At 66.0% G+C, this 52,489-nt stretch carries 57 protein-coding genes and 1 pseudogene (1 of these 58 cut by a window edge); 36 read left to right on the top strand and 22 right to left on the bottom strand.

Features of this window, described 5'->3' with window-relative positions:
• Positions 1-931 precede the first annotated feature (931 nt).
• The gene (locus SLQ30_RS28555; protein ID WP_319450009.1) at positions 932-1,333 is read left to right on the top strand and encodes a type II toxin-antitoxin system VapC family toxin; all 402 of its coding nucleotides are present in this window, start codon (positions 932-934) and stop codon (positions 1,331-1,333) included.
• Positions 1,334-1,431: 98 nt separating this feature from the next.
• Here SLQ30_RS28555 and SLQ30_RS28550 read toward each other — a convergent pair whose 3' ends face one another.
• From SLQ30_RS28550 to SLQ30_RS28535, 4 genes are all read right to left on the bottom strand, one after another.
• Positions 1,432-1,869: an alpha/beta hydrolase gene (locus SLQ30_RS28550; protein ID WP_319450010.1), complete on the bottom strand. Its 438-nt coding sequence runs from the start codon at positions 1,867-1,869 to the stop codon at positions 1,432-1,434.
• Positions 1,857-2,030, bottom strand: coding sequence for an alpha/beta hydrolase (locus SLQ30_RS28545; protein WP_319450011.1), 174 nt, complete (start codon positions 2,028-2,030; stop codon positions 1,857-1,859). The genes SLQ30_RS28550 and SLQ30_RS28545 overlap by 13 nt, the downstream gene beginning before the upstream one ends.
• Positions 2,031-2,096: 66 nt before the next feature.
• The gene (locus SLQ30_RS28540) at positions 2,097-2,858 is read right to left on the bottom strand and encodes an alpha/beta hydrolase (protein WP_319450012.1); all 762 of its coding nucleotides are present in this window, start codon (positions 2,856-2,858) and stop codon (positions 2,097-2,099) included.
• Between the two features lie 198 nt (positions 2,859-3,056).
• A complete protein-coding gene (locus tag SLQ30_RS28535) occupies positions 3,057-3,560 on the bottom strand; it encodes a DinB family protein (RefSeq protein WP_319450013.1) in 504 nt (167 codons plus the stop codon).
• 315 nt (positions 3,561-3,875) lie between these two features.
• Here SLQ30_RS28535 and SLQ30_RS28530 point away from each other — a divergent pair, with 315 nt between their 5' ends.
• From SLQ30_RS28530 to SLQ30_RS28520, 3 genes are read left to right on the top strand one after another with little or no spacing between them, the layout of a single operon-like run.
• A complete protein-coding gene (locus tag SLQ30_RS28530; RefSeq protein ID WP_319450014.1) occupies positions 3,876-4,427 on the top strand; it encodes a CGNR zinc finger domain-containing protein in 552 nt (183 codons plus the stop codon).
• On the top strand, positions 4,367-5,764 hold the full coding sequence (locus SLQ30_RS28525) for an MATE family efflux transporter (protein WP_319450015.1): 1,398 nt from the start codon (positions 4,367-4,369) through the stop codon (positions 5,762-5,764). Before SLQ30_RS28530 ends, SLQ30_RS28525 begins: the two co-directional genes overlap by 61 nt.
• A 55-nt stretch (positions 5,765-5,819) precedes the next feature.
• Positions 5,820-6,713, top strand: a complete 894-nt coding sequence (locus SLQ30_RS28520; RefSeq protein WP_319450016.1) for an alpha/beta hydrolase — start codon at positions 5,820-5,822, stop codon at positions 6,711-6,713.
• Between the two features lie 25 nt (positions 6,714-6,738).
• Here the strand turns inward: SLQ30_RS28520 and SLQ30_RS28515 are convergent, their stop codons facing one another.
• Positions 6,739-7,995 carry a glycosyltransferase 87 family protein gene (locus SLQ30_RS28515; RefSeq protein WP_319450017.1) on the bottom strand — a complete coding sequence of 419 codons (1,257 nt, stop codon included), beginning with the start codon at positions 7,993-7,995 and terminating at the stop codon, positions 6,739-6,741.
• A gap of 130 nt (positions 7,996-8,125) precedes the next feature.
• On the opposite strand from SLQ30_RS28515, the gene SLQ30_RS28510 reads away from it, so the two are divergent.
• Both SLQ30_RS28510 and SLQ30_RS28505 read left to right on the top strand, forming a co-directional pair.
• The gene (locus tag SLQ30_RS28510) at positions 8,126-8,707 is read left to right on the top strand and encodes a TetR/AcrR family transcriptional regulator (protein WP_319450018.1); all 582 of its coding nucleotides are present in this window, start codon (positions 8,126-8,128) and stop codon (positions 8,705-8,707) included.
• Between the two features lie 18 nt (positions 8,708-8,725).
• Positions 8,726-9,400 carry a trimeric intracellular cation channel family protein gene (locus tag SLQ30_RS28505; RefSeq protein ID WP_319450019.1) on the top strand — a complete coding sequence of 225 codons (675 nt, stop codon included), beginning with the start codon at positions 8,726-8,728 and terminating at the stop codon, positions 9,398-9,400.
• A 101-nt stretch (positions 9,401-9,501) separates the two neighbouring features.
• Here SLQ30_RS28505 and SLQ30_RS28500 read toward each other — a convergent pair whose 3' ends face one another.
• Entirely contained in the window at positions 9,502-10,023 is a 522-nt protein-coding gene (locus tag SLQ30_RS28500) for an isoprenylcysteine carboxylmethyltransferase family protein (protein ID WP_319450020.1), read from the bottom strand.
• A 118-nt stretch (positions 10,024-10,141) separates the two neighbouring features.
• Positions 10,142-10,633, bottom strand: coding sequence for a MarR family transcriptional regulator (locus SLQ30_RS28495; protein ID WP_319450021.1), 492 nt, complete (start codon positions 10,631-10,633; stop codon positions 10,142-10,144).
• A gap of 83 nt (positions 10,634-10,716) precedes the next feature.
• Here SLQ30_RS28495 and SLQ30_RS28490 point away from each other — a divergent pair, with 83 nt between their 5' ends.
• The 9 genes from SLQ30_RS28490 (at position 10,717) to SLQ30_RS28450 (ending at position 17,081) form a co-directional block, all read left to right on the top strand.
• A complete protein-coding gene (locus tag SLQ30_RS28490; protein WP_319450022.1) occupies positions 10,717-11,439 on the top strand; it encodes an NAD(P)-dependent oxidoreductase in 723 nt (240 codons plus the stop codon).
• A gap of 4 nt (positions 11,440-11,443) precedes the next feature.
• Positions 11,444-11,938, top strand: a complete 495-nt coding sequence (locus SLQ30_RS28485; protein ID WP_319450023.1) for a DUF1772 domain-containing protein — start codon at positions 11,444-11,446, stop codon at positions 11,936-11,938.
• Between the two features lie 99 nt (positions 11,939-12,037).
• Positions 12,038-12,952, top strand: coding sequence for an MBL fold metallo-hydrolase (locus SLQ30_RS28480; protein WP_319450024.1), 915 nt, complete (start codon positions 12,038-12,040; stop codon positions 12,950-12,952).
• A 145-nt stretch (positions 12,953-13,097) separates the two neighbouring features.
• The gene (locus SLQ30_RS28475) at positions 13,098-13,472 is read left to right on the top strand and encodes a ribonuclease domain-containing protein (RefSeq protein ID WP_413468209.1); all 375 of its coding nucleotides are present in this window, start codon (positions 13,098-13,100) and stop codon (positions 13,470-13,472) included.
• Entirely contained in the window at positions 13,469-13,789 is a 321-nt protein-coding gene (locus SLQ30_RS28470; protein ID WP_319450025.1) for a barstar family protein, read from the top strand. The genes SLQ30_RS28475 and SLQ30_RS28470 overlap by 4 nt, the downstream gene beginning before the upstream one ends.
• A 58-nt stretch (positions 13,790-13,847) precedes the next feature.
• The gene (locus SLQ30_RS28465; protein ID WP_413468206.1) at positions 13,848-14,459 is read left to right on the top strand and encodes an FKBP-type peptidyl-prolyl cis-trans isomerase; all 612 of its coding nucleotides are present in this window, start codon (positions 13,848-13,850) and stop codon (positions 14,457-14,459) included.
• 145 nt (positions 14,460-14,604) lie between these two features.
• The gene (locus SLQ30_RS28460) at positions 14,605-15,369 is read left to right on the top strand and encodes a hypothetical protein (RefSeq protein WP_319450027.1); all 765 of its coding nucleotides are present in this window, start codon (positions 14,605-14,607) and stop codon (positions 15,367-15,369) included.
• A 6-nt stretch (positions 15,370-15,375) separates the two neighbouring features.
• A complete protein-coding gene (locus tag SLQ30_RS28455; protein ID WP_319450028.1) occupies positions 15,376-16,635 on the top strand; it encodes a DUF58 domain-containing protein in 1,260 nt (419 codons plus the stop codon).
• The gene (locus SLQ30_RS28450) at positions 16,632-17,081 is read left to right on the top strand and encodes a hypothetical protein (protein ID WP_319450029.1); all 450 of its coding nucleotides are present in this window, start codon (positions 16,632-16,634) and stop codon (positions 17,079-17,081) included. Before SLQ30_RS28455 ends, SLQ30_RS28450 begins: the two co-directional genes overlap by 4 nt.
• Here SLQ30_RS28450 and SLQ30_RS28445 read toward each other — a convergent pair.
• The gene (locus SLQ30_RS28445) at positions 17,078-17,353 is read right to left on the bottom strand and encodes a hypothetical protein (protein ID WP_319450030.1); all 276 of its coding nucleotides are present in this window, start codon (positions 17,351-17,353) and stop codon (positions 17,078-17,080) included. The two genes, SLQ30_RS28450 and SLQ30_RS28445, sit on opposite strands and share 4 nt — an antisense overlap.
• 117 nt (positions 17,354-17,470) lie before the next feature.
• On the opposite strand from SLQ30_RS28445, the gene SLQ30_RS28440 reads away from it, so the two are divergent.
• The 4 genes from SLQ30_RS28440 (at position 17,471) to SLQ30_RS28425 (ending at position 21,097) form a co-directional block, all read left to right on the top strand.
• The gene (locus SLQ30_RS28440) at positions 17,471-18,061 is read left to right on the top strand and encodes a cysteine hydrolase (RefSeq protein ID WP_319450031.1); all 591 of its coding nucleotides are present in this window, start codon (positions 17,471-17,473) and stop codon (positions 18,059-18,061) included.
• Between the two features lie 30 nt (positions 18,062-18,091).
• Positions 18,092-18,457, top strand: coding sequence for an RNA-binding S4 domain-containing protein (locus tag SLQ30_RS28435; protein WP_319450032.1), 366 nt, complete (start codon positions 18,092-18,094; stop codon positions 18,455-18,457).
• 205 nt (positions 18,458-18,662) lie between these two features.
• Positions 18,663-19,859, top strand: coding sequence for a serine hydrolase domain-containing protein (locus SLQ30_RS28430; RefSeq protein ID WP_319450161.1), 1,197 nt, complete (start codon positions 18,663-18,665; stop codon positions 19,857-19,859).
• On the top strand, positions 19,856-21,097 hold the full coding sequence (locus SLQ30_RS28425) for an MFS transporter (protein ID WP_319450033.1): 1,242 nt from the start codon (positions 19,856-19,858) through the stop codon (positions 21,095-21,097). Before SLQ30_RS28430 ends, SLQ30_RS28425 begins: the two co-directional genes overlap by 4 nt.
• On the opposite strand, the gene SLQ30_RS28420 is transcribed toward SLQ30_RS28425, so the two are convergent.
• A complete protein-coding gene (locus SLQ30_RS28420; RefSeq protein WP_319450034.1) occupies positions 21,064-21,636 on the bottom strand; it encodes a helix-turn-helix domain-containing protein in 573 nt (190 codons plus the stop codon). The genes SLQ30_RS28425 and SLQ30_RS28420 overlap by 34 nt on opposite strands.
• 92 nt (positions 21,637-21,728) lie before the next feature.
• On the opposite strand from SLQ30_RS28420, the gene SLQ30_RS28415 reads away from it, so the two are divergent.
• Entirely contained in the window at positions 21,729-22,610 is an 882-nt protein-coding gene (locus SLQ30_RS28415; protein WP_319450035.1) for an SDR family oxidoreductase, read from the top strand.
• On the opposite strand, the gene helR is transcribed toward SLQ30_RS28415, so the two are convergent.
• A complete protein-coding gene (gene helR, locus SLQ30_RS28410; protein WP_319450036.1) occupies positions 22,598-24,775 on the bottom strand; it encodes an RNA polymerase recycling motor ATPase HelR in 2,178 nt (725 codons plus the stop codon). The two genes, SLQ30_RS28415 and helR, sit on opposite strands and share 13 nt — an antisense overlap.
• 334 nt (positions 24,776-25,109) lie before the next feature.
• Here helR and SLQ30_RS28405 point away from each other — a divergent pair, with 334 nt between their 5' ends.
• Complete coding sequence (locus SLQ30_RS28405) at positions 25,110-25,796, top strand: cutinase family protein (protein WP_319450162.1); 687 nt, start codon at positions 25,110-25,112, stop codon at positions 25,794-25,796.
• Between the two features lie 29 nt (positions 25,797-25,825).
• Here SLQ30_RS28405 and SLQ30_RS28400 read toward each other — a convergent pair whose 3' ends face one another.
• Positions 25,826-26,140, bottom strand: coding sequence for a hypothetical protein (locus SLQ30_RS28400; RefSeq protein ID WP_319450037.1), 315 nt, complete (start codon positions 26,138-26,140; stop codon positions 25,826-25,828).
• 151 nt (positions 26,141-26,291) lie between these two features.
• Here SLQ30_RS28400 and SLQ30_RS28395 point away from each other — a divergent pair, with 151 nt between their 5' ends.
• From SLQ30_RS28395 to ectB, 4 genes are read left to right on the top strand one after another with little or no spacing between them, the layout of a single operon-like run.
• A complete protein-coding gene (locus SLQ30_RS28395; RefSeq protein ID WP_319450038.1) occupies positions 26,292-26,981 on the top strand; it encodes a M24 family metallopeptidase in 690 nt (229 codons plus the stop codon).
• Positions 26,982-27,023: 42 nt separating this feature from the next.
• Positions 27,024-28,592, top strand: coding sequence for a class I adenylate-forming enzyme family protein (locus tag SLQ30_RS28390; RefSeq protein WP_319450039.1), 1,569 nt, complete (start codon positions 27,024-27,026; stop codon positions 28,590-28,592).
• The gene (locus SLQ30_RS28385; protein WP_319450040.1) at positions 28,589-30,040 is read left to right on the top strand and encodes an aminotransferase class I/II-fold pyridoxal phosphate-dependent enzyme; all 1,452 of its coding nucleotides are present in this window, start codon (positions 28,589-28,591) and stop codon (positions 30,038-30,040) included. The genes SLQ30_RS28390 and SLQ30_RS28385 overlap by 4 nt, the downstream gene beginning before the upstream one ends.
• Positions 30,037-31,293: a diaminobutyrate--2-oxoglutarate transaminase gene (ectB, locus tag SLQ30_RS28380; RefSeq protein ID WP_319450041.1), complete on the top strand. Its 1,257-nt coding sequence runs from the start codon at positions 30,037-30,039 to the stop codon at positions 31,291-31,293. The genes SLQ30_RS28385 and ectB overlap by 4 nt, the downstream gene beginning before the upstream one ends.
• A 10-nt stretch (positions 31,294-31,303) precedes the next feature.
• On the opposite strand, the gene SLQ30_RS28375 is transcribed toward ectB, so the two are convergent.
• The 3 genes from SLQ30_RS28375 to SLQ30_RS28365 form a co-directional block, all read right to left on the bottom strand.
• Entirely contained in the window at positions 31,304-32,284 is a 981-nt protein-coding gene (locus SLQ30_RS28375) for a DUF2993 domain-containing protein (protein ID WP_319450042.1), read from the bottom strand.
• Between the two features lie 65 nt (positions 32,285-32,349).
• Positions 32,350-33,372: an NADP-dependent oxidoreductase gene (locus SLQ30_RS28370; RefSeq protein ID WP_319450043.1), complete on the bottom strand. Its 1,023-nt coding sequence runs from the start codon at positions 33,370-33,372 to the stop codon at positions 32,350-32,352.
• 86 nt (positions 33,373-33,458) lie between these two features.
• Entirely contained in the window at positions 33,459-35,219 is a 1,761-nt protein-coding gene (locus SLQ30_RS28365; protein ID WP_319450044.1) for an N-acyl-D-amino-acid deacylase family protein, read from the bottom strand.
• An 88-nt stretch (positions 35,220-35,307) separates the two neighbouring features.
• Here SLQ30_RS28365 and SLQ30_RS28360 point away from each other — a divergent pair, with 88 nt between their 5' ends.
• From SLQ30_RS28360 to SLQ30_RS28335, 6 genes are all read left to right on the top strand, one after another.
• Positions 35,308-36,666 (top strand): aromatic ring-hydroxylating oxygenase subunit alpha, encoded by a 1,359-nt coding sequence (locus tag SLQ30_RS28360; protein WP_413468205.1) that lies wholly within the window; start codon positions 35,308-35,310, stop codon positions 36,664-36,666.
• Entirely contained in the window at positions 36,663-37,289 is a 627-nt protein-coding gene (locus SLQ30_RS28355) for a TetR/AcrR family transcriptional regulator (protein ID WP_319450045.1), read from the top strand. The genes SLQ30_RS28360 and SLQ30_RS28355 overlap by 4 nt, the downstream gene beginning before the upstream one ends.
• 67 nt (positions 37,290-37,356) lie before the next feature.
• Positions 37,357-40,137 carry a helix-turn-helix transcriptional regulator gene (locus SLQ30_RS28350; protein ID WP_319450046.1) on the top strand — a complete coding sequence of 927 codons (2,781 nt, stop codon included), beginning with the start codon at positions 37,357-37,359 and terminating at the stop codon, positions 40,135-40,137.
• Between the two features lie 111 nt (positions 40,138-40,248).
• On the top strand, positions 40,249-40,527 hold the full coding sequence (locus SLQ30_RS28345; RefSeq protein WP_319450047.1) for a hypothetical protein: 279 nt from the start codon (positions 40,249-40,251) through the stop codon (positions 40,525-40,527).
• 115 nt (positions 40,528-40,642) lie between these two features.
• The gene (locus SLQ30_RS28340) at positions 40,643-42,271 is read left to right on the top strand and encodes a methyltransferase regulatory domain-containing protein (protein ID WP_319450048.1); all 1,629 of its coding nucleotides are present in this window, start codon (positions 40,643-40,645) and stop codon (positions 42,269-42,271) included.
• Between the two features lie 165 nt (positions 42,272-42,436).
• On the top strand, positions 42,437-42,682 hold the full coding sequence (locus SLQ30_RS28335) for a hypothetical protein (protein ID WP_319450049.1): 246 nt from the start codon (positions 42,437-42,439) through the stop codon (positions 42,680-42,682).
• A gap of 63 nt (positions 42,683-42,745) precedes the next feature.
• Here the strand turns inward: SLQ30_RS28335 and SLQ30_RS28330 are convergent, their stop codons facing one another.
• Positions 42,746-43,144 carry a VOC family protein gene (locus tag SLQ30_RS28330; RefSeq protein WP_319450050.1) on the bottom strand — a complete coding sequence of 133 codons (399 nt, stop codon included), beginning with the start codon at positions 43,142-43,144 and terminating at the stop codon, positions 42,746-42,748.
• An 82-nt stretch (positions 43,145-43,226) separates the two neighbouring features.
• On the opposite strand from SLQ30_RS28330, the gene SLQ30_RS28325 reads away from it, so the two are divergent.
• A complete protein-coding gene (locus SLQ30_RS28325) occupies positions 43,227-43,802 on the top strand; it encodes a TetR/AcrR family transcriptional regulator (RefSeq protein WP_319450051.1) in 576 nt (191 codons plus the stop codon).
• 31 nt (positions 43,803-43,833) lie between these two features.
• Here the strand turns inward: SLQ30_RS28325 and SLQ30_RS28320 are convergent, their stop codons facing one another.
• The 5 genes and pseudogenes from SLQ30_RS28320 to SLQ30_RS28300 form a co-directional block, all read right to left on the bottom strand.
• Positions 43,834-44,802: an o-succinylbenzoate synthase gene (locus tag SLQ30_RS28320; RefSeq protein WP_319450052.1), complete on the bottom strand. Its 969-nt coding sequence runs from the start codon at positions 44,800-44,802 to the stop codon at positions 43,834-43,836.
• A gap of 74 nt (positions 44,803-44,876) precedes the next feature.
• Positions 44,877-45,515, bottom strand: a pseudogene (gene ripD / locus SLQ30_RS28315) (NlpC/P60 family peptidoglycan-binding protein RipD); the annotation flags it as partial.
• Between the two features lie 212 nt (positions 45,516-45,727).
• Positions 45,728-46,225: a thiol peroxidase gene (tpx, locus tag SLQ30_RS28310; protein WP_319450053.1), complete on the bottom strand. Its 498-nt coding sequence runs from the start codon at positions 46,223-46,225 to the stop codon at positions 45,728-45,730.
• Between the two features lie 65 nt (positions 46,226-46,290).
• Positions 46,291-46,977: an Rv0518 family GDSL lipase gene (locus SLQ30_RS28305; RefSeq protein WP_319450054.1), complete on the bottom strand. Its 687-nt coding sequence runs from the start codon at positions 46,975-46,977 to the stop codon at positions 46,291-46,293.
• A gap of 79 nt (positions 46,978-47,056) precedes the next feature.
• Complete coding sequence (locus tag SLQ30_RS28300) at positions 47,057-48,307, bottom strand: acyltransferase (RefSeq protein ID WP_319450055.1); 1,251 nt, start codon at positions 48,305-48,307, stop codon at positions 47,057-47,059.
• 323 nt (positions 48,308-48,630) lie between these two features.
• On the opposite strand from SLQ30_RS28300, the gene SLQ30_RS28295 reads away from it, so the two are divergent.
• Positions 48,631-49,083 carry an STAS domain-containing protein gene (locus SLQ30_RS28295; protein WP_319450056.1) on the top strand — a complete coding sequence of 151 codons (453 nt, stop codon included), beginning with the start codon at positions 48,631-48,633 and terminating at the stop codon, positions 49,081-49,083.
• Positions 49,084-49,085: 2 nt separating this feature from the next.
• On the opposite strand, the gene SLQ30_RS28290 is transcribed toward SLQ30_RS28295, so the two are convergent.
• Positions 49,086-50,009: an AraC family transcriptional regulator gene (locus SLQ30_RS28290; RefSeq protein WP_319450057.1), complete on the bottom strand. Its 924-nt coding sequence runs from the start codon at positions 50,007-50,009 to the stop codon at positions 49,086-49,088.
• A 152-nt stretch (positions 50,010-50,161) separates the two neighbouring features.
• On the opposite strand from SLQ30_RS28290, the gene SLQ30_RS28285 reads away from it, so the two are divergent.
• From SLQ30_RS28285 to SLQ30_RS28275, 3 genes are all read left to right on the top strand, one after another.
• Positions 50,162-51,244, top strand: a complete 1,083-nt coding sequence (locus SLQ30_RS28285; protein WP_319450058.1) for an aldo/keto reductase — start codon at positions 50,162-50,164, stop codon at positions 51,242-51,244.
• Positions 51,245-51,391: 147 nt separating this feature from the next.
• Positions 51,392-51,832, top strand: coding sequence for a Rieske (2Fe-2S) protein (locus SLQ30_RS28280; RefSeq protein ID WP_319450059.1), 441 nt, complete (start codon positions 51,392-51,394; stop codon positions 51,830-51,832).
• A gap of 2 nt (positions 51,833-51,834) precedes the next feature.
• Entirely contained in the window at positions 51,835-52,434 is a 600-nt protein-coding gene (locus SLQ30_RS28275) for a class I SAM-dependent methyltransferase (protein WP_319450060.1), read from the top strand.
• On the opposite strand, the gene SLQ30_RS28270 is transcribed toward SLQ30_RS28275, so the two are convergent.
• On the bottom strand, positions 52,425-52,489 hold the final stretch of the coding sequence (locus tag SLQ30_RS28270) for an SRPBCC family protein (RefSeq protein WP_319450061.1). The gene runs 367 nt beyond the window's last position; only the last 65 of its 432 coding nucleotides appear in the window; its start codon lies off the right edge, out of view; its stop codon occupies positions 52,425-52,427. The two genes, SLQ30_RS28275 and SLQ30_RS28270, sit on opposite strands and share 10 nt — an antisense overlap.

Raw genomic sequence — 52,489 nt, 5'->3', positions numbered from 1 at the left:
CTAGCGCGCCAGTAGACAACACCAAACCCACCCGGTAGACCTACACCGAGGCCCACCGGGTGGCGGAATTACGTGACGGACACCCCGGGGGAATTACGCGACGGTCGACAGCCAGTGGCAACGAGAAGGCCGGCGATGACCTTCTTTACTTGTTTCTGTTTTCCGAACGTCTCCATTGATCGGTGAACTCCCGGCATGGTTTTGCTCTCCTCTGTGGGGCTTTGAACTTGTGAATCCGTGTGTCGGACACAAACACCCCCCTCCAACTGCGCCTGTCGGCGCTGAACGGGATTGGACTGCGTCCTGGTCGCCGTCCGGCGACGTCGCACCGATCGACCAGATGCATGCCAGACTGAAGTTTGCTGCGCGTGTTACCGCTGCAGCGGTGCAAGAGTTGGCCCGCTGTCGACACATCACATTTGTGGCAACCGCCACGCCAGGTGGCATTATGTGATTTGTGCCACTTTACCTGGTACTAGGGCTCTGTAGTGATTAGCCGTTAACTGTATTGGAACATCTGAAATCTACCAAAACGCCGGTTCAGGGTCGGCGGCAGACGCCTGTGCACGGCGAATTGCTGATTGGCCATCTGTTTGCCGACTGGCCTGCCGTGCTGCGGAAGTGCGCCGTAAACGAGGTGATGAGATCGATGAAATCCGCCACGGGCACGAGGGCGAGATCCATTCGGTCTAGCGCGCGGGTTACGTCGAGTTGGTTTGGCGGCCTCAAGGTTCGCCAGCTCTGCGGGCGTCGGGTCGCCGAACCCCAATCACCGCCCTGCGCGCCGTACCGCTCGTATCCCACCGAAACCATCAACGTGTCCCAGTTTCAATTGAACGGATTCGGCGTCACCCGAGAGTGGCTGTGCTGTAACGCGAGTCGAGAATTCGTCGCGTAGCCGAAGACCAGCGTTCCATGCGAAGGTACTGCTATGACAACGTTCGTCATCGATGCACAGGTGGCCGTCGACCTCGCCGCTGGCGGAGCGACCATTCCACCGGACCATAGCCTGGCGGCTCCTACTCTGTTGCGCTCGCAGGCACTCGCCCTGGTGTACGAATCGGTGTACCGCGGCGAGATCGATGAACGGACCGGCCGGAAGGTTCTCGACGATATCCGCGGGCTGCGCATCCGGCTCCTGGGCGACCGATCACTGCAGGACCACGCATGGCGAATAGCCGCAAAGCTGAACTGGCCAAACACCTACCAGGCCGAGTACATCGCGCTGACGCAGCTGCAGGCCGACGCGCTGGCCACTGCGGACAGGAAGCTCGCCGCCGCAGCGCGGGCGTTCGTCGAAACCGTGTCCCCGGCCGACATTCTGCGGGCTTGATCGACCGGCGAGTGCTGCGCCGCGCCGTGGTGCTCACCCTATGTCGTGCGTGCTACCACACCCGCGCACACCGCGAACTGCTTGTCAGACCACACCGACTAATGCATGTGTTCGAGCAAGAGCTCAGCTAGACGCTGGGGCTGGTCGAATTGAACGTACGTGCGCGCATTTTCGAGAATTTCCAGGCGAGAGCAAGGAAGCGTCACTGCGAGCCGTTCGGCGTCGCTTAACGGAAACCCCCAGTCCCGGGCGCCCCAGACAATGAGCGCTGGGCGATCAAAGGTTCTCAACCGCTCGGCGGCGGCCAGTGTGTGCTTCGACGAGATCCCTTGCAGCACTGCGCGTAGGTCAGCACGGACACGGCGGTCGTGAAGCGACGAGAACCACGCTGAAAGCAACTCATCGGGCAGTGGGCGCATCGTCAAGGGCGCGGCCATCAGGGCGGCCTTTCTCAGCAGCCGTGTTCGCAAGATCGCGTCGAGGCCTGCGATCGATCCGGGGACGTGCGCACCGATTGCTTCGATCAGTCTGGCCACCCTTGCGGGAAGTTATCGAAAGCATCGCAGTTGGTGAGCACTAGCCGGTCAACGAGTTCGGGATAGTTCGCGCACAGAATCTGACACAGGGCACCGCCGGTGTCGTTCCCGACCACCGTGACGCCATCCAACTGCATTCGTTGGATGAACTCGGCGATCATGGCGGCAAGCCCCGGCGGTGAGAGGTCCGCGCCCTTGCGCGGGCCGGACGCAGATACCCGTGCGCGTCAGTCCGAAGCCGTGTCGCCGGCCCGGCGGAGATGGCGGGCGAAGAACCGAGCCGAGCTGTCGCGCTCGTATTCGGGCACCGGGTAGTGCCTGCCCGAATGGGCGTGCAACGTCTTCTCCTTCGAGGCGAAGGCGTCGAACAACGCGACCTCGGATGGGCGATCGAATTCCTCGTCGTCCCAAGGAATTCGGTACTCGACTGGGACGGTGATCTTGCCTGCCGCCTCGATCAGAGCACCGTCCACGAAAACCCCACCGAAGCTCACGGCACCGATCCGGGATTCGACCGGCGCCAACAGCAGCCCGGTCACCACACCCAACGACACGCCGCCATAGCCGATCGGCGCTTCGACGCCAATTTCGGGCAACGCCTGCAGGGCATCCAGGGTCGCCTGCCATTCCGGCATCGCACGCGCCGCCAGCGACATGCTGTAGTCGATGACGATCGGGGCGATCCACTCCCCCGCCGCCCGGGCCTGATGGATCGACTCGGCCCACCGTTGATCCTGACGGTCTCGCGGCCGGTCACCGTGTCCGGGCGCGTCGATGGCGGCGACGGTGAATCCATGGGTGGTCACGCTGTGGAGCGCGCTGGCTACCAGTCCCGGCGCCTTCTTGTGCATGCCGCCGGAGTGCCCCAACAGCAGCAGTGGTGAGCCGACGGTGCCGAATGTGGGCGACCAGAGCACGCCGGTGATCTCATCCAGAGTGAAACTGCGTTCGATGACACCGTTCGACGATGTCTCAGAGGTGAAGTGCATGGTGTGGCCTTTCGGGATTGCCTTGTTCGGGCGCTCCCGGCGACACCTACGTCAATCGCCCGACTGTGAACACGAGTGGGAGCACCCACTTGGTTACTGCGTTCATGGGTCTCACCTCCTGGTGTGATGTCACGGTCTCGCGCACGCTATCAATGTGAACCGACCGCCGTCCAACGATTTTCCATCCGCGCCGCGGTCTCACGAGTTTGGCTCTCGCACTGGGGGTTTGTCGATCTGTTCGCGGAGGATGTCGCCGTGGCCGGCGTGCCTTGCGAATTCTTGGATCATCAGGAGCAGTGTCCATCGCATGCTGACATTTCCCTCGCGGGGATTGTCCTTGGTGTCATCGAGGTCGAAGCGGGACGCGATCTCACGTGATCGTTGGCTTGCGCGCTCGAATTCGGCGATGACGTCAGCCAGCGACTCGTCGTCGGCGACGGCGAAGGTGCCCTCGTCGCGGCGCGCGTATCCGTCGCATTCCGATTCGCCGAGTCCCGCCCAGAACCGTTGGAACCAGATCCGTTCCGCCGCGGCAGCATGCTTGATCAATGAGATCGGCGTCGTCAGCGACGTGACGAGTCGTCGGCGGGCGTCGGCATCTGACAGGCCGCGGGCGGTCTCGATGAGTGCCTCGCGGTTGCGGTCGAGCATGTTCTCGATGATCGATCGCTCGGTGCCGCTAGCAATTGGGTTGGTGCTCATGTGTTTTCACTCCATTCCGTTGTGGGGTTGAGGCCCGCGCGGTACTCATCGGACGGCCGAATGACACGGGTGGCGGTGCGGTGGTCGATCTCGGAAGAGGGACGATACGTCCGCCGCGAGGGAACGACCGGGAAGAAGGGGGCATTCGAACCGCTCGCGCACTGCGCGTGGCACGACGGCCAGCGTCGACACCGCAGCCCAGGACTGTCAGGAGGCACGTCCTCGGCTCGAGGATATCGCGGAGTTTCGAGCAGGTTGCAATGCGCGCCAATGTAAGCGTTGAACTGTATTCAACCCTTACTGCAGGATTGCAACGTGCCGATTCACCGGAGTGCCGCAAACCTGACCGTCATGATCGTGAACGCCTGGCGGGACGGGCTTCTCGACGCGGACTGGGCGGCCGCGTTGTTGGATTCCGACGCGCTGCCGCTGCAGCACGAACGTCGCGGTGACGAGTCCGACCTCGATGAGATGCTCTGCACGATGCGGCGACTGGCCGGCGAGCTTGAGCCAGTCTTCTCGGCCGCGGACGCCGCCACCGCGGCGAGTCGGCTCAACGATCTCCTGTCGACCGTCGACGTCCAGGTCAGCGTCTCGATCGGCGACGTCTGGGCTCCCCATCTGCACTTCGACGCCCACCACGATGGGCTGGCAGAGCGGCTGCGCGTCAACTGTCTTGTCTCGATCGCGACGGTGCTCGCCGACGCCGAGGGAGCAATGCGCATCGGCGAGTGCGCATCGCCAAGCTGCGGTCACGTGTTCGTCGACTTCTCGCGTTCCGGCCGCCAGCTCTACTGCTCGCGACGATGCGCAACGCGCAGCCACGTGGCAGCGCACCGCGTCCGCTTGCAAAGGAACTCGCGCTGAACACCATTCGCGCGGCGCTGCGACTGTCCGGACTCGCTGCCATCGCGCTGCTCGCCGAACCGCTCACCGGGGTGGCCGACACCGTGTTGGCGGGGAGCCTCGGTGTTGACGAGCAGTCCTCCCTTGCCTTGGGCACGGGTATCGCGACGACCGCGACCTGGCTCGTCACTCCGATCTTGTTCGCACAGACCACCGAGGTGGCCCGACTGCGTGCAGCGGGCAGGAGGAACGATGCCGCCCGGACCACGCGTCACGGACTCGTGTCCGCAGTTGTATTCGGCCTCGCGCTGTCCATTGCGCTGGGGGCTGTTGCCGTGCTGGCCGATTTCGGGACGGGCGCGCGCGGTTATCTGCTGGCCCGTGCCGTCGGGCTGCCGGTAATGGCTCTCGTCATGGCGGGTTATGGGGCGCTGCGTGGCAGCAACGCCGTCCCGGCGGTGTCCGTGCTGGCGCTCTCTGGCGCCGGGGTCCATGTGCTGCTCGACATCGTATCGGTGGCGTGGACGACGCTCGGCGTCACTGCCTTTGGTGTGGCGTCGACGCTGTCGCAGCTCGTCGTGGCGTGCCTGCTACTCCTGGTGATGCGGGCGCGTGGACTGTTGACGAGGGGGTCCACCGACGCGATGACCGAGCCCCCGGCGTGGAGAAAGTCGGTCGGCGCGGTGTTGGTGCTCGCGGTCCGATCCGCCGCACTGGGTGCGGCGACGATTGCGATGACTGGCGCGGCTGTCGGGATCGGCCCCGTCGCCGGCGCCGCACACCAGGTTACCTACCAATTCTGGCTACTGGTGGTGCTCGCTGTGGAGGGCTGGAAGTCGGCCGCACAGATCCTGGTCTCCTCGACAACGTCGATGGCGGAGCGCCACCGTGTCGAGTCCTCGTTACTGCGCTCCTCGGTAGTGCTGGGGTGTGTCGCCGGCCTCGCGACGCTCGCGTTGATGCCGGTCGTGGTGGACGCGATGTCCGCTGACGGCGCGGTTGCCCATGTCGCGCGGTCGATCTGGGCGCTATCGGCAGTCTCGCTCGTATTCGGCACCGTGGCCTACACCCGGGACGGCATCGAGTTCGGTCGTGGTGCATACGTGGCCAACCTGGTGCGGACACTAGCCGGCACTCTCGCTTGGTTCGTTGGCGCCTGGGTGAGCCATGCGACCGGAGACCTGCGTTGGATTTGGTGCGCCGTGCCGGCTGGTTTGGTGATCCGCATGGTGCTGCCATTTCGGACACCTGTGCCCTGCATCGGTGGGGCTACGGCCCACGCCTCGGCGCACCAGCCACTCCCCTACAAGCCGGACGTGGCGAATAAGGCGGAGTCGAATATGGCGGGTTATCGGTAAACCTGCTTACCGTGACTCGGTGGCGCATTGTCGCCTTGACCGAAGGGGTTCCTTGGTGGGCTTGGCTGACGGCGGGTTCAAGAGCGCGGACGCACGACGGCGCTATCTGGCAACGTATGACGAGTTACGCGCAGTGAGTCCGCGGCCGGACGTCGTGCACGATGTTCCGACGAAGTTCGGCACCGTTCGGGTGTATCAGCACGGGCCAGACGGCGGTGTGCCCGTCGTACTGATACACGGCTTCTTCCTGACCTCGGCCATGTGGTGGAACCAGGTCGCCGGTTTGACAAGCGATTTCACCGTTTATGCGATCGACATGTTGGGTCAGCCCGGAGCGGGCAATCAGTCGAAGACGATGTTCACCCCCGCAGATTGCGCGCGCAGCATTGACGCGGTTCTGGAGGGGCTAGGGCTGCGCGACGTCCATCTGGTTGGGCATTCCTATGGGGGTTGGCTTGCCATCCATACCGCGGCGCGGGCGCCCCGTCGGTTGGCGACGGTGACGTTGGTTGATCCGGCCAACACCGTGGCTCGACTCTCTTCAAGGTTCTGGCGAAGTCTTGCGCTGCTGTTGTCGCGCCCGCATTCCGTGCGAGCTCGACGCGCCGCGGCGTGGGTGACGGGTCACCCCGCACCGGGCAGTTCCATCGACATGCTGGCCGGGCTGTTCGTGGCCGGGTTCGCTACCTTCGCGCCACCCATACGCACGCCGCCGTCGCGTTTCGCTAGCGTTCGTCTGCTGCGTTCAGTGCGTGTCCCGGTTCAAGTTCTGCTGGCGGGCAATACTGTTCACGATTCAGAGAAGGGGCTTCAGCGGATGCAGTCGGTGGTGCCCCACTGGCGATATCACCTGTGGCCCAACACCTCACACGCCTTGCCGGCCGAGGTCCCCGACGAGGTGAATGATTGTATCCGTCAGTTCGCCATCGAACACAGCAACGGCGCTTAGCGCAATCGGCGCGGCCAGGCCGCGCTCAATGGCCGAAATGCTTTCTGCTGCCGTGGACTCGGGAGGTCAGACCGATGGTGGCCACCGCGACTACGACGAACAGCAGCGGATGGGTGCCAACAGCGAACAGCTTGTCGGCCCGGGTCATTCGCTCGATCGCGGCGTCGAGCGCGGCCACGTAGGAGGGGTAGTTTCCACTGAGTTGCTGTGCGGTGCGGTACAGCCACGCGTTGAACCACATGAAGACCGCCAGATAGATCGCGATGGTGCCGGTGATCGATGCCCAGCGTTTGGGGCCGGTGCTGCGGGCGATGCAGTCGATGGTGATGGCCAGCAGCGGTACCGTCCACACCCAGTGGTGACCCCATGCCAACGGCGGCACAGTGCACGACAGCAGCCCGGTGATCGTGACTGCCAGCAACTGGTGACCGGTGAGTTCTGCGCGGTAGGCGGCGTAGTAGCCGACCAGGCCGGCGACGCCGACACCGAGGAGCCACCACAGCGCAGGCATCGGCGCTGGCGACCACAGGTTGGCCAGGATGCCGCCGATCGAGAAATTGCCCGGATGAGTCAGCGGCCCAATTCTGTCGGTCTGGAAAACGGCGTGAGTCCAGTACTGCGCAGAGTCGGCGGGCAGCAGGCACCACGTGAGCAGCACGGTTGCCGCGCCTGACCCCGCCGCAACGATGGCGGCGCGCCACTGCCGGGTGATGAGCAGGTAGGGCACGAATACGACGGCCGTCAACTTGATGCCCGCGGCGATGCCTACTGCCCAACCCCGATAGCGCGCCTCGCCGGGGCGCGTGAGATCCCAGACGACGATCGCCATCAAGACGAGGTTTACTTGGCCCTGCCACAGGGTGCCGCGGACGGCTTCGATGTCCAGTGCCGCCACAGCCATTGCCGCACTGAGCAGGCCGAGATGTCGATCGGCTCGGTAGCCCAACACGGTGGCGCAACGCCAACAAGTGGCAACCAGCGCGGCGAAGGACACCAGCATCCACACGGCCTTCGCTATCGGAAAAGCCAACAGCGACAACGGAATGAACGCGAGCGCCGCGAACGGCGGGTAGGTAAACCAGCCTCCCGGCGGGATCGGCGCACCATACAGCGGATCCCCATGGAGCACCTGCAGGCCGCCGTGACGATATATGTCAAGGTCTCCGCCATTGGTGAGCATTCCCATCTGCGAGCCTGCGGTGAAGGGTTCGAGCGACTGCTGAATCAGCAGTGCGGCAACCGCGACAACCCAGGCCACGATGACCACACGTGGCGAGACCATCCGTAATCGTCTGTGCGCGAGAGTATTTCGATCGTCTGTCGTTTCGACCGACCAGCGGTGCGACGGATGAGGCGTTTCAGGCCGAGTCACCTCTCAACCTGTATATGAAACAACTGCTACAGTCAAGGGCGTGCCGCGCCCGATCGACCGCGCAAAGCGGGAAGAGTTGCTCGCCGCGGCCGGTGCGATCTTGGCGCGCACCGGTGTGGTGGACACCTCGCTGCGCGAACTTGCGTCCCAGCTTGGGACCAGTGCTCGAATGTTGGTGTACTACTTCGGGAGCAAAGAGCAGCTCATTCTTGAGGTGCTCACGCGTCAACAGCGCGCGGCCATTCCGGAGACCAACGAGCTGGACCTGCCAGCGTCGATCGCCGCGCACCGGCAGTGGTGCTTTGACGACTGGTACGAGTGCACGCGCGGCGAACGCCACGACAACTTGCGTGTGGTCTTGCAAGTCTTCGGCGCGGCCTGTGGCGTCGACAGTCCCTATCGCGACTACACCTGGGAGACCTTGTCCTTGCTGACCCGCAATTCCCGGGCCCGCCTCGAAGCCGTGGGAATGCCTGCGGATGTCGCCGAGACCCGGTCACGTATCGCACTGGCGGCCTTTCAAGGGCTCATCATCGAGTTCTTCACCGCCGAGGACCAGACGTTCGTCGATGACACCTTTAGGCGATTCATCGACGAATTCCTGCTCGCGCCCTGGGGCTAGCGCGAGAGGATGGGTGCCATGGCGACCGCTTTGGTCTCAGTGCCGGACCTGGTGCGGGTGCTCGATCTGACGGGAGTGTTCGCCAACGCCCTGCTCGGCGGCGCGGTCGCGCGCCGGCACGGATTCGACCCGGTCGGCTTTGCGGCGCTGGCGATCGTGTCGGGCCTGGGCGGCGGCCTCATCCGCGACACCCTTCTGCAGCACGGCACGCCGGTGGCATTGACGAATTACGCGTACTTGACGACGGCGTTGATCGGCGCGGGAGTCGCGTTCGCGGTCCGGTTCGAGGGGCGTGTTTGGGAGCGGCTGTTTCCCTTCGTGGATGCACTGGCGCTGGGCTGCTGGGCGGCGGCCGGCGCACAGAAGACACTCACCCTCGGGTTGGGTTGGCTCCCTGCGGTGCTGTTGGGAACGGTGACCGCTGTCGGCGGTGGCGCGGTGCGCGACATCGCGGTTGGTCGGATTCCGACGATCTTCGGTGGGAACACGCTGTATGCAACATGCGCCGTGATCGCCAGCGGGACAATGGTTTTCATCCAGTTCCTGGGGTATCCGCAGGCAGGCCTGCTGGTCGCGACGGTGGTGGGCGCGGTGCTGTGCCTGCTGGCGCGATGGCGGGGCTGGATCCTGCCGGAACGTGTCGAATGGCGTCGGCCCGATCGCTTCCTGACCCGTCGGCGAAAGGAGAAGTGATGTACGAGAACTTGCGTGGCACGTCGGATCTCGACGCAGCACTCAGACTCCATCTGGCGCTATAGCGCCGTGGAAGTATGCAGCGATGAAATGCGCTGGGGTCAACCCGGAGTACTCGTGGTTTCTGGTGTCCACGGGCGTAGCCGGGGCCACCAGGCGCGCACCCCGCGTCGGTATTCCTGGTAGTCGGTGCCGAACTGGCGGGTGAGCGTGGGTTCCTCGTACCAGCGCACGAATGTCGCCACGAGCAACCATGTCGGCGCGGCGTAAATCAGCAGGCCGAGGCTACCGAATAGCAGCGCCTGACCGATGATGATCAGCAGGACCCCGACGTACATGGGATTACGGACGTAGCGGTTGAAGCCGCTGACGACCAGTTGCGGGGGCGCCGCGATTGGCATCGGTGTGCCGCCGGCCTTGACGAATTCCGCGAACGCCGACACCAGGGGTAGCATTCCCACGCAAATCAGCAGCACGCCAACGGCTTTCGCGATCGCCCAGTGTGTCAGAGGTTGGTGGAAGTCCCAGTGGGTGATCAGCCACGGGATGAGCCCGGCGACGGTGCCGGGGGCGGCGACGAAGAACACCGCGCTACCCGCTGCGGCAGTCGGTGTGCGCATCATGACCTCCTGCGATTCGGCCCGTGAGTCGGATTGTAATCCTCACGGCCAGGCCACGTCTCGAACGCAATCGGTCATTTTCAGCAGGTGGACCAGGCGACTCCTCGCACCAGAGTCATCGTCAAACTCGCGGTGGTACCTCCGCGAGGTCCGGGTGTACGCCGGGGATGAGGTTGGCGCCGGCGGCGATGCGCTGCAGCAATTCGCGCAGCGTGCTCTGCTCGACGTCTGACAACGGCTTTGCGATCGACTCCTCGAGTGCGCGCCCGGCTTGATCCAGTTCGGGGAGTACCTTGCGAGCCCGATCAGTGAGTGTGATCGCGAACGCGCGACGGTCCCCTGGATTGGCCTTGCGTTCAACCAGGCCGTCGGCTTCCAGCGAGTCGATGACCGCCACCATCGCGTTGCGATGAATGCCGAGTCGCGCGGAGAGCTGGCGTTGCGACTGGCCGTCCCCGGTCGCCAAGACCATGAGCACCGCGTAGGCCCGCGGTTGCACGCCGATGACGCTCATCCGGTGCTGAAACTCGACCGCGATGTGTGCGCCGAGCTGCGACAGCAGAAACGGGATGCGTTCGTCGAGCGCGGTGATGCCCGTCGGCCGTTCGTCCATGTCACGGACAATAGCATTGCCGATGATTGTCATATATGGTGATGATCACTAGTAGTGATTAAATAAATCCGAGGAGGAATCCCATGGAGTTGGCATTGTTCGGAGCGAACGGGCAGACAGGCCGCCTGGTCACCGCATTGGCTCTTCAGGCAGGCCACCGGGTGCGGGCCGTCACCCGCCGGCCCAATGAATTCCCGCTGGCCGGACCCGGCTTGACGGTGGTGGCCGCCGACGCGCGCGACGCATCTTCGATTCAATCGGCGGTGGCCGGAGCCGACGCCGTCGTCTCAACACTCGGCGTCACGTTCACCCGCGAACCTGTAGACACCTATTCGGTGGGCACCGCCAACATCGTGGCCGCCATGCGCGCAGCCTCGACGCGCCGCCTGATCGTGGTGAGCTCGACGGCGGCCCACCCCATGCGCCGCAGCCGCATCCCGTTCAGCCTGCGCCTCATCGAGCCCATCTTGACCAGGACGATCGGCAAGACCGTCTACGACGACATCCGGCGCATGGAGAGCGTCACCCGTGACAGTGGCCTCGACTGGACCATCGTTCGCCCGTCGGGCCTCTTCGATCTGCCCGCACCCACCGACTACGTGCGGGGCGATGTCGATCCCGTCGGCGCGTTCACCGCACGCATCGATCTGGCCGACTATCTTGTGTCGTTGGCCACCGACCCGACGACCGTCGGTCGCACCGTCATCGTCTCCACTACCGAGCACACCCCGAGCCTGTGGCAGATGATCCGGCGAGAAGCGGGATCCAGCGAAACCGCCGGCCCGGCTTCCACGGCAGCCCGGTGACTCCGTGACGACCTCACCCGCGCACACCGCATGGTCGATGGGATCCGCATACGTAGCAGTGCTTTTCAGCGGCATGTTCGCCGGATTTCTCGTCACCGTCATGGTCGTGGAAGCCACCCTGCGTAGTTACAGTGCCGGCGTCTACACCCAGGTCCGGTTGATCGAACTCGCGCACCTCGACGAATTGGCCACCGCGCTGTTGTTGCCGTCCATCCTCGCTGCGGTGGTGTTCACCGTGACGGTGATCCGCAGGCCCGGCAGCGGCCGCTGGGTCGCAATGACCGCCGTGGCGTTACTCGTGGTGACCCTGCTCATCAGCGTGCTGATCAGTGTGCCGATCAACACCGACCAACTGAGCTGGACGGTGTCGTCCCCACCCGGTGACTGGTCGAGCGTCCGCGACCGCTGGCAACTCGCGCACGCCGCACGAACGACCACCGCTGTGCTTGCCTTCGTACTCCTGACCTCAACGGTGGCGCTGCGGCCGCGCCGCACGTGACTCCGACCGCTGGATAAATCCAGATGTGGGCAGGCGTTCCACGGGAAGGACAGGTCATTTCAACCATGTCTCCCGTAAGCCCCTCAGGAGGAGAAGAACATGAGCTTGGTCGACATCTCACGCCCGGATGGGCCCACACACGACGAGTTGGTTCCGTCGCGCTACGCGGTGCAGGTCGGTGACATCGAGGTGCTGGTGATCAGCGATGGAGTGTTGCCAATAACAGCCAAGACGATGGCCACCAACGCCGACCCAACCGAGTACGGGGACTGGCTGGATTACAGGTTCCTGCCGCGCGACGTGCTCGACTGGCCGTTGAATGTCGTCGTCGTACGCACCGGCGGCCGCACCATCCTCGTCGATGCCGGACTGGGCGTTGAATTCCCGGACTTCCCACGCGCCGGGCAGACGGTCCACCGGCTGGAGGCTGCCGGTATCGATCCAGCAGCCGTGACCGACGTGGTGCTCACCCACTTGCACATGGACCACGTCGGTGGACTGCTCACCGCGGGGCTGAAGGAACGGCTGCGTCCCGACCTGAAGATCCACGTGGCGACCGCCGAAGCCGAGTTCTGGGAGTCCCCCGATTTCTCCCACACCGACATGCCTGCTCCGGTGCCAGCTGCGCTTACGTCCATCGCGTCGCGGTTCCTGAATGAATATCGCGGCCAACTGCAGACATTCGAAACTGAGTACGAGCTGGCACCTGGCGTGCTCGTCTCCCGCACCGGCGGTCACACCCCCGGGCACAGCATCGTCCGCGTGGAATCTGGAGGCGACCGGCTGACGTTCGCCGGTGACGCCGTGTTCGCACCCGGGTTCGACAACCCCGAGTGGCAGAACGGCTTCGAACACGACCCGGAGGAGGCTGCCCGCGTCCGGGTCCGGCTCTTGAGGGAACTGGCGGCGACCGGCGAGTCCCTGGTGGCCACTCATCTTCCGTTCCCGTCCGTCTGCCGGGTGGCGGTTGCCGGCGCCGCCTTCCGGTGCGTACCTGCCAACTGGGACTACTGACCGCTTGCCCGCTGCCGCATCCCGGGATGCGGCAGCGGGCGCGACGGATAATGTCGTAGCCGACAAAGGAGCAGCACGGGTGAGTCGACGCAGGTTCGCGCTTGTCGCATTCTGCGTGGCAATCGTTGTCATCGGCGGATGGGCGCTGCTGAGCACGCAGTCATCGAATCCCGCGACGACCACGCCCGGCGCATCAACGGCGATAGACGGCGTGCGGACGTGCCCGCTGGCGACCTTGCCGCCCGAGGCGGCCGACACCGTACGGGTCATTCATTCGCATGGCCCGTTCCCCTTTCCCCGCAACGACGGGGTGGTCTTCGGCAACCGCGAGGGTCACCTACCCGATCAGACCAAGGGGTACTACCGCGAGTACACCGTGATCACCCCTGGTGCCCGAAACCGGTCGACGAGGCGCATCATCACCGGCGGAGCACCGGTGACCAACCCGCGCCAGTACTTCTACACCGGCGACCACTACGACTCCTTCTGTCTGGTCAATGACGCGGGAAGGCAGCCATGACGCGCAAACCGGCCTCAGATGTGCCGCGTGTCTTTCGAATCGACGGCCGAAGGGTCAAGTCGGTCACCGACTTCTACCGAGAGATAGGCCGCGCAGTCAACGGCCCCGGCGGGTACTTCGGATCGAATCTCGATGCGCTGGCCGATTGCCTGCGCGGCGGATTCGGTACCCCAGAACATCAAGCCTATGAGTTCGAGTGGCAACACAGTGAGGTGTCGCGGCGCGATCTGGAGGACGTGCAGCGAGGGCAACACACGTTCTTCGACGCGGTACGGGGGGTCTTCGACGATGCTGGCGTCACGTTGAAGCTGACATGAGTGCCGCTCCGGCGGCCTTGTTCGACGCTGTAGCGTGGCGGCGGTGAAAACATCTCGGGTGTCTGCTTCCCTCGCGTTCGCGGCGTCTGCTGCCACGCTCGTCGTCACGCTCGCCGCATGCGGCTCTGAGGCCGACACGGCAAAGGCAAGTTCGTCGTCCCCCGTTCCCGAATTGGCGTCGACCTCGATCGCCGAGTCGCCAGCCTCGCTGAGCCAGTGCCCAACGGCCCCTCCAGCCAATGGTGGCGCACCCGAGTGGACGCTGAGTGGGGCCACCGGCAGCATCGCGGTCACCGGTTCGACGGACACCGCGGCGCCCGTGGTCAAGGTAACCGCACCGTTCAGCGTCGCCGAGACGCAGGTTCACACGCTGACTGCCGGTGACGGGCCGGTCGTGGCGAACACCGCGACCGTGTCCGTCTGCTACATGGGCGTCAACGGACGTGACGGGACCGTGTTCGACAGCAGCTACGAGCGCGGCACCCCGGCCGATTTCCCGTTGACCGGGGTCGTGCCGGGCTTCCAGAAGGCCATCGCGGGACAGAAGGTCGGTTCGACGGTCGCGGTCGCAATGGCCACCGCGGACGGGTATCCCGATGGGCAGCCCAGCGCCGGAATCCAAAAGGGTGACTCGCTGGTCTTCGCGATCAAGATCCTCAGCGCCTCGTGACCAACCGGCGCCGGTCCCCCGGCCGTTGACCGCTAGGCGAGTGCTCACCTAGCATTGCCGGATTCATACGCAGAGGCAGCGGTGGTGGGCGCCAGGAGGCCAGCGTGAAATTCGACGGGCTGAGCGCGAATTCGCCCCTGTCACAATGACCCCCGACCGGTACGCACGGTCGTGGTGGAAAGCCGCTGGCGCGGCGGTGCTTCTGGCAGGCTCCGTGGTGGCCCTCCGCGGACACGTCCCCGCGGGCGCAGCCTTCGGTAGTTGGGCGACGGTGGGGATTGCCGTCGCGGTGCTCGCCGTCGCACTGGTCGTGGCGATCCGCCCGCTGGCCCCACGCATTGCCGAATGGCACAGGACAGCATCCGGTAGCCCGGCTCATTTCGAACTGACTCCTGAAGCGCAGGGCCTGAGGCCAAGCACGCGGAGTCTCGTCATCGTCGGTTCCGTTCTGGCGGTGCTGGCAGAATTCGTCGCGATCTGTCTACCCGGTCGCGCGTACGCTCATGCGCTGGCTGGTGTCGCGATCGGGCTGGTCTTACTCGGCATGCGCGGCTACCTGGCGGTCGTCCCCGATCCGCAGGTGAGCGAACCCACCTCCAACGACGAGGCGGAATCGTTGCAGCGCTGGGTATCTCGAACCGAGGCGCTTATTCATTGGTCCGAAACGACCCGCTCGGACTGGGATCGACGCGTGCGGCCGATTCTCGCCCGCCAGTTCGAAATGGCGACGAAGGCAAGTCAAAGGCGCGGCACGGATCCCGCGGCGTTCCAGGCCACGGGAACGATGCTCTTCGGTGGCGAGTTGTGGCAGTGGGTCGATCCGGACAACGTCGTGCGGGGCGGCTCCTCCCGACCAGGGCCCGGTCGCCGCACCCTGGAGGGGATTCTCGAGTGCTTGGAGCAGGTTTGAGGACTCGTGACTGACGCTGCCGAGTCGCATGAGGTCGAATTCGACTGGGGCGCATCGCGTCTCGCCGGAGCAATCGCCACCTGCCTGGCCGTCGCGATCGGTTTGGGGCTGGCGAGCTCGCGCTGGCAGCTGATTGTGTTCGCGGCTCCGATGTTGGGGGTGTTGTGGTCGATCGGCCGCCAACCTCCCACGCCACGAATCCACGTGTGGGTGCGGGCGGAATCGGTGGGGTTCTTCGAACGCGAACGGATTCGGCTGAGCATCTGGGTGGAGACGGATCCATCCAGCGCAGCGGTGCAACTCACCGCCGCGGCGGTCGAGGGGATGACGATGCACGTCGTCGAACGGGATTCAGACCGCGTGACGGTCGTGTGCTCGGCCGAACGTTGGGGGCGCTACCCGATTCGGGCTCACCTCACGGCTACCGCGCGGGGCGGTCTGCTCACCGCATCCGTGACCATCGACGCCGTCCAGTTGTATGTGTTTCCCGTCGCTCCTGCGCGATCTACGGCCATTCCGCGCGCCGAGCTACCCGACCGCATTGGCACGCACGTCGGACGGCGCGTCGGCTCGGGCGTCGAGTACGCCGATATTCGGGCCTACATGCCGGGTGATCCGCTGCGAGCGGTGAACTGGCCGGTGAGTGCCCGTCGCGGAAGGCTGCACGTAACCGACCGGCTCAGCGAGCAGGCCGCCGACGTCGTCGTGCTCATCGACACCTATCCACAGCCCCCTGGTCCTGCGACCGAAGCCACCGAGCGGACCGTGCGCGGAGCCATGCAAGTGGTGCAGACCGCGCTCAGAAAGGGCGACCGGGCCGGGATCGTGGCGCTCGGTGGGCGCCGCCCCCGCTGGTTGGCACCCGACGTCGGACGGCGGCAGTTCTATCGCGTGCTCGACGCGACGCTCGGGGCCGGTACTGGATTCCAATCCTCGGTTGGCTCGTTGGCGCCACGGCCTGCCGTCCCACCGGGCGCCATCGTCGTCGGGTTCTCCACCTTGCTCAATTCGCATTTCGCGATGGCGCTGATCGACCTGCGCAAGCGCGGTCACGTCGTGGTGGCCGTCGACGTGCTCAGGGACTCCCCCGCGGCCGGCGACAATGATCCCCTTGTCGACCGAATATGGTCGCTGGAGCGGTCTTTCATGTACCGCAACATGCGCACCATCGGCGTCGAAGTGATCCCATGGCGGGAGGGAGACACGCTCGACGAGGCGATGCAACTGATTCCCGACCGGCGGGCTTCGCGATGGGCGCCGACGTGAACCGGTCGCTCGCACCCGCGCTGGCGCTGTGCTTCGGCATGGCGATGGTCGCGGCGACCTTTCCTCAGACGCACTGGCTCGCCCTCTGGACGGCTGGACTTGCGGTCGCGGCGGTGCTAACTGGGGTGCAATTCCGTTCCGCTGCAACGATTGCGGTTCTGCTCACCGCACTGACCCTGGCAATTTCGGCCCCGCCGCCGATGCTCAGCGCAGTGTCGGGGCTGTGTGCGACAGGCTATCTCGTCATGCGGCATACGAGCGGCCCGATTTCCGCGGGCCCGACGCGAGCTACCGCCGCTGCGGCAGTGGCCTTCAGCGCGGTCGCCACGGCGGTTGCAGCCGTCCCGCTCGATGTGCCTTGGCTGCCACTCTTGGCGCCGTTCGGACTGCTGGGTGTGTACGCATTGGTCATCCACCCGTACCTACGTCAGCCCAAGAAGAGCTAGCCGCCGCCGGTATTGATGTTCGACGACAGCGTGATGAAGTAGCCGTTCTTCCAGATGCCCCAGCGGCCGCCCCACATCGAGGTCCACACCACCGGCTCACCGTTCCAAGATTCCGCAGTCTTCGGCGGTGCATTCGGCGGCGGCACCTCACCCGCGGGCGCCGGCGGCGGAGGCGGCTCTGCGCTCGCGAGCGCCGCACCGAAGCCGAGCGTTGCTGCGACGAGCCCGCCGGCGACTGCCACGGCAGGCAGGGTGTTCTTCATGAAGGCCATGAGCATGACTCCTGCGCTGATACTGAATCCAGATACTTAGCGGACATAATGACCCTACGCGATAACCAACGCCCCCGACCACTCGCACCCTACGACCACGAAGGCGTCGACAGCCCCATGATTGACGAGTTCGTCCTCGATCCGGCCCGCACCACGTTGTTGATCATGGACTACCAGGTCGGCCTCATAGACCGGCTACCCGGTGCCCAGGGCTTGCTGGCGCGAGCCAACACCGCCATCACCGACGTCCGCGCCCACGGTGCCCACGTCGGCTGGGTTCGAGTGGCTTTCACCACCGCCGAATTCGAGGCGATCCCGCCCTCGAGCGTGATGGCTCGCATGGCCGGTCCCGAGCGCCGGGCCGCGTTGCATTCCGACGCGCCGACCAGTCAGATCCATCCAAGCCTTAGTCCGCAACCGCACGACATCACCGTCCGCAAGACGCGCGTTGGCGCCTTCACCACCACAGATCTCGATGAGCAACTGCAGGCACGCAAGAGCTCCACGCTCATTCTGGCTGGAATCAGCACCAGCGGCGTCGTGCTCAGCACGGTGCGCGAGGCGATGGACCGCGACTACCGGATCGTCGTCCTAGAAGACGCCACCGCAGACCCCGATCCGGACACACACGCCTTTCTCACCAACACGATCTTTCCGCGGCACGCCAGCGTGCTTACCGTCGCCGAGCTGAACGACATGTGGGCCTAGGGAATCGGCGCGCAGTTCATGATGGACGTCATGGAGTCGACCCGCGTGGACCGGTGGTTGTGGGCGGTCCGGCTGACGAAGACGCGTCCGGATGCCGCCGCGGCGTGCCGTGGTGGACACGTGCGGATCAACGACCGGCCGGCAAAACCGTCGACGACGGTGGCTCCGGGCGACGAGGTGCGCGCCCGAGTCGGCGAGACCACCCGAATCGTCGAGGTGGTACGGGTCATCCAGAAGCGGGTCGGCGCGGCCGACGCCGTGACTTGCTACCTGGATCGGACCCCCGCGCCGCCTCCGACACCCGTGGTGCCGGTGGCGACCCGTGATCGCGGTGCCGGGCGGCCAACCAAGAGGGAGCGGCGCGCGCTGGAGAAGTGGCGTTCCAGCCAGGTGTGAGCGCAGGCCGGTCACAGCCAACCAACACAGTGTGCCCAGAACCGACTCGTAGTCTTCGCCACGAGAGACCCGCTCCCCCAATCGGCCCGCGTTTTCATCACGATCTGATTCCGTAGACGAACCGATTCGTGCGCGGGACCACTTTTAGCCGCAAGGACCGGTGAAATGGAGTGGTGTGTCTGGTAAATGGCTCGACGGAGCCGAGCTGACTCCCGCCGAGGTTCCGATCGGCGGGCACTGCTCATCCGCGTTCGACGCCGTGCGGCAACAATTCGAGCGCAACTTCGCCGATCGCGGCGAGGTCGGTGCCGCCGTATCGGCGTGGGTCGATGGCGAACTCGTGGTCAATCTGTGGGGCGGGTGGCAGGACGCTGACGGTGAACGGCCTTGGCAGCAGAACACTTTGGCGAGTGTGTTCTCCGGGTCGAAGGGGTTGACCAGTACGTGCGTGCATCTGCTCGCCGACCGTGGCGAGCTCGACCTGCACGAGCCGATCGCCACCTACTGGCCGGAGTTCGCCCAGGCGGGCAAGGAAGCGGTCACCGTCGCGATGGTGATGGCGCACCGTTCGGGCGTCATCGGTCCACAGCGGCGAATGCACCCTGCGGACGTGCTCGACTGGGATGGTGTCTGCGCGGAATTGGCTGCGGCAGAACCGTGGTGGACGCCAGGGGCTGCCCAGGGTTACCACATGGTCAGCTTCGGGTTCATCCTCGGCGAGCTGGTCAAACGCATCACTGGCCAAACGCTTGGTGCATTCCTTCGGACGCAGATTGCCGAGCCCCTCGGCGCCGACGTGCACATCGGGTTGCCGGAGCAGGATCACGCACGATGTGCAGACATGATCAACAAGCCGCATATTCGCGATGTGCTGGCCGCGGGCGGCGCACCGGAAGACCCGACTTCACTTGCCGAGCATGACAAGGCCGGCTTGGCGGTGGCGATGGGTTTCATCCCTGACGACGAGATCGGCTCCGCGACCATAGACCGTTGGCGCTCAGCGGAATTCCCGGCAACCAATGCCCACGTGTCCGCGCTTGGCATGGCGACCTTCTACCACGCGCTGGCTCACGAAAAGCTCGTCAGCCGCGAATTGATGGACGAGTGCCGCACGTCCCAGGGCGGGCTGGCCACCGACGTGGTGCTCGGACCGCGCGTCGCCGACCACGGCTGGGGGCTCGGATACATGCTCAATCAGCGGTGCGTGGCCGGGCCCAACCCGCGCATCTTCGGACATGGCGGATCTGGCGGTTCGTACGCCTTCGTCGATCTCGAACACCGGATCGGGTACGCGTACGTGATGAATCGGTTCGACGCCACGAAGGCCAACGCCGATCCGCGTTCCGTCGCATTGTCGGACGGGATCTACGCTGCGCTCGATGTGACGTCTGCGCCGAAATGACGCTTGTCGAGGCGGTGACACCGTACCGGTGGACCGTACGTGTCGGGGTGCAGCTCGGGGTGTTGGCCGCCGCGGCCTATGTCTATGCCGTCGCGGAGTTGGCCCCGATCGGCGCCATGCCCGCGATCGCATCCGATCTTCGGGTCAGCGAACCACACGTTGGAATGCTCACCGCCGCTTACGCTTTGATCAGCGTCGTGGCGACTGTGCCGTTGGTGCGCTGGACTAGGCGGTGGCCACGGCGGCGCGCCTTCATCCTGACAATGGTGTGCCTGACGGTGTCCCAAGTGCTGTCCGCGCTGGCGCCCGGCCTCGGGATGCTCGCCGCGAGTCGGGTGTTGTGTGCCGTTACCCACGGTCTGATGTGGGCGATCGTCGTCCCGATCGGTACGCGCCTAGTCCCCGCGACTCACGCCGGCCGGGCGACCGCGGCGGTGTATGTGGGGACGTCGGCGGCCTTGGTCGTGGGCAACCCGCTCACGTCCTCGATGAGTCAGGCGTGGGGCTGGCGGCCCACGGTGGCCGCGCTGGCGATCACCGCCGCCGCCGTCACGATGGTCGCGCTAGCCGTGCTGCCCGCGATGCCGGCCGTCGACGAGGAGGACGCAGCCACGATTCCGCGCAGCCCAGGACCGCGCTACCACGGTCGACTGATCGTGCTGTGCGGTCTCACGCTTGTCGGGGTAACGGCTCACTTCACGTCCTTTACGTTCATCGTGCCGATCATCCGCGACGTCGTCGGCATCGGTGGACCCGACGCCGCGTGGCTGCTCGTCGGGTACGGAGCCTTCGGATTGGTCGCGATGGCGCTCCTTGCGCGCGCCATCGATCAACGTCTTCGCACCGCCGTTGCCGGAAGCCTCGGTGTGTTGTGTCTGGCGTTCTGGCTAATGAGCGTGCTGACCGTGGCTCGCTCGGGTGTCGTCGCCACCGTGCTCGGGACATGCGCCATCGTGGTCTGGGGTGCGTCGGCGGCCGCGCTACCGCCGATGTTGCAGTCCGCCGCGATGCGTGTCTCGCCGGGCAATGTCGAGCAGGCTTCCGCGCTCTACGTCACGGCGTTCCAAGTGGGCATCTTCACCGGATCCGTCACCGGCGGGTTGGTCGACCAACACCACGGCATCTCGGCCGTCGTGATGGTGTCGACCGCGCTATTCGCCGTGACGCTCGCGGGTGTCGTGTTCCGCGGTGACGTCTTCGGTGGTCAACCGAGTTCGGTGACCGTGCTGCGCAGCTGATCCAAGGCCGTGCGCGCCAACTCGCCCAGCTCCTGCTGGTTGCCGTCCACCACCCATGCGGCGAACGCCTCCTTGAAGGCGAGTACGCCCAACTCGCCGGCGAGGGTCGCGACCAGGGCTGGTACCCCTCGGGCACGCAATGCATCCGACATCGCGGCGGCAAGGCCGACCTGTTTGAGTGCAGCGCGTTCCTGAAGTTCCGCGCTGGTTGCGATCACCGCACTGAGCCGGGGCCCAAGCTCACGGTTGAACGGCGTCATCGCCCCGGTCGCGCAGTCCAGCCCGGCGGCGACGGCGGTCAGCGGACTGGCATCTGCTGGTGCCCCGGCGATGCCTTCGACGAACAGCCGCGAAAGGGTCTCCTGCCCGGCTGCCAGCACGTCGCGCTTGTCGGGGAAATGTCGGAAGAAGGTGCTCTTGGTCAGTCCCGCGCTATCGGCGATCTGGGCGACGGTGGTGTCGTCGTAGCCCTGCTCGGAGAACAGGTGCAGCGCGGCGGCAACCAGTCGCTCGCGAGCATCGGGCTCCCATCGAGGCATTGGCCGATCTTACTGACGGGACTCTAGTCCCGTCACTCTGCTACGTTGATGGGACAAAAGTCTCATCACAATCTCAGCTGTATAGGAGTGCCATGCGCGTCTTTGTCACGGGTGCCAACGGCGGGATCGGCTCGGTAGTCGTCCCGGAACTCATCGCGAACGGCCACGAGGTGCTCGGCCTCGCCCGCTCCGACGCTTCGGCGCGGGCCGTGAGCGCGCCGGGAGCCGATGTACTCCGCGGCGAGCTCAACGATCCCGACGTACTGCGCGCAGGCGCCGTTCAATCCGACGGCGTCATTCACCTCGCCTTCGGCAACGACTTCGCGAACTTCGAGAAGTGCGTCGCCGAGGAGGCGTTCGCCGTCGAGACGCTCGGCGCCGCGCTCGAAGACAGCGGCAAGCCGCTCGTCATCGCGTCAGGCACTCCCGCCGCGCCGGGACGAGCCTCGACCGAGCAGGACGTCATGCCCATCGACGGACCCGTGGGCGGGCGTGGACGCAACGCCAAGACCGTGTTGGAGATGGCGGACAAGGGCGTCCGCTCGGCCGTCGTTCGCCTCCCGCGCTCGGTCCACGACCGTGGTGGCCCTTACGGATTCGGCTCGGTGCTCATCGGGGCAGCCCGCGCATCCGGAGTGTCCGGCTACGTCGGCGACGGGAGCCAGCGCTGGCCCGCCGTGCATCGCCTCGATGCCGCCCGGCTGTTCCGGCTGGCGCTCGAACAGGCCGCGCCCGGCACGGTGGCCCATGCCGTCGGCGATGAAGGCGACCCCATGCGCGCGATCGCCGAGATCATCGGCCGCCAACTGAACCTGCCCACCGAAGCAATTCCTGCGGAGCGTTTCGGGTTCCTCGGCGCCGTCTTCGCCGTCGACCAACCCTCCTCGAGCGCACTGACTCGCGCGCAGTTCGGATGGCAACCGACGCACCCCGGGCTGCTCGAGAACCTCGAGGCGGGCGGCTACCCGGCCTGAGCAACGCCGACGAGTCCGTCCAGTGCCCGCGGTAACGGGCCGACGTGAAGGACGCCAAGCCGCTGAGTGGCGCGGGTGAGCGCGACGTACAGTTCGGCCGTTCCGCGTGAGCCCGCAGCCAGGATGCGGTCGGGTTCCACGACCAGGACGGAGTCGAACTCCAAGCCCTTGGTCTCCGACACCGCGACGGCGCCTGGCACGTCCGCTGGACCGATCACGACGCTGGTACCCTCCCGCGTAGCCTCGTCGCACACGAAATCATCTATCGCCGTGGATAATTCAGCCTTCGTGACGCGTCTCGACCACGGCTGGACACCGCACGCCCGGACGGACTCCGGTGGTTGGACACCGGGGGCGAATTCGGCAAGCAGTGCGGCAGCGACGGTCATGATTTCCGCCGGCGTGCGGTAGTTCACCGACAGCGACCGATGGACCCAGCGGCCGGGTACGTATGGCTCCAAGACGTGGTCCCACGACGTCGCTCCGGCCGCCGACCGGCGTTGGGCGAGATCGCCGACGACCGTGAAGGATCGGCTCGGACAACGCCGCATCAGGACTCGCCAGTCCATTTCCGAGAGCTCCTGGGCCTCGTCGACTACGACGTGCCGGTAGGTCCAGTCCCGGTCCGCCGCAGCACGTTCGGAGAGTTCGCGAGTGTCGCGCTCGACGAAGCGATCGGCCAACGCCTCGCCGTACAGCAGGTCCGTCGCGAGCAGTTGGTCCTCGTCGTCCATCAGGTCCTCGTGGCTGACCATCTGCTCGAGCACGCCGGCTGCGTAGTCGGCGTCGGCCCTTCGTTCCCGCTCAGCGGCTTCGTCGGCCGCCTTGTCCCGGCCGAGCAGGTCGACCAGTTCGTCGAGCAGTGGCACGTCCGACACCGTCCACGCGTCGCCGTCGCCGCGAAACAGCGCTTGGTCAGCGCCCGCCGCGTGCAGTCGCTCGGGTGAGGAGTATAGGTCGGCCAACAGCGATTCCGGGCTCAGCACCGGCCAGAGTTCGTCGAGTGCGGATGCGAACGGCGCGTGATCCTCGAGTTCGTTCAGCACGTCGGCACGCATCTGCGCCCACGCATGACGGTCCTCGCGGGTCAACCAACCCTTGCCGATGCGGGCGATCGCCCGTTCGGTGACCACGTACGTGACGACGTCAGCGAACACCGCGCGGGCCTCGTTGTGCGGCCGGCCGGATTTGCGCGCCTCGTCCCTGGCCCATTCCGCGGTCTCTGCATCGATCCGCACCGTGACGTCCGACAAGTCGATCGGCACGGGATGCTCGGGCAGGCGCTGTCGATCGGCGATGGCCGCCGCGAGCACGTCCAACATCTTCAGTGCGCCCTTGAGTCGGGCGGCGTCCTCGGTGTCCTCGATCGTGACGTGCAGGCCCGGCACGAAATCGCCTGCAGTCATGAACACCACGTCGGTCTCGCCGAGCGAGGGCAGCACGCGGTCGATGTGGTTGAGGAAGGCCGGAGTAGGTCCGACCACCAGCGCTCCGTGGCTCTGCATCCGCTCGCGCTGGGTATAGAGCAGATACGCGACGCGGTGCAGCGCCACCACGGTCTTGCCGGTGCCGGGGCCACCCTCGATCACCAGTACGCCAGAGTGATCGAGCCGGATGATGTCGTCCTGTTCGGACTGGATGGTCGCGACGATGTCGCGCATCCCTTCACCGCGCGGCGCGTTGACCGCTGCGAGCAGCGCTGCGTCGCCACGCTCTCCACCACCGGGACGGCCGAGCACCTCGTCGGTGAAGTCGACCAGTTGGCGCCCGAGGGTGTGGAACTGGCGACGCCTGCGCATGTTCTCCGGGGTGGCTGCGGTCGCGACGTAGAAGGCGCGCGACGCCGGCGCCCGCCAATCGAGCAACAGCGACTCGTACTCGTGCTCCGTGTCGAAGAGCCCGATCCGACCGATGTAGGAACGCTCCCCCGAAACAGTGTCCAACCGCCCGAAACACAGCCCGTTGTCCGCCACGTCCAGGCGCTTCATCCGCTTGGCAAGGGCGCGCACCTCGACATCGCGCTCCATGGGACTCTCGCCGGATCCGCGCAACGCGGTCTTGTACTCGCCGGTCGCTCGGGTGCGCTCAGCGTCGAGCTGCGCGTAGAGCCCTTCCACGTAGGCCCGCTCGGCCTGCAATTCGTCGTCGTATCCCGCTGCTGTCACATACCCTCGCATCGAATTGGCTTTCGTGATTCCGCGTGCGCGCTCCAGGCGCGCCGCGAGTCACCCGAACGTCGGCAACGACACGTGCATTCCGCTGCTCCCCCATTCTTGCTGTCGCAATCCAGGTCAGCGATTCTGCGACCCGAACCGCATGTGAGCTACATCACGATCAGCTGGACGTTTCCAGTGTGCACACGCGGGGAACTTAGCCGTGCAAAGTACAAACGATGAGGTGCTGGAACAGGTGCCCGCCGACGCCACGCCCTCTGGACAAGAGGAGTCGGTCATGGTCAATGGATCTCAGCACGTGTCTTCGATCGGTGCGCGTCGCCAGATGCTGCGGCTGCTGTTCGCGGCACTCGGCACCAGTGCGCTCGTCAATCCCTTCGTCGCCGCTCCGACAGCTGCCGCCGAGTCGTGTCCGGACGTCCAGGTGGTGTTCGCCCGAGGCACGTTCGAACCAGCCGGCGTCGGTGTCACCGGACAAGCGTTCGTGGATGCGCTGCGCGCGCAGTTGCCCGACAAGTCGGTGGACGTCTATCCGGTGAACTACCCGGCGTCACTTGACTTCGCAAGGGCCGCCGACGGCGTCGCCGACGCCAGCAGGGAAGTCCAGGATGTGTCGAACAGGTGCCCAAAGACCAAGATGGTGCTTGGCGGCTACTCCCAAGGCGCCGCGGTGATGGCCTACCTCACCACCGACAAGGTGCCGCCGAACTTCGAACTGCCAGCGGGCATTACCGGTCCGATGCCCAAATCGGTCGCCAGCCACGTCTCCGCGCTGACGCTCTTCGGCAAGCCGTCGACCGGCTTCCTGAACATGCTCGATACCAACGCGCCGCCGATTACGATCGGGCACGCGTACGGTGCCAAGGCCCTCGACCTGTGTGCAGACAACGATCCGGTCTGCTCTGCAGGTGGTGGTGGCGATCCGGGTGCGCACGGGGTGTATGCGGTCAACGGAATGACCACGCAGGCAGCAGGATTCGCTACGCAGCACGTGTCGTCGTCGGAGACCTAGCTGATCGCCTTGGCCCAATGCTTGCGAAGTCATCCGCCCTTGCACGATATGTCGACGTAGACCGTGTCGAACTGAGTTGGGTCGATGCGGTCGCCCCCGGCTTTCGCGTTGGAATCCCGCAGCCCCTCGACACCGGTTACCTTGCACCCCGACAGCGGGTAAACCGGCGCCCCGTTCAATACCACGTTGTAGCCCTGCGCTTTTAGCGTGTTGATCGTGTCTTGGGCGTTGCTGAAGCCGTTGTTGAACTCGGCCGGGTCTGCGGCAGCCGTTGGGGCCCACGCCAGGATGGCGGCCGCCAGGAAACCTCCGGTGACGATCCGGATGCTGAGCTTCTTCGTCATCGAAATCCTTCGTCCGCGTGGCACTGGTTTGACCTTCACGCATAGCACGCATAGATAGGACAGGGAGTTACACGCGACGACATCGGTTGCCGTGCCCCGGCTTACACACGTCCGAATGCGCGGCGCCGCTCCGAAGTCGTACCGTTGAACGATGACTACGACCGAGCCCGATCGGGTGCAGTCGCTACGCGATGCCGAACTCAAGGCCGCTGCCCTGTTCGGCGAGGTGGTGACGCGTGGACTGATCGTTCCCGGGGTCGGCGAGCGCGAGCTCAGCGATCAGATCCGCGCGTTGGCCAACGAATTGTTCGACGTGCGTAGGTTCTGGCACAAGCGGATCGTGCGGGCGGGCGTCAACACCATGGAGCCCTACGGTTCCAATCCGCCGGATCGACGCCTGGATGCCGACGACATCGTGTTTCTCGACTTCGGCCCGCTGTTCGCCGAATGGGAGGCCGATTTCGGACGTACCTACGTGCTGGGCGACGATCCGGTTAAGCATCGCCTCAACGCCGACCTGCCGCGGATCTGGGAGTTGGGCCGCGCGCACTTCGCCGCGAGTCCAACGATCACCGGTGCGCAGCTATTCGACTACGTGACCGGGCTGATCGCCGATGCCGGCTGGGGGCATGCCACCAGCCATTCAGGCCATCTGATCGGAGAGTTTCCGCACGAGAGGATCAACGGCGATGAGGTCGCCAGCTACATCGCCCCAGGAAGCGATGCGCCGATGCGACGGGCTGACGGCACCGGCCACGATTGCCACTGGATCCTCGAGGTTCACCTCGTCGACCGGGACCGCGGCTTCGGCGGATTCTTCGAGCAACTGCTCGACATCTAGCCCGGTCGAGAGCGCCGCGGACCGTTCATCGATGATCGACGCGTGACTGAGACGACGCCGACCATCCCGGCGCTGCTCGCGCGTGGGGCACGCGAGTTCGGCCAGGACACCTACTTGGTGACGCCGACCGACCGGCTCACCTATGAACAAGCCGAAGCGCGTTCGGCGCACGTCGCGTGCTGGTTGCTCGGTGCGGGGGTCGGCAAGGGCACCCGGGTGGGGCTGTTCTTCGCCAACGGCGTGGAGTGGGTGATCTGGTGGTTGGCCGTGTCGCGGATCGGCGCGCTGGCGGTCCCGCTGAGCACGATGTACCCGCCGGCAGAGCTCGCGAAGGTGTTGCGGCTGGCCGATATTGGGCTGCTCGTTGCCCCAAGTCGTGTGCCCGACATCGACATCGACGTTGCTGAGCGGTTGGAGACCGCGTTGCCCGGGCTGTCTGATCAGCAGGCCGGAAGGCTCGCTGTTCCCGGTGCGCCGTATCTGCGGTCCATCGTGCTCACGGGCGATCCGAACCGCCCGTGGGCCACACGCTGGGACGATCAGACCGCAGCGAGCGTGCCGCGCGAGCTACTTGCCGCCGTCGAGGACGAGGTCTCCCCCGCCGACCTGGCGATCATGGTGCACACGTCGGGCTCGACGGCCGATCCCAAGGGTGTGCTGCACACCCACGGGACGCTCTGTCGACAGACCTCGACGTGGCCTAGCGCGATCCGGGCGATCGCGGGTGGGGGTGCCCAGGCGCGGATCTTGTGCGCAATGCCGTTCTTCTGGATCGGCGGGGTGCTCGCGCTGATGGGAGCGTTGCACGAGGCGATCACCCTGCTCGTCATGCCACGGCTCCAGGCCGAGCCGACACTCGACCTGGTCGAGCGGGAACGAGCCACCGGGATCGTCGGATGGCCTGCCTTCACCCAGCGTCTGCGAGAGCATCCGAGTTTCGCCAGTCGTGACCTGTCCAGCGCACCGATGTTGCGTGACGGTCCGTTGGACATTGCGATGACCGACGTGCCCGACGGATTCCCGGTGCACCGCACGATGTCGGAAACCGCTGGCGGGTTCGCGTTCACGGACATTGCCGTCGTGGACGACGACGGCGCACCGGTTTCTGACGGGGTGACCGGCGAACTGCTCGTTCGGGGTATCGGGGTCATGGCCGGTTACAACAAACGCGAACGGTGGGAGACCTTCGATGAGGACGGTTGGTACCACACGGGCGATCAGGTGTATCGACGGCCACCCGACCCGCGGCTGTTCTACGTCGGTCGCACCAGCGAGCTCATCAAGGCGGCGGGCGCCAACGTGTCGCCGCTGGAAGTCGAAGCCGTCATCGCGGGGTTCGACGGTGTCTCGCAGTGCGTGGTCGTCGGCATCGACGACGCCGTGCGTGGGGAGCAGGTCTGTGCCGTGGTCGTGCCGGCGGCGGTAGGGTTCGACGTCGATTCGCTCGCTGCGCGAACCCGCGAGTTGCTGTCCGCCTACAAGGTGCCCACGCGATGGCTGACCGCGACGTCCGACCTGATACCGACCTTGCCGAGCGGCAAACTGGACCGGAAGAAGTTGCGGGCGTTGGTCATAGCCGGAGCGCTTGACGCACATGGAGTGGACGAATGACGAACCAGGCGACTGTGCCGCTTTACGACGCGCTCCGTGCCTTCGTTGAGCGTCAGCAGGCGCCGTTTTACAGTCCAGGGCACAAGGGCGGTCGAACGCTCGATCCGTGGTTCCGCGAGCACATCGCCGAACTCGACCTGAACAACCTTCCCGATACCGACACCTTGCACTGCCCGGAGGGCCCCATCCTGGCTGCCGAGCAACTGATCGCCGACGCGTGGGGAGTTGGTCAAAGCTTCATCCTGGTCGGCGGTTCCACCGCAGGGAACATCGCCGTCGCATCGTCGGCGCTGCGACCAGGCGAGCGAGTCCTGGTCCAGCGAAACGCTCACAAATCGGTCATCGCCGGTCTGATACAGGTCGGCGCGCACCCAGTCTGGCTGGACCCGTTGTGGGACAACCGATTCGGAGTTGCCCACGGCGTGGACGTGGCGGCCGTCGAACGTGCCTTTCGCGAGAGTCACGCGACGGCGCTGTGGGTCCTGCACCCCACCTACTTCGGAACTACCGCGGACATCCGCGCGCTTGCCGCGACATGTGAACAGTTCAGCGCCAGACTGTTGGTCGACAGTGCGCACGGCCCGCACTTCACCTTCCACCCCGACCTACCAGTAGCGGCGGAGCGGGCCGGGGCCACCGCGACGGTGCAATCGATCCACAAGGTGCTCTCGGGTTTGAGCCAGGCCGCCGTGCTGCACGTCGACCCCACTGCGTTGGATCCGGCGACGGTACGCCGCGCGCTACAACTGATCCAGACCACCAGTCCGCACTTCGCCATCATGGCGTCCATTGACCTGGCTCGACATCAGATGGTCACTGCGGGAAGGGAAATGCTCGACCAAGCCCTCGCGCGGGCGCGCCGGACCGCGCTGCGCCTTGCGGGCATCCCTGGCTTGGAGGTGTTGCGCGCCGAACACCTGACCGGAGCCGGGACGGGATTGCATCAGTTGGACGAGACCAAACTGCTGATCGGGACGAGCGGCCTTGCGGGCGACGCCCGTGACATCGTCGCCCGCCTCAATGCGCGCCACGGAGTTCAGCCCGAGTTGAGCGGCCAAGGCCACGTGCTCTGCATAACCACCATCGGCAACACCGACACCGACATGGACCGTTTGGTGTCCGGCTTTGCCGAGGTTGCCGAACACGTCGGCCGCTCGGGTACGCCCGGTCAGGCCACGCTGATCGACGACGTGGTGACCCACCGCCCCGAGCTGGTGTTGACGCCACGGGACGCGTTCTTCGCGGCCGACGAGGACGTACCACTCACCGGTGCGACCGACCGCGTGGCGGCCGAGGTCATCACGCCCTATCCGCCGGGCATTCCGCTGGTGATGCCGGGCGAGCGGCTGAGCCGCGACGTAGTCGACTTGTTGATTGCGCTACGTGCAAGCGGGAACCCCGTCAGCGCAACGGATCCCAGTCTCGCGGTCGTGCGGGTCGTGCGGTGAACGCGCCTTCCGATGACGTCTTCGAGCGGATGGAATCCAACGTCCGCACCTACAGTCGCACCTTCCCCGTCGTCTTCGACCGCGCGAAGGGCGCCTTGCTCTATGACGAGCATGGCAGGGTCTACGTCGATTTCTTCTCGGGCGCAGGCGCGCTGAACTACGGGCACAACCCGGACTTCATCAAGGACCGACTGGTCGCGTATCTCAGCTCCGATCGGATGGTCCACGGGCTCGACCTCGCGACCGTCGCCAAACGTGATTTCCTCGATGCGTTCGAGACCGTCGTGCTGCAACCGCGGCACCTCGACTACAAGGTCCAGTTCTGCAGCCCCAGCGGGGCCAGTTCCGTGGAGGCTGCGATCGCGCTCGCCCGACGGGCCACCGGTCGCATCGGCATCGCAGCCTTCAGCGGCAGCTGGCACGGCATGACCACCGGATGTTTGGGCGTCACTAGCAATCGCGTGCACCGCGCGTCCGCGGGATCACCGCTGCCTCCGGCCACCTTCCTCCCCTTCGACGACGGCCCATACCGCCTGCGAGATTCGTTGGGCTACATCGCACATCTCCTCGAGGACACCAGCTCGGGAGTCGAGCTGCCCGCGGCGATCATCGTCGAGACGATCCAGGCCGAGAGCGGCGTCTACGTCGCATCGACGGATTGGCTCCGTGGGCTTCGGGCGCTCTGCGACCGGCTCGGCATTCTGCTGATCGTCGACGACGTACAGGCGGGCTGCGGCCGCGCAGGCGACTTCTTCTCGTTCGAAGCGGCCGGCATCGTCCCTGACATCGTGTGTCTGTCGAAGTCGATCGGCGGCTACGGGCTACCGATGGCCCTCGTGTTGATGAAGCGGTCGTGTGACGACTGGCGGCCCGGTGAACACACCGGAACGTTTCGCGGCAACCAGTTGGCCTTCGTGGCTGCGACTGCTGCACTGGACCTTTGGCGAGACGACGCGTTCGCGGCGGCGCTGCGGGATCGGTCCGCGCGGCTGGAGTCGACGCTGCGCACGATCGTCGCGCATCGACCGGGGCTGGCGCTGCGCGGGCGCGGGTTCATCTGGGCCGTCGACTTCACCGATGCGGGTGGACCCAGCGCTGCCGAGCACGCCGCACGCTGGGCGTTCGACAACGGTTTGGTGATCGAGCGGTGTGGACGAAATGACGTGGCGCTCAAGGTACTTCCGCCGATCACCATCGACGAGACCGAGATGCAGCGCGGTCTAACGCTGCTTGCCCAGGCGACAGAGTCCTAGTGCGCCACCGTCACAGTCGCGCGAAACACGCGTTGGCGTCCTCCCGCGGAATCGACGCGTTTTCGGTCGAGAACTTTCCGACGACACCGGTACCAGTCACCTCGACGCTGTCGGCGTGAATGCCGAGTGGGTAGTTGTCGTTGAGCTTCTTCGTGAGCCCGTCGAGTGCGGTTTGCACGGTGTCCTTCGCCAGCGGGCCGTTGACCGCGACGACCTGCAGCGCGAGGTCGCCGTCGGTGACGACGGGTTTCGCCGTGACGGTGATGGCCCCGGCCTCCAAGTTGATGGTGCCTGCTGTCGGGTCGGTGCTCACGCCGGTGACCAGAGCGCCGACCACCGGAAGGTTGGCTGCCACGGTGTCTTTGAGCCCGGCCGACGTCCACGTCAACGTCGCGTTCAGCGAGCCGATCGTGCCCTTCGAATCAGCCGAGTCTTGTAGCCGCACGTCCGAGACGGACAGGTCGGCCTTCATGCCCTTGGCGGTTTGCACTTGGTCGCCGTCCGTCGACACCGAGATGTTCGTGTAGTGCCCGGTGAGGTACTGCCACAGCAGCGGCGGGTTCACGCCGAATGATGCCGTCGCGCCGTCCTCGACGACGCATTCGGTGACGGCCACCAGGACGTCGTCCGCCCGGTGCCGCGCGTAGAGCTCGGCACCTGCCAGCCCACCGAACACCACCGCCAGCACGATGACTGCGATGAGGGCGATGGACTTGGGGTCGCGCAGCCAAGAGCGTCGCGGCGGCTCGGGTGCCTTGGGGGGCTGAGTGACGGGGAGCGGCGGCGCGGGTGGCGGGCCGACGGGAGGTCGGGGCCGCGGGATCCTCGTCGTGGGCGTAGCGGCCGGATCACTGGGCGGCTGCGGCGGACGGAATCGTTGGGTCCGCGGCTCGGGCCGACCAGGGCGCGGAAGGCGGGTGGTCGGAGGCTCGGGGCGGACTGGTTCGCCGCGAGCCTCCGGTCGCCTCGGACCCTGCGGCGGGATAGTCACCCGGGTGATTGTGCCTCAGCGCGCTTGCTGGGGCGGGAAGTCAGACCACCAATGCGTACGGACGATCAGGCACCAGACGTCTTGACCACGAGCTTGCCGACGTTCTTCCCGTCGAACAGCATGTTGATCGCCGTCGGCAGCTGTTCGAAGCCCTCGACGACGGTCTCCAGCGGGGTCAGTTTGCCGTCGGCGATCAGGCCCGCGAGCTCGCGGATCGCTTGCGGTGCCTGGTCGAAGTGGTCGAGCACGACGAAGCCTTGCACCGTGGCGCGCTGGACGAGCAGATTCCCGAACGCGCGTGGTCCCGGTGGCGGAGCGGCGTCGTTGTAACCCGAGATCAGACCGCAGAGCGCAACCCGCGCGCGGATGTTGAGGCGCGCGAACACCGCGTCCATGATGTCGCCGCCGACGTTCTCGAAGTCGACGTCGATGCCGTTGGGGGTGGCTTTGGCCAGCTGCTTGCGCCAGTCGTCGGCGCGATAGTCGACGGCCGCGTCGAAGCCCAGCTGCTCGGTCAGCAGTGCGCACTTCTCCGGCCCGCCTGCGATCCCGACCACGCGTGCACCGCTGGCCTTGGCGAGTTGTCCCGCGACCGAGCCGACGGCGCCCGCCGCGGCCGAAACGACGACCGTTTCGCCAGGTTTCGGCTTGCCGATGTCGCGGATCCCGATCCACGCGGTGAGCCCGGTCGTGCCAAGTACGCCGAGGTAAGCGCTCGGTGAAACGCCGGGTGCGACGTTCACCGGCACTAGCGGAATCGGCATCGTGTCCGACGCGATCACGTATTCCTGCCAGCCGACCAGACCCGAAACAGTCTGGCCGACAGGGTGCTTCGGGTTCTTGGACGCCACGACCTCACCGAGCCCGCCCGCGCGCATCACTTCGCCGATGCCAACGGGGGGCAGATAGGTCGGCGTGTCGTTGAGCCACGCGCGGTTGGTCGGGTCGAGCGAGATCCACTCGACGCGCACGAGTGCCTCGCCGTCTCCAAGCTCGGGTACGGGTGCTTCGCTGAGCTCGAACGTGTCGGGGCCGATGCGGCCGGTGGGGCGCTCGCGGAGCAGGAAACGGCGATTCCGATCAGGCATATGCGCACCGTACCCGGGCCTGGTTGACCGCCAAGTGGCTTCGACCGGCGAACTCCGGTGACGGACGATGGAGCAGGCTGCTGACCCTAGCGCGCCCCGCGTACCAAGCGACCGGGGCGCGCCCCGGTATCGACGCCGTCGCGACGGGTCACCACGCCGTTGACGATCGTGGCGCGGTAGCCGGATGCGCCCTGAACGAGCCGGTTTCCACCGGCGGGAAGGTCGTAGGCCATCTTCGGCGTGTGCAGACGTAGCGCGTCCATGTCGATGACGTTGACGTCGGCCCTCTTGCCCACCTCGACGACACCACGGTCGCCGAGCCCGAACAACTGCGCGGTGTCGTGCGTCTGCTTACGGATCAGATGCTCCAACCCGAGCTTGGGGCCGCGGTGGCGGTCGCGGGCCCAGTGGGTCAGCAGGAAGGTGGGATAGGAAGCGTCGCAGATCATTCCGCAGTGCGCGCCGCCGTCGGACAGCCCGACCACACCGGCCGGATGGGTCAGCATCTCGTGAATCGCGTCGCAGTTGCCGTACGAGTAGTTGAAGAACGGCAGCATCAGCATGTTCGTGGCGTCGGCCTCAAGCATCAGGTCGTACAGCGTGTGCAGCGGGTCTTCGCCGCGGTCGGCGGCGATCTTCGCGACCGTACGGTCATCGGTGGGCTCGTAGTCCGGTGGATCGCCGAGGTGGTAGATCCGGCCCAGCGAGTACTGGACGAGTGCGAACATGGCGTCGAAGATCAGGTCCGGGTTAACGGGCAGGTCCTCTTCCCCGAGGATCGCGGCCTTGACCGCCGGCTCGGCGAGCCGGTGCGCAAGTTCTTCGCGGCTGCATTCCGCCTTCAGTCGACGGAAGGTCGGGCGATGGGTGAACGCGTGGTGGCCTGGGAATCCGAAGAGCATCCCGAAAGGACGCGCCGCGATCTGCGGGTATAGCCGACTGCCCGCGGCGTGGGCGGCCGCGGAGATGTCCATCTGCTCGCGCCAAAGCTCCGGCGCGGCGTCGACCTGGATTAGCCCGAAGGAGATCGGTCGGTCGATCTCGGCACCGAGGCGCTGCATCCACTCCAGTTCCTTCTTCGGCGCGATGATGTCCTCACCGGCCACGCCCTGCGGAGCCAGTTCAAAGACCGCCTGACCGCCCGCGGCCATCGCCCTGCCCAGCCCGAAGAGTTCGTCCTCCGCGGCGAAGGTACCGGGCACGGGTTCGCCATCCATGGCGCGGTGTCCGAGCGTGCGCGACGTCGAAAAGCCGAGCGCACCGGCTTCGATCGCCTCGCGCACCAGCCGGCCCATCGCCTCGATGTCGTCGGGTGTCGCGGGCTCGTTGCGGGCACCGCGCTCCCCCATCGCGTACGCGCGCACCGAGCCGTGGGCCACCTGGCTGCCGACGTCGATGGCGTACTGCCCTTTACCGATGACATCGAGATACTCCGGGTAGCTCTCCCAGCCCCAGGTCATGCCCTCAGTGAGTGCGCTGCCAGGGATGTCCTCCACGCCCTCCATCATCTGGATCAGCCACTGCTCGGATCCGGGCCGAACCGGCGCGAAGCCGACACCGCAGTTGCCAGCGACGACGGTGGTGACGCCGTGATTGCTCGATGGCTCGAGCAGGCTGTCCCAGCTGACCTGACCGTCGTAATGCGTATGGATGTCGACGAAGCCGGGAGCGACGATCTTGCCCGTCGCGTCGACGGTCTCGGTGGCCTCCCCTTCGAGTGGCGCATCGCCTGGCCCGCGGCGACGTACCTCGACGATCCTGCCGTCCTTCACGCCGATGTCCGCTGCGAAACGGTCTGCTCCCGTTCCGTCTACGACGGTTCCGCCAGTGATCTTGAGGTCGAACACGATTACTCCCTCGGATGCCGAGCCAGCCGCTACTGTGGCCAATGTAACACCGTTACAGACCGGTGGCGCCGACTTGGGAAGGCGAATCGTGACGCATACAGCGCAGGCCGGCAACCCGGCTCGCACCCACCGCGAGGATGCGATCGGGACACCGCCGCAACGCCCCACCATGGTGCCGACGGAGCGGTACTACTCGCCGGCGTTCGCGCGCCTCGAGGTCGAGCGCTTGTGGCCCAAGGTGTGGCAAGTCGCGTGCACGGTCGACCATGTTGCCGACCCAGGTGATTGCTTCGAATATCGTTGCGGCCCATACTCAGTGCTCGTCGTGCGAGGCGACGACGGCGAGCTTCGCGCGTTCCAGAACGTCTGCAGGCACCGGGGCAACACGCTGTGTTCGGGCGCGGCTTCGGGATTGCACGAATTGAAGTGTGGCTACCACGGTTGGACGTGGGAGTTGTCCGGGGAGCTCAAGCGGGTGCCCAACCGCAAGGGTTTCGGGGCGCTGCCGATGTCCGACCTTCCGCTGCTCGCGGTGAACGTCGACGTCTGGGAGCGACTCGTCTTCGTCAATCTCGACGTGAACGCGATGCCACTGGCCGACTACCTGGAGGCCATGCCACAGGACATCGATTGGTGTGGACTGGGCGACTTCCGTTGCTACGCAACGATGACCATCGAGGTCGACGCGAACTGGAAGACGATCGCCGACGGATTCAGCGAGACTTACCACATCCAGACGCTGCATCCGGAGCTACACCGGTGCATGGACGACGTGTACGCACCGCAGACGATCTGGGGGCATACGGGCAAGTCCGAACAGCGGTACGGGATGCCCAGCCCTCACATCAAGGAGACGCTCACCGACGCTGAGGTGTGGGACGCCTACGTATGCACCCAGGGTGCGCTGATGGGGGTGGTCGATGGCACTCCGTTCCCGCTCGATCAGGGTGGCCCCGATCAGTCCGTCGACGAGGTGATCGCTCAGCGGACAAGGGCTTTCGCCGCCGAACGCGGTGTCGACCTGAGCTGGGCCAGCACTGATCAGATGATGCGATTGCACCAGTACAACGTGTTTCCCAACATGACGCTGCTGACCAATGCCGATCACCTGACCGTCATGACGGCACACCCTGGGCCCGACCCCGACCGCGGCGAACTGGTGATGATCTTGTGGATGCGGATGCCTCCCGGTGCGCCGCGTGGCAAGCCTGCCGACGTGAGGATGAAGGCCGACGAGGCGCATCCAGGTCTGGTGTTGACTCAGGACATCACGGTGCTGCCCGGACTTCAGCGCGGTCTGCACCAACCGGGACTCACCCACCTGGTGCTGTCCAACGAGGAACGTCGAGTCATCAACATGCATCGCAACCTGGAGCGCTATCTGCAACTGCCAGAGTCGGATTGCCTCACCGGAGGTCAGCCCTCCGATTCATCGGCCGCCGTGTGAGCCGCAATCAGGAGCCGGTCGACGCCGAGTCGGTCCTCGACACGGCGGCTCGGCTCATCGAGCGCGACGGTGTCGATGCCTTCACGATGCGAGCGCTCGCCGAGCAACTCGGGGTTGCCGTCACGTCGATCTACTGGCACGTCGGAGGGCGAGACAAACTCTTCGACAGCCTTGTCGACCGTCTGCTGAGCCACATGGCGCACCTTCCGGTCGACGGGGACACTCCCGTCGCTCGCATTGCCTCACTTGCCCGTTCCCAACGAAGGACGCTGATCGAACGGCAGCACCTCCTTGGCCTCGCGCACGATCGCGACCGAACCCCGCAGCTGTTCCTGCCGATCCAGCAGACGTTGGCAGTGCAGCTGGCCGAACTCGACGTGACGGGATCCGATGCCGCGCTCGTCCTTCGCGCGATTCAGGTTCACGTCATTTCGTCGGCGGTCATGCAGTTCTCGGCTGTCCGCGGCGACAAGCACGACGAGGAGGATCCCTCGCTATGGTCCGACGACTGGCCCGACCGGGCACTCGTCGACGCACTCCGATCCCCGACCGACTACGACGCGGTGTTCGAGTACGGGCTGGACGCACTCCTGGCGTCGCTGCGAACCCGCGGGCAGGCCTAGCGCCTCGTTCTCATCGCAAGGACCTGGACGGTAAGTTGCTCTCTGAAATGGGACGCGGGAGTAGCTGATGCCGAGCAGAGGTCGCGGTCCCGTGCTGCTCGGTCGGGCCGCGGAATGCGAAGCGCTGCGGAGCCTGTTGGCGACGGCCCGATCGTCGCAGAGTCAGGCGATCGTGCTGCGTGGTGAAGCGGGCGTCGGCAAGACCACGTTGCTCGACTACGTGTTGGAGGAGTCGAACGGATTCCGGGTGGCGCACGTGGCGGGCGTGGAATCCGACATGGAACTCGCATTCGCCGGACTGCAGCAGCTGTGTGCCCCGCTGCTGGATCACCTCGACGAGCTGCCGGAACCCCAGCGCGAGGCGTTGTCGGTGGCCTTCGGTCGCGGTGTCGGACCCACTCCCGACCGGTTCCTGGTCGGGTTGGCCGTGCTCAGCCTGTTCGCGGCCGTTGCCACGCGACAGCCTCTACTTTGCGTGGTCGACGACGCGCAGTGGCTCGACCAGGTGTCGGTACAGACAATCGGCTTCGTCGCGCGCCGCCTGGTCGCCGAACCTGTCGCCGTGGTCTGCTCGGTACGCGACGGCGGCAAGGAAGTCTTGGCAGGTCTGCCGGAACTTCGGCTCACTGGGCTGTCCGACACCGACGCTCGCGAGCTACTCGACTCAGTGATGTTGGCGGGCATCGATCCCCACGTGCGTGATCGCGTCGTCGCGGAGACGCGTGGCATCCCGCTTGCGCTGCTCGAAGTCCCGAGAAACGTGTCAGCTGCCGAACTTGCCGGCGGATTCTGGAACGCGAGTGGGCGTCCCTCGGCGGGACGGATCGAGGACGGCTTCGTGCGGCGCATCGAGGACCTGCCGGAGCCGACCCGACGGTTGCTACTCATCGCGGCGGCCGAACCGGTGGGCGACGCGGCATTGTTTGTCCGCGCGGCGGAACATCTCGGCATTCCCGTCGACGCGCTGGCACCTGCCGAGGCTGCGGGCGTCATCGAGTTCGGTCCGCGCATGCGCTTCCACCACCCGTTGATGCGGTCGGCCGCGTACCGCGCGGCCGACTTGAACGAACGCCGCGTGGCGCATCGCGCGTTGGCCGAGGTGACGGATCCGCAGTCCGATCCGGACCGAAGGGCATGGCACGCAGCCAATTCCATGGCCAGCCCCGACGACGTGGTGGCCGCCGAGTTGGAGACTTCGGCAGGCCGTGCTCAAAGCAGAGGCGGGGTGGCCGCGGCAGCCACCTTTCTGGAGCGGGCGACGGTGCTCACGGCGAACCCGGCGCTGCGCGGCGCAAGGGCGATCGCCGCGGCGCAGGCCAAACGTGACGCCGCGGCTCCGGAAGCGGCATACGAGCTTCTCGCGATCGCCGAACTGGGCTCGCTGTCCGACCTCCAGCGGGCCCAGGTGGTCCGGATGCGCGCCCAAATGGAGTTCGTCAGAAGTCGTGCGGGCGAGGCGGGTGCCCCGAAGACAACTGAAGCCGCGGCTCAACTACTCAGCGCGGCAAAGGGGCTCGAAGGCCTCGATGACGAGCTGGCGCGGGAGACCTACCTCGAGGCGCTGACCGCGGCCATGTACGCGGGCCGGCTCGGCGAACCAGGCAGCCTCGCAGAGATCGCCACTGCCGCGCGCCGGGCGGTCGATCAGGTGGCGGAATTGCAACGGCCCATCGATTTTCTGTTGAGCGGCATGGCAAGTCGGATCCTCGATGGCCCCGGCGCAGGGTCAAGCCACCTGCGCTCCGCTCTGGCGCGATGGACCGACTACGCGCGAAACGACGATGGCGAACCGGTGTGGCCGTTCCCGATAGCGCAGGAATCCGCCGCGCATGAGCTGTGGGACGACGCGGTGCTGCAGCAGATCGCCACCGACACCCTGCAGCGTGCACGTGACACCGGCGCGCTGGCGGTGATTCCCCCAGCACTCACCTATCGGGCCGGCGTACACATCTATAGAGGCGAGTTGCCAACGGCGGCTGGGCTTATCGACGAGGCGACCACGATATCCGCATCGACGGGGTCTACCCCGGTGAAATATCACTCGTTGAACCTCGCGGCGTGGCGGGGCAGCTCCGCAGATGCGGTCCTCCTGATCGGGGCGGCCGCCACGGACGGAATCGCAAGGGGCGAAGGACGATTGGTCGGGGTGAGCAAATTCACCGCCGCCGTCTTGTTCAACGGCCTCGGTCGGTACGAGGAGGCGTTCGCGGCTGCCCGTGAGTGCTGCGAGTACGAGGACCTTGGCTTCCACAGTTGGTGCCTCTACGAACTCATCGAATCCGCTGCCCACTTGGGCGATCGGGAGTCCGCCAGCTCAGCCCTGCCGCGGTTCGAGGAGCGAGCGAGCGCGGGCGGAACCGATTGGGGGTTGGGCGCGGTGGCGAGTGCGCGCGCATTGCTGGCCTCCAACGAAGATGCCGAAGGCTTGTTCGCGGAAGCCATCGAGCGGCTCGAGCGCGCGAACATCGTGTTGCACCTGGCGCGCACCCGCTTGTCCTACGGGGAGTGGCTGCGGCGGGTGAATCGCCGACTGGATGCTCGCCAGCAGCTCAATGTCGCTTACGAGATGTTCACCAAGATGGGCGCCCAGGGCTTCGCCGAGCGGGCCAGGCGCGAAGTGCTCGCAACCGGCGAGAAGGTGCGCAAGCAGCCGGTCAGATCCGGTGATCAGCTCACGCCGCAGGAGTCGCAGATCGCCCGGATGGCTGCAGATGGACTGACGAATCCAGAGATTGGCGCGCAGTTGTTCATCAGCGCACACACGGTCGAATGGCACCTCAGGAAGGTCTTCGTCAAACTCGACATCACCTCGCGTAGGCAGCTTCGCACCGTGTCGTGGGCGAGTTAGAACTGCGAATGGTCACTGCCACGAGGAGGCACTACGCTCTCGGAGGCCGGGTTGGCCGATCGAACACCTCGTCGCTTATTGCGGCCGCTACGGGAAAGAGCAGCGCACTTCATGACCGGATCGCAACGCGCAGCACGGATCTTCTTCGCCAGCACCATCATTGGCGCGTGCGCGGTGGGCCTGGCGGGCCAGTCGCAAGCGGAGCCCGGCGGGTGCGACCCGATGGCTCGATCGATGACGCCGCACCAACCCTCGGCGTGTGACGCACCGCCCGCTCCCCTGCTGGATGCACCGCCTGTTGAAGAAGCGCCGCCTGCTCCCCTGCCTGCCGAAGTTGCACCGCCCGCTCTGCTGCCTGCCGAAGATGCACCGGTGCCCCCGCAGGCCTAGCCGGCTGGGCTTACCGAACGGAGCGAGTAGCCAGCCTGCCCCGTCCCGAGTCGACGCAGAGCCTGTGATCGAATGACGACGACCAGCGACGGCGGTTCGATCAGGGGAATGGGCATTGACGCGACCGACTGACCACGTCCGTGGCAGTACCGACGCAGTCGAGGGGCTGCGTGCGGACTACGACGCCACGCCGTACACCTCGAATTCCTTCCCACAGTCTGCACCGGGACAGCTCGCCGCGCTTGCGCACCTGTTCGGCTTGGAATCCCCGAACGTGTCCACCGCACGGGTACTCGAAATCGGCTGTGCTGCAGGGGGCAACCTGATTCCCTTTGCCGCAGCCAACCCGCGGGCGCGCGCCGTCGGCATAGACCTGTCGCAGGTGCAGATCGATCAGGGCCGCGCCCGAGTCGCGGCCTTGGGGTTGGACAACCTGGACCTGGTCACAGGCGACATCGCGCGGATGGAGCTGGCCGCATTGGGTCAGTTCGACTTCATCGTGGCGCATGGCGTGTACAGCTGGGTGCCGCCCGAGGTGCAGGACGTCCTGCTGGCGTCCTTCCGCGCGCTGCTGGCCCCCGAGGGCGTGGCCTACGTGAGCTACAACGTCTATCCGGGATGGAAGTCCAAAGAGGTGGTGCGCGATGCCATGTTGCTCGCCAGCGGGACCAGCACGAGCCCGGACGAGAAGGTGCGCGAGGCGCGCCGCATGGCCGACTTTCTCGACGAGGTCGCCCCTGCCGACAGCGTGCTGGCGAGCGTGCTCGCTGTATCCAGAGAGCACGCGCTAGGTTTCGGGGATTCCTTCCTGCTGCACGACGAACTCGCAACGTTCAACGCCCCGTGCTATTTCTACGAGATGCTGGGACGCGCCGGCGGGCACGGCCTCACCTATCTGGCGGAGGCGCACCCCGAGACGATGTTCCCCGGCAACTTCGGACCCAAGGTGGCCGAATATCTGAACGCCAAGTGTGGCGGCGTCCAAGTTCTGGTCGAGCAGTACCTGGATTTCGTACTCAACCGCATGTTCCGGGAAACCCTGCTGGTCCACGCCGAACGTGCACCGCAACTCCGCCACGGCCCGGACCGAAGCCGTTACCGCGCCTTGCACGTCGCGGCCTGGGTGCCGCCCGTCAACGAACCGACTCGGCTCGATCACTCGCGCCAGGAGTACGTGGTTTCCGACGCGACCTTGTTCACCAACGACCCCGGGGTCAAGGCCGCCATGGATGCACTGAGTGCGCGCTGGCCGTGGACGCTGTCGAGGCAAGAGCTGGTCGATGCCGTGCACGCGCGGCTCGAATCCGCGGGGTTCGAGCCCAGTGCCGACGTCGCCGACCACGTCGACGACTTGATGGGCGTACTGATCGTGCAGGGCGTGGCACGGTTCCGCTTGGACCCGGTGCTGCCGGAATGCTCGCCGGCGCGGCTGAGCCTGGACGAGCCGGCCAGGCGGATGGTCGAACTGACGCGTCGACAAAGCGAACCGTCGACCTTCAACCTCTGGCACGAGACGGTTCCGCTGACCCCACTCGATACCCACCTGTTGCCACTTCTGGACGGAACGCGTGACCGCGATGCGCTGGTGGAGGCGCTGCTGACGAGCGTGCGGGCGGACCCAGCCCAAGTCGACGACGACGATGACCAGGTGCTGGGGGATGACGAATTGCGCGCCGCCGTAACTCAGTACGTCGACGCAACGCCGCAACGCCTGGCCGAGCTGAAGCTGTTGCGCATCGGCTGACGTCAACTGCGCGAACCGTCGAAAGCGTGCTCGTCGACGCCGAACGGCGCTGACGGGTTAGGCTAGCCGCGGTCGGACGAATCGTTTGGAGAGTCAATGGTTAGCGTGAAGCGCGGAATGCTTGTCTTCGCATGTGCGGCGGCATTCGCTGCGTCGCCTGTGGTCATGGCTTCACCGGCCGCAGCCAAGGACTGCCCATGGGGCACCGTGCCCACCAAGTTCGACGGGGTGTGCGTCCAAGGCCAGGCGGGTGGCTTCGGTGCGCCAGGCCCGGTCATTCCACCGCAGGCAGGGCCGGTGGGGCCCTCGATTAGCCCGAGTCCGGGAGGGATCGGGTCGGTGAACGGCATTCCGTGCACCCCCGAGCACTACGGCACTTGCTACGGAATGATCCAAAACGGCGGAGGTTAACCTCGGTCCTCCATCGGCGCGCTTAGCGCGGGCCGATGTGCTTGCGGCTCAGGATCATTCGGTTTAGGTATCGAACTTTGCGCGCGCTTCCTCCGTGACCGGAGTGAAGAAGTTGACCAAGTTTCCGTCCGGGTCGCGGAACAGAATCGAGCGGTTGCCCCACGGCATCGTCGTCGGTGGCTGAACCCACTCGCTCACGATCGGCTTGAGCCGTTCGTATTCACCGTCGACGTCGTCGACCTTGAATTCGATGATGACGCTGTGGTTGTCGGCGGGGCGCGCGGAGTCCTCGCCGAACAGCTGGGTCGTCTGGGTGTGGCCTATCGCGAGGATGAATGACGGCAGTGCCAGCTCGGCGAAGACGGGCGGATAGCGCACCGCTGCCACACCGGTGACCTGCTCGTAGAACTGCACGACGCGCTCGAGGTCATCAGTGATCATGCGAATGGACACGAGCTCCATAGGTGGCTTCCCTTCGTGGTGTGATTGGACTGGAGTAGTAACGCTACGAAACAGTAGCGTAGCGGTATGACAGAATCCGTCTATGCCGACTCAACCGGGCGAAGGCGGGCTGGACGGACGGGTGCAACGCTCGCGAGAGCGGGTGCTCACGTCCGCCTTCGAGCTACTCGGCGAGAGTGGCGTGAGCGGTTTCACCATCGACGAAGTGGCGCGTCGCTCGGGTGTCGCGAAGACCACGATCTACCGTCACTGGCCCTCTCGAGAGGTCTTGGTGGTCGAGGCCGCTTCCCGGATCAGCGCCGCGGTCGACGTTCCAGACACCGGCTCCGTGCAGGGTGACGTGAGGGTAATCCTCAACAATCTCGGCGGCCTGCTCGGCACGGCCCGGTGGTCTTCGGTGGTGCCGTCGATCGTCGACGTCGCCGAACGCGACCCCGAGTTCGCCGCCGTGCACGGCAGGATCCAGCGCGGGCATGCCTCCCCGTTGCGGGAAGTGCTCATGCGTGCGGCAGATCGAGGCGAGTTGCCTGCGACCACCGACCCCGCACACGTGATCTCAGCGCTGATCGGTCCGCTGTACTACCGCCGATGGTTCAGCCGCGAGCCGATCGACGAGCAATTCGTCGCACGGCTCGTCAGCGACGTGATCGGTGACTGACGTCGGTCCGGCCGATGCACCTGAGGTCGGGCTACTCCCCTGCGACTAGGTTGGCGCGCAACAGCTTTCGCCACCAGGCCAGCCGTTCGGGGTCGGTGAGCGCATACCGCGCGACGAGCTCGTCATCCGGCGCGGGAGGCATGGGTGCCACCGGAAGACATCCATCGGCGGGCAAGAGCGAACGCGCCGCGTTGACGACGTCACCCGACATCAGCAGTCTGGTGCCCAGCGCGCACGCGAAGGGCAACTCCGGCAGCGCGCCTGCCACGGCCAGTCCGGCGGCCAGCCCGATGCTCGTCTCGTGCGTCGACGACACCACACACGGCAGCCCGATTCGCTCGCCCACCCTCAGCGCGCGGCGAACGCCACCCAACGGTCCGCTCCTGAGCACCGCCACGTCCGCGGCATCCGTTAACCGATCCGTCGCCTCGTCGGCGAGGTGGCTCGCCACGTCCGCGGCGATCCGTACGTCGAGCCTGCGGCGCAGCGCCGCCGAGTCCGCCAACGTGCGGCACGGATCCTGTACGTACTCGAGCTCGCCGACCGCGCGCACCATGGCGCCGATCGCGTCCACGCCGGTGTCAACATCCCACGCGCCGTTGGCAATACACCTGATTGCAGCCTGGGCGCCAAGTGCGTCGCGCACCGCCTCCAACCGCGCGATGTCGTCGGCGAGCGAATCCGGCCGGTCGGCGACGACGACGTCCGCCGTACCGCAGCCGGACCGTGTCACCAGTTCGTGCGCCGCCCCGGGGTCGACTGCGGGCACGGTCACGCTGATGGGTATGCGACCACGCGTGGTGTCGGGCCACCCGACCGTGCCCGGCTCGGTCGCGGCCGTCAGCCACGCTGCGACGTCCTCGTCGGGTAATGGACTGAACTCGCCCCACCCCTGCGGCCCTTCGAGCAGCATGCCTTCGCGAATGCTGGTGTCACCGGACCGGTTCACGGTCGGTATCGCGAAGGCCAGTGCGCTGTCGAAATCGATCAGGGTCCTCATTTGACTCAAAAGCTATCCGACGCCGACTGGACGCCGTCACCCGACGGTTCGGTGTTCGCGCCGGCCCGTCAGGAGATGATGCGAGCCAGGTACGGAGCCATGCCGTTGGTGCGGACCGGTGAAACCTTGACTACCGGGTCGGTGGCTTCCAACATCTGTCCGTTTCCGAGGAACATCGCCACGCTCTTGGTGCCGTCGGGACCGTAGAAGATCAAGTCTCCGGGTAGCGCTTGATCGGGTGTGACCTTCCAGCCGACCTTGTATTGCTCGCCAGACGAACGCGGCAGCTTGAGCCCGACGCCCGCGTAGGCGTACACGATCAGCCCGGACGCATCGAAACCAACGACGTTGGCGCTGGGATCAGGTGCGGACTGCAACCCCGGAGTGGCGAACCCCGGCGTGGAGAGTGCCTGAGGGGTGAGCGTGGGCGCGAGGCTGAGGCCCGTCGCCGCGTCGGGAACGACGGCTCCCGGCACCACGGCGTCCGGAACAACGGCACTCGGCAACGGCACGGAGGCCGGCCGCTGCGATGGCCCCGACGCGTTGCCGCCGCCGTAGGTGTACGGCACCCCGCGCTGCGCGAGGGCGCGCGCGATCACCGAGTCGACGGCCTGTTGATGACCTGCCGGCCGTGTCGACGGGTCAGCGGTCGCGACCCCGGGGGTCGCCGCCACAAGGGCAAGTCCGAGTACGAGGGCGTAAATGCGTTTCATCTGATGTCAACTTCTCTCCGACCGCGGTCCGAAGGCCGCGGTTTTGGCTGACGCTCCTGTCGGCGTCAGTCACCAGAAACACTTTGACATCGTTAGCGGTAGATCGCCCAATTGCTGCTTGGTGCAAGGCCAATGAGTTGCCGTACCGTGGCCGAACGGTGACCGCTGGAGTGAGTTCGAGGCTCGTCCGTCGCTCGATGTGACGCGGGTCGCTACGCCGTCAGCGCGGCCAGTGCGGCGTCGTAATTCGGCTCGGTGGCGATCTCGGGCACCAGTTCGGAGTACGCGACGTTTCCGTCGGCCCCGATCACGACGACGGCCCGGGCCAGCAGTCCCGCGAACGGTCCGTCGGCGATGGTGAGGCCGTAGTCCTTGCCGAAGCTGTCGCGGAACCCCGATGCGGTCGCGACGTTCTCGATGTCCTCGGCACCACAGAAGCGCTTCTGCGCGAAGGGTAGATCGTTGGACACGCACAGCACGGACACCCCGGTGCCCGCCGCGCGCTCGTTGAAGGTCCGGACGCTGGTGGCGCACACCGGGGTATCCACCGAGGGAAAGACGTTCAGCAGCACGGGCTTGCCCTTGAACTGCTCGCTGCTCACCGCGCCGAGGTCGGTGCCGGTCAGTGTGAAGTTGGGTGCCGGGGTGCCGACGGCGGGTAGTTCGCCGCTGGTGTTGATCGGATTTCCGCGCATCGTTATCTGTGCCATGCGGACAGTCTGCCAACGTCGGCCCGAGCACGTGGGACGGGGGTGACCGTCTGGTCGGGCGGAGCTCAAACCCGCTTCGGCAATTGGGCGTTGATGAGCGGCGCGATCTTGTTCGCCATGTACGCGTGCCCGGCGTCGGTGGGGTGTACGCCGTCCGGACCGATCAGTTCGGGGCTGCCGACGAACCAACGCTCGGCAATGGGATCGACGAAGGTAGCGCCCTCGGCCCGCGCCACGGTGGCGAGCACGTCGCGAATGGTGGTGACGACCGGCGGCACGTCGGCGGTCGGCCACGGTGGCCCGATGACCAGTAATTGCGCTTTCGGTGCCACGCGCCGCGCCACCTCCAGCGCATCATGGATGACGCCGAACATCACGGCAGGGTCCACGGGCTGATCGTTGCGCGATCCGTAGAACACCACCAATGCGTCATCGGGGCGGATGACGCGGGTGGCGAGTCCGGCGAAGATGTTGCCGTGGTCTCCGGGCATGCCATAGCCTGCGCCCCCCTCGGCGGCGACGTCCGGCGCGATCTGGACGCCCTGGCGCGCGAGCTGCTGCCATGCGCGTGAGGTCCATGTCTTGGAGCCTTGGCCGCCCTCATCGGTGCCCGTGGTGTACGAGTCGCCGATGACCGCAACGCGGGTGAGCGGGGTGTCTCTGCTCGCGAGTACGTAGTCGGCTGCAGGCGTTGGCCAGGCCACCGCGGGCATGAGGACAAGCGCGATGATGAACGCGGCCACCCGATTCACTGCAACCTCCAAGGAATGCGAGCCCCGCGACGCGACGATTGTTGTTAGCGGACAGCATAATTGGTCGGTCGAGAAACCGTTACCCGGCGCGCGCAGTCCTTGTCTTTGCCACCCTGGGGCCGTCGATGTGCTGGAGGTTGTCCTCCGGCTCCTCGGCAAGGGGGTCGGCAGGTGGTGCGACGTGCTCGGTCACGGGCTTTTCCGGGACGTCGACCATCCGCCGCATCCAATGTCGGGCCGGTTCCTCGACTACGTGGTACAGCAGCATGGCCAGACCCAACGCCGCCGCGAACAGCCCAAGCACGATCAGCTTCCCGGTGAAGCCCGTCGTCAAGGTCAGCCCGAACTGCGCGTACGCCCAGTCCCAGCAGAGGTGGACCATCTCGTGCACCATGTACAGGCTGAACGAGACTTGGCCCAGGTACACCACCAGCCGCGTCGACAGCAGCGCAGGCAAGCTGCCCGCGCCGATGGCGAGCACGATCACGAACGGCGCGAACAGCAGGTCGACGACTCCGGCGCTACCGATGACGTCGGGCAGCGGATGTGCGTCGAACCAATAGAGCAGGCCGACGATGACGCCGACCAACACGAGCGACAGCACCCCTGCCGCCTTGCGGGTGCGCTCGCTCGGATCGAGCTTGCGCACGGCGACACACGCCAGCGCGCCCGCCGTGAATTGCAGAATGATGCGCGGCAGCCAGCTCCACGGCGTGTAGAAGAACCCGGTGCCCAGCATGAGCATCACCGGTGGCAGCGTGACCGCGACTGCCATCAACATCAGCCCGCGAGCCCGGGTGGCGTGCGCAACACGGAAGATGACCAGGATCAGCACGCCGAACATCAGATACGCCAGCCACTCCGCGCTGATCGACCACGCGGGCCCGTCCCAGCTGGTGCCGTCGAAGAACGGCTGCACCCACAACTGCACCAAGAACAGCTGGCGAATGTAGTTGGCCGCGGTCAGCTGGTTGACGTTGTCGGCGGGCACGTGTCCGACGTTGAGCGTGAAGATGATCCATAGGGCGGCCAGATGCATGGTGACCAGGTAGACCGGCCATACCCGGGCGAGCCTCAGCCACAGGAAGCGCAGCGTGGAGCGCGTCGACCACGCCGGGCCCATCTTCTCGATGTAGTTCCAGGTCAGCACGAAGCCGCTGAGAATGAAGAACAGGTCGACGCCCTGTGCGCCGTTGTAGAGGATGGGCCACAGCGCCGAAGTCAGGTCGGGGGCGACGGCGGCCAGCATGATCCGGTAGTGAAAGACCACCACCCAGACGGCGGCAAAGATGCGAAGACCGGTTAGGGCCCTGATCTCTCCGCTGCGCACAACACTCTTTCCGCGATCAGTACTGGTTTCGTTCGCGCCGCTGCAATTCGGACGGCTGCGTCCCTCAGACTTGCCCCGCCGACGGCCTTCGCAGACTAACAGCGCCATCAGCTCGCGGCCGCGCTGGGAATGCTGTGCAGTTGCTGGGCAATGCCGACAAATTGGGTCCGACGCCGCGGTAGCAATGGCAGGTCGCTGTTTCTTAGCAAAGAATTAGTTGCCCCAGGCCGTCGGCGTGAGTTTAGTGAAAGGCAGCTGGGCGAATTGACGTCAGCGATGCGTCGGTCGTTCAGCAACACCGTCGTCGGAAAGTGAGTCGGTTGATGACGCTCGCCATTCACGAAGCGCTAATCGGCGGAATTCCGTGTTACGGCAATCCGTCGGAGGATTGCGATGGTGCGGAAATCAGCACACAGAGCCGCCACTTGGCCACCCTGCTGACCATCAGCGGCGCCATCGATGCCCACAACGTCGACGCGCTGTATCAGCGCGGCGGGTGCTTCGTGCTCTCGGACACCGCGTTCGTACTTGACCTGAGTGGCGTGACGTCGTTCGCCGCCGAGGGTGTCGGACTGCTGAGCCGGGTCGACGAAGCCTGCCGCGCCGCAGGCATCGAGTGGGCCCTGGTCGCCAGCAATGCGGTGAGCGACCGGCTGGGCTGCTACGACGGCCGCTACCCGTTCGCCGCGTCGGTGCCAGAAGCCCTGCACCGCTTCGCCATGAGCATCTTCGCGCGGCGTCGGATGCTGTTGCCGATGTTGACGAGGACTGCTTAGCGCTACGGGAAGCGTCCGGTGGCCTCCGGTCGAACCGCGATGCGCAGTCGGGCGGCGTCTTGGCCGGGCGGGGCTCCGAAGAGCCTTCGGTACTCGCGATTGAACTGCGATGGGCTGTCGTAGCCGACCCGGTGGCCGACGCCTGCGATGTCTCCTGGCCGGGCGGCAAGAAGCGAGCGGGCCTGCTGCAGTCTGATCAGCTTCTGAAACTGCAGCGGGCTCATCTTCGTCACCGACCGGAAGTGCCGATGGAACGCCGAGCTGCTCATGCCGGACAACTGCGCGAGCGCCTCGATTCGCATCGCCTCGGCATAGTTGTCGCGAATCCAGCCGATCGCGCGGCTGACATGAGTGAGATCGCTGTCGGCGACGCCGATTTGACGTACCGCACTCCCCTGCGGGCTGGTCAACAGGCGCCACAGGAGCTCGTGTTCGACGAGGGGCGCGAGTACCGCGGCGTCGGCCGGGTGCTCCAGTAGCCGCACCATCCGCGCCACCGCGTCGAGCAATTCGGGACCGGCCTCACCCGTGGCGAGCGCCGACGGATCGCCGGCACCGCGCGTCCGCCGTTCGGCTGGGGCCTGCAGAAGCACGCGGGCGATGGCTTCCGGGCGCAACACCAGGCCGACGCCCAGCGCAGGTGAGGAGTCGCTGACGTCGATGTAATGGCCGGTGACGGGCACGTTGGCAGCCACGACGAGGCAGTCTCCCGCCCGGTACTCGTACACGCGGTCGCCGAGGAGCAGCCGCTTGCCGCCTTGGACCATCACCACCAGCAGCGGCTCTGTCAGTGAGTAGTCGGGCGTGGTCTGACGGCCGCTGACCTTCGACAGCAGTACTCCGGGAAGCGACGTGCTCATGTCCGGGCGCGCCCGCGCGGTCACCACGGCGCGGAGCTCGGTGAGGAGTTCACTTCGGGATTGCATCGGTTGAGCCAAGCACGTCGATCGCGCGTGCACACCACGATCAGATCGACTGTGAGCGGATCGTGCAATGGTATGCGGCGATCGAGCTACCGCTGCAGCGCCGCGTGCGAAACGATGAACTCGTCCAAATGAATTGTCACAAGGAGGAGTTCATGTCGCTCGACCACTACGTAACGCTGGGAAGGTCCGGTCTGCGGGTTAGCCCATTTGCCCTCGGGGCGATGACTTTTGGACAAGATCCCGGTGGGGCCGGCACCAGTGTGGAGGAATCGGAGGCGATCCTCGGCCACTACCTGGAGCGAGGCGGAAACTTCATCGACACCGCCAACTTCTACACCAACGGCCACTCGGAGCGAATCCTCGGCGACTACTTCGCCAAGCGACCGGGCAGGCGCGAGCACGTCGTGCTGGCGTCCAAGTTCTTCACGAACCTGTTCCCCGGCGACCCGAACGGCGGGGGCGCCGGACGCTCGTCGATCATCGCGCAGATCCACGAAACGCTGCGCCGGATGCAGACCGACTACCTGGATCTGTACTGGCTACACAACTGGGATCGCCAGACGCCGATCGAGGAAACCATGAGCACCCTCGATGATCTGGTGCGCGCAGGCAAGATTCGTTACCTCGGGTTCTCCAACACCCCGGCCTGGGTGACCGCGCAAGCCCAGACGCTGGCGATGCTGCGCGGCTGGGCGCCGCTGATCGCGCTGCAGGTGGAGTACTCGTTGCTGGCTCGCACCGTAGAGGGCGAACTCGCGCCGCTGGCGGCGGATCAGCGCATGGCGCTGGTGCCCTGGAGTCCGCTCAAGAACGGTTTCCTCTCCGGAAAGTACACTCGCGACACCGAGGTAACCGACTCTGCGCGAGCAGCTTTCGTCGGTGGCCCGACTGCCGACGAGTTCGGCGTGATCGACGCCGTTGCCGCGGTCGGCGCCGACCTTGGCGTGACGTCGGCGGCCGTCGCGTTGGCCTGGCTGCGGGCCCGGCAAGGCACGGTCGTACCGATCATCGGCGCCAGGCGCCTGGCCCACCTTGAGGACAACCTGGTGGCCTTGGACGTCGTGCTCGATACCGAACACCTCCGGATGCTCGACGACATCTCGGCGCCGACGCTGGACTACCCGGCTCCGATGCACGGCGCCCTGTCCCGCTCGCTTCAGTTCGCGGGCACCACCGTGGACGGCGAGTCCTCCACCGTCTATCCGCCGCTGCTGCAGAGCGAGGTCCGGTACTGAGGTGGCCGATCTCGGCGCTCTGGTTCTTCGAGACCACGGGAATCACTTTCTAGATTCGGGGGCGCCTTGCTGCCCGCACAGCGGACAATTCCCCGACAGCCCCCGTTTCAGCCCACCTGTGCAGTCCTTTCGACGAAAGAGTCAGTCATGCATCTCGAAGCCTTCCGCCCGCGACGCAGGACGGTCATCGTTGGCGCCGGTCTCGGTACCGTCACCGTTGCGCTCGCGGCCTGCTCGGCAAACGGCAAGCCGGACGCGGGCAGCAGCAGCAGTTCGGGAACCGCCGAGAAGTCCGGATCATCGGCTGCCCCAAGCGCGTTGGCCAAGACCGCCGACGTCCCCGTCGGCGGAGGCCTCATCGTCGGTGACACCGTCGTCACGCAGCCAACGGCAGGCGTCTTCAAGGGGTTGTCTTCGGTCTGCACACACGCAGGGTGCAACGTGAACAAAATCGCCGACGGCACCATCGACTGCCCATGCCACGGCAGCAAGTTCAACCTCGACGGGACCGTCGAACACGGTCCTGCGACCAAGCCGTTGGACGCCAAAGCGGTTACCGTCCAAGGCGATTCCATCGTCGCCGGCTAGCGGTGGGCACCCGCTGGCAAGGCTCTGACGCCCCACGCGGGGACGACTACGACGCGCGCTGGACCTCGCTGGCCGCACAGGGCCGCAGCGTCCACGGCGAGGCAGACCTCGTCGAGGCACTCCTGTCAGAGTCCGGTGGCACGCGCGTGCTCGACGCCGGTTGCGGCACGGGTCGGGTGGCCATCGAGCTGGCGCAGCGCGGCTACTCGGTGACCGGTGCCGACACCGACGCGGTGATGCTGGCCGCGGCGATGGCGAAGGCTCCGACCCTGTCGTGGCTCGAAGCCGATCTCGCCGAGCTGCAGGACCGGCTCGACGCGGAATTCGACCTCGTCGTGCTGGCGGGCAACGTGATGATCTTCCTCGATCCAGGCACCGAGCAGCGCGTGTTGTCGCAACTCGCCGGCCGGCTGGTCCCCGGTGGCCTGCTTGTCGCGGGATTCCAGCTCCGGCCGGACCGGCTGGCGCTGGCCGACTACGACCGGTTGTGCGCAGCGGTGGGCTTGGAGCCCGTCGCACGCTGGGCCACCTGGGATTGCCAACCGTTCAACGGCGGCCACTACGCGGTCTCGCTACACCGAAAGAAGGACGCTCAGCCGTAGAGCGCCACGAACTTCTCGATGGACTGCTCGATGTCGCCCTTGACCGCGCGGGCGG

Source organism: Mycobacterium sp. RTGN4, assembly GCF_033804635.1.
In the GTDB taxonomy this organism is placed as follows: Bacteria; Actinomycetota; Actinomycetes; order Mycobacteriales; family Mycobacteriaceae; genus Mycobacterium.
Note: the sequence above shows the minus strand (reverse complement) of the source record. Positions and strands in the feature narration are given on the sequence as shown.

Bases quoted from the DNA above. Each gene is read 5' to 3' on its own strand.
- SLQ30_RS28350 (WP_319450046.1), top strand. From the start codon at position 37,357: ATGCCGAGCAGAGGTCGCGGTCCCGTGCTGCTCGGTCGGGCCGCGGAA.
- SLQ30_RS28400 (WP_319450037.1), bottom strand. From the start codon at position 26,140: ATGACGAAGAAGCTCAGCATCCGGATCGTCACCGGAGGTTTCCTGGCG.
- SLQ30_RS28435 (WP_319450032.1), top strand. From the start codon at position 18,092: ATGGAGTCGACCCGCGTGGACCGGTGGTTGTGGGCGGTCCGGCTGACG.
- SLQ30_RS28320 (WP_319450052.1), bottom strand. From the start codon at position 44,802: ATGAGGACCCTGATCGATTTCGACAGCGCACTGGCCTTCGCGATACCG.
- SLQ30_RS28325 (WP_319450051.1), top strand. From the start codon at position 43,227: ATGCCGACTCAACCGGGCGAAGGCGGGCTGGACGGACGGGTGCAACGC.
- SLQ30_RS28555 (WP_319450009.1), top strand. From the start codon at position 932: ATGACAACGTTCGTCATCGATGCACAGGTGGCCGTCGACCTCGCCGCT.
- SLQ30_RS28540 (WP_319450012.1), bottom strand. From the start codon at position 2,858: ATGCACTTCACCTCTGAGACATCGTCGAACGGTGTCATCGAACGCAGT.
- SLQ30_RS28545 (WP_319450011.1), bottom strand. From the start codon at position 2,030: ATGATCGCCGAGTTCATCCAACGAATGCAGTTGGATGGCGTCACGGTG.
- SLQ30_RS28470 (WP_319450025.1), top strand. From the start codon at position 13,469: ATGACGCGCAAACCGGCCTCAGATGTGCCGCGTGTCTTTCGAATCGAC.
- SLQ30_RS28505 (WP_319450019.1), top strand. From the start codon at position 8,726: ATGGCGACCGCTTTGGTCTCAGTGCCGGACCTGGTGCGGGTGCTCGAT.
- SLQ30_RS28330 (WP_319450050.1), bottom strand. From the start codon at position 43,144: ATGGAGCTCGTGTCCATTCGCATGATCACTGATGACCTCGAGCGCGTC.
- SLQ30_RS28345 (WP_319450047.1), top strand. From the start codon at position 40,249: ATGACCGGATCGCAACGCGCAGCACGGATCTTCTTCGCCAGCACCATC.
- SLQ30_RS28515 (WP_319450017.1), bottom strand. From the start codon at position 7,995: ATGGTCTCGCCACGTGTGGTCATCGTGGCCTGGGTTGTCGCGGTTGCC.
- SLQ30_RS28370 (WP_319450043.1), bottom strand. From the start codon at position 33,372: ATGCCTGATCGGAATCGCCGTTTCCTGCTCCGCGAGCGCCCCACCGGC.
- SLQ30_RS28395 (WP_319450038.1), top strand. From the start codon at position 26,292: ATGACTACGACCGAGCCCGATCGGGTGCAGTCGCTACGCGATGCCGAA.
- SLQ30_RS28280 (WP_319450059.1), top strand. From the start codon at position 51,392: ATGCATCTCGAAGCCTTCCGCCCGCGACGCAGGACGGTCATCGTTGGC.
- SLQ30_RS28495 (WP_319450021.1), bottom strand. From the start codon at position 10,633: ATGGACGAACGGCCGACGGGCATCACCGCGCTCGACGAACGCATCCCG.
- SLQ30_RS28525 (WP_319450015.1), top strand. From the start codon at position 4,367: ATGCGCAACGCGCAGCCACGTGGCAGCGCACCGCGTCCGCTTGCAAAG.
- SLQ30_RS28460 (WP_319450027.1), top strand. From the start codon at position 14,605: ATGACCCCCGACCGGTACGCACGGTCGTGGTGGAAAGCCGCTGGCGCG.
- SLQ30_RS28290 (WP_319450057.1), bottom strand. From the start codon at position 50,009: ATGCAATCCCGAAGTGAACTCCTCACCGAGCTCCGCGCCGTGGTGACC.
- SLQ30_RS28440 (WP_319450031.1), top strand. From the start codon at position 17,471: ATGATTGACGAGTTCGTCCTCGATCCGGCCCGCACCACGTTGTTGATC.
- SLQ30_RS28295 (WP_319450056.1), top strand. From the start codon at position 48,631: ATGACGCTCGCCATTCACGAAGCGCTAATCGGCGGAATTCCGTGTTAC.
- SLQ30_RS28415 (WP_319450035.1), top strand. From the start codon at position 21,729: ATGCGCGTCTTTGTCACGGGTGCCAACGGCGGGATCGGCTCGGTAGTC.
- SLQ30_RS28535 (WP_319450013.1), bottom strand. From the start codon at position 3,560: ATGAGCACCAACCCAATTGCTAGCGGCACCGAGCGATCGATCATCGAG.
- SLQ30_RS28500 (WP_319450020.1), bottom strand. From the start codon at position 10,023: ATGATGCGCACACCGACTGCCGCAGCGGGTAGCGCGGTGTTCTTCGTC.
- SLQ30_RS28405 (WP_319450162.1), top strand. From the start codon at position 25,110: ATGCTGCGGCTGCTGTTCGCGGCACTCGGCACCAGTGCGCTCGTCAAT.
- SLQ30_RS28420 (WP_319450034.1), bottom strand. From the start codon at position 21,636: ATGCCTCGATGGGAGCCCGATGCTCGCGAGCGACTGGTTGCCGCCGCG.
- SLQ30_RS28285 (WP_319450058.1), top strand. From the start codon at position 50,162: ATGTCGCTCGACCACTACGTAACGCTGGGAAGGTCCGGTCTGCGGGTT.
- SLQ30_RS28480 (WP_319450024.1), top strand. From the start codon at position 12,038: ATGAGCTTGGTCGACATCTCACGCCCGGATGGGCCCACACACGACGAG.
- SLQ30_RS28445 (WP_319450030.1), bottom strand. From the start codon at position 17,353: ATGGCCTTCATGAAGAACACCCTGCCTGCCGTGGCAGTCGCCGGCGGG.
- SLQ30_RS28490 (WP_319450022.1), top strand. From the start codon at position 10,717: ATGGAGTTGGCATTGTTCGGAGCGAACGGGCAGACAGGCCGCCTGGTC.
- SLQ30_RS28425 (WP_319450033.1), top strand. From the start codon at position 19,856: ATGACGCTTGTCGAGGCGGTGACACCGTACCGGTGGACCGTACGTGTC.
- tpx (WP_319450053.1), bottom strand. From the start codon at position 46,225: ATGGCACAGATAACGATGCGCGGAAATCCGATCAACACCAGCGGCGAA.
- SLQ30_RS28335 (WP_319450049.1), top strand. From the start codon at position 42,437: ATGGCTTCACCGGCCGCAGCCAAGGACTGCCCATGGGGCACCGTGCCC.
- SLQ30_RS28385 (WP_319450040.1), top strand. From the start codon at position 28,589: ATGACGAACCAGGCGACTGTGCCGCTTTACGACGCGCTCCGTGCCTTC.